At 38.5% G+C, this 57,671-nt stretch carries 55 protein-coding genes, 1 pseudogene and 1 other annotated feature (1 of these 57 cut by a window edge); of the genes and pseudogenes, 44 read left to right on the forward strand and 12 right to left on the reverse strand.

The genetic code is table 11. The features are described 5' to 3' along the window. The first annotated feature begins 155 nt into the window (after nucleotides 1-155). From IPU53_RS07090 to IPU53_RS07195, 22 genes are all read left to right on the forward strand, one after another. Nucleotides 156-1,295: a M20 family metallopeptidase gene (locus IPU53_RS07090; protein ID WP_313886454.1), complete on the forward strand. Its 1,140-nt coding sequence runs from the start codon at nucleotides 156-158 to the stop codon at nucleotides 1,293-1,295. An 84-nt stretch (nucleotides 1,296-1,379) separates the two neighbouring features. Then, a complete protein-coding gene (gene ggt, locus IPU53_RS07095) occupies nucleotides 1,380-3,074 on the forward strand; it encodes a gamma-glutamyltransferase (RefSeq protein ID WP_207449307.1) in 1,695 nt (564 codons plus the stop codon). Between the two features lie 139 nt (nucleotides 3,075-3,213). Next, complete coding sequence (locus IPU53_RS07100) at nucleotides 3,214-3,606, forward strand: UPF0715 family protein (protein ID WP_207449309.1); 393 nt, start codon at nucleotides 3,214-3,216, stop codon at nucleotides 3,604-3,606. Nucleotides 3,607-3,726: 120 nt separating this feature from the next. Continuing rightward, nucleotides 3,727-3,975: a binding site (T-box leader), on the forward strand. A gap of 40 nt (nucleotides 3,976-4,015) precedes the next feature. Then, entirely contained in the window at nucleotides 4,016-5,017 is a 1,002-nt protein-coding gene (locus tag IPU53_RS07105) for a tryptophan--tRNA ligase (protein ID WP_207449311.1), read from the forward strand. Between the two features lie 357 nt (nucleotides 5,018-5,374). After that, on the forward strand, nucleotides 5,375-5,830 hold the full coding sequence (locus IPU53_RS07110) for a MarR family winged helix-turn-helix transcriptional regulator (protein WP_396019917.1): 456 nt from the start codon (nucleotides 5,375-5,377) through the stop codon (nucleotides 5,828-5,830). 102 nt (nucleotides 5,831-5,932) lie between these two features. Further along, nucleotides 5,933-6,871, forward strand: a complete 939-nt coding sequence (locus IPU53_RS07115; protein ID WP_207449315.1) for a ring-cleaving dioxygenase — start codon at nucleotides 5,933-5,935, stop codon at nucleotides 6,869-6,871. Nucleotides 6,872-6,885: 14 nt separating this feature from the next. Beyond that, complete coding sequence (locus IPU53_RS07120; protein ID WP_207449561.1) at nucleotides 6,886-7,494, forward strand: flavin reductase family protein; 609 nt, start codon at nucleotides 6,886-6,888, stop codon at nucleotides 7,492-7,494. A gap of 27 nt (nucleotides 7,495-7,521) precedes the next feature. After that, nucleotides 7,522-8,508, forward strand: a complete 987-nt coding sequence (locus tag IPU53_RS07125) for a ring-cleaving dioxygenase (RefSeq protein WP_207449317.1) — start codon at nucleotides 7,522-7,524, stop codon at nucleotides 8,506-8,508. Nucleotides 8,509-8,532: 24 nt separating this feature from the next. Beyond that, nucleotides 8,533-9,135, forward strand: coding sequence for an alpha/beta hydrolase (locus IPU53_RS07130; RefSeq protein WP_207449319.1), 603 nt, complete (start codon nucleotides 8,533-8,535; stop codon nucleotides 9,133-9,135). Nucleotides 9,136-9,373: 238 nt separating this feature from the next. Further along, nucleotides 9,374-9,985, forward strand: coding sequence for an NAD(P)H:quinone oxidoreductase (gene wrbA, locus IPU53_RS07135; protein WP_207449321.1), 612 nt, complete (start codon nucleotides 9,374-9,376; stop codon nucleotides 9,983-9,985). A gap of 163 nt (nucleotides 9,986-10,148) precedes the next feature. Further along, nucleotides 10,149-10,493 carry an ArsR/SmtB family transcription factor gene (locus IPU53_RS07140; RefSeq protein WP_207449323.1) on the forward strand — a complete coding sequence of 115 codons (345 nt, stop codon included), beginning with the start codon at nucleotides 10,149-10,151 and terminating at the stop codon, nucleotides 10,491-10,493. Between the two features lie 15 nt (nucleotides 10,494-10,508). Then, entirely contained in the window at nucleotides 10,509-11,807 is a 1,299-nt protein-coding gene (locus IPU53_RS07145) for an arsenic transporter (RefSeq protein ID WP_207449325.1), read from the forward strand. Nucleotides 11,808-11,969: 162 nt separating this feature from the next. After that, nucleotides 11,970-13,340 carry an alpha/beta hydrolase gene (locus IPU53_RS07150; RefSeq protein ID WP_207449327.1) on the forward strand — a complete coding sequence of 457 codons (1,371 nt, stop codon included), beginning with the start codon at nucleotides 11,970-11,972 and terminating at the stop codon, nucleotides 13,338-13,340. A gap of 980 nt (nucleotides 13,341-14,320) precedes the next feature. Continuing rightward, complete coding sequence (locus IPU53_RS07155) at nucleotides 14,321-14,836, forward strand: ankyrin repeat domain-containing protein (protein WP_242698120.1); 516 nt, start codon at nucleotides 14,321-14,323, stop codon at nucleotides 14,834-14,836. A 35-nt stretch (nucleotides 14,837-14,871) separates the two neighbouring features. Beyond that, complete coding sequence (locus IPU53_RS07160; protein WP_207449331.1) at nucleotides 14,872-15,708, forward strand: GNAT family N-acetyltransferase; 837 nt, start codon at nucleotides 14,872-14,874, stop codon at nucleotides 15,706-15,708. 13 nt (nucleotides 15,709-15,721) lie between these two features. After that, nucleotides 15,722-16,138 carry an NUDIX hydrolase gene (locus IPU53_RS07165; RefSeq protein WP_207449563.1) on the forward strand — a complete coding sequence of 139 codons (417 nt, stop codon included), beginning with the start codon at nucleotides 15,722-15,724 and terminating at the stop codon, nucleotides 16,136-16,138. Between the two features lie 12 nt (nucleotides 16,139-16,150). Next, nucleotides 16,151-16,678: a GNAT family N-acetyltransferase gene (locus IPU53_RS07170; protein ID WP_207449333.1), complete on the forward strand. Its 528-nt coding sequence runs from the start codon at nucleotides 16,151-16,153 to the stop codon at nucleotides 16,676-16,678. A gap of 514 nt (nucleotides 16,679-17,192) precedes the next feature. Next, nucleotides 17,193-17,384: a nucleotidyltransferase domain-containing protein gene (locus IPU53_RS07175; protein ID WP_242698121.1), complete on the forward strand. Its 192-nt coding sequence runs from the start codon at nucleotides 17,193-17,195 to the stop codon at nucleotides 17,382-17,384. Between the two features lie 41 nt (nucleotides 17,385-17,425). Beyond that, nucleotides 17,426-18,457, forward strand: coding sequence for a serine hydrolase domain-containing protein (locus IPU53_RS07180; protein ID WP_207449335.1), 1,032 nt, complete (start codon nucleotides 17,426-17,428; stop codon nucleotides 18,455-18,457). 11 nt (nucleotides 18,458-18,468) lie between these two features. After that, complete coding sequence (locus IPU53_RS07185; protein WP_207449337.1) at nucleotides 18,469-19,050, forward strand: GNAT family N-acetyltransferase; 582 nt, start codon at nucleotides 18,469-18,471, stop codon at nucleotides 19,048-19,050. 43 nt (nucleotides 19,051-19,093) lie between these two features. Then, the gene (locus IPU53_RS07190; protein WP_207449339.1) at nucleotides 19,094-19,951 is read left to right on the forward strand and encodes a GNAT family N-acetyltransferase; all 858 of its coding nucleotides are present in this window, start codon (nucleotides 19,094-19,096) and stop codon (nucleotides 19,949-19,951) included. A gap of 39 nt (nucleotides 19,952-19,990) precedes the next feature. Next, entirely contained in the window at nucleotides 19,991-20,767 is a 777-nt protein-coding gene (locus tag IPU53_RS07195) for a class I SAM-dependent methyltransferase (RefSeq protein WP_207449341.1), read from the forward strand. 152 nt (nucleotides 20,768-20,919) lie between these two features. On the opposite strand, the gene IPU53_RS07200 is transcribed toward IPU53_RS07195, so the two are convergent. After that, complete coding sequence (locus IPU53_RS07200; RefSeq protein ID WP_396019918.1) at nucleotides 20,920-22,347, reverse strand: L,D-transpeptidase family protein; 1,428 nt, start codon at nucleotides 22,345-22,347, stop codon at nucleotides 20,920-20,922. Nucleotides 22,348-22,691: 344 nt separating this feature from the next. On the opposite strand from IPU53_RS07200, the gene IPU53_RS07205 reads away from it, so the two are divergent. The 4 genes and pseudogenes from IPU53_RS07205 (at nucleotide 22,692) to IPU53_RS07220 (ending at nucleotide 25,670) form a co-directional block, all read left to right on the forward strand. Next, complete coding sequence (locus tag IPU53_RS07205; protein ID WP_207449345.1) at nucleotides 22,692-23,174, forward strand: GNAT family N-acetyltransferase; 483 nt, start codon at nucleotides 22,692-22,694, stop codon at nucleotides 23,172-23,174. Between the two features lie 514 nt (nucleotides 23,175-23,688). After that, nucleotides 23,689-24,573: pseudogene (locus IPU53_RS07210) on the forward strand (serine/threonine protein kinase). Between the two features lie 38 nt (nucleotides 24,574-24,611). Continuing rightward, nucleotides 24,612-25,190, forward strand: a complete 579-nt coding sequence (locus IPU53_RS07215) for a GNAT family N-acetyltransferase (RefSeq protein WP_207449347.1) — start codon at nucleotides 24,612-24,614, stop codon at nucleotides 25,188-25,190. Nucleotides 25,191-25,394: 204 nt separating this feature from the next. Beyond that, nucleotides 25,395-25,670, forward strand: coding sequence for a hypothetical protein (locus tag IPU53_RS07220; RefSeq protein ID WP_207449349.1), 276 nt, complete (start codon nucleotides 25,395-25,397; stop codon nucleotides 25,668-25,670). 43 nt (nucleotides 25,671-25,713) lie between these two features. Here IPU53_RS07220 and IPU53_RS07225 read toward each other — a convergent pair whose 3' ends face one another. Then, nucleotides 25,714-26,493: a TetR/AcrR family transcriptional regulator gene (locus tag IPU53_RS07225; RefSeq protein WP_207449351.1), complete on the reverse strand. Its 780-nt coding sequence runs from the start codon at nucleotides 26,491-26,493 to the stop codon at nucleotides 25,714-25,716. A gap of 299 nt (nucleotides 26,494-26,792) precedes the next feature. On the opposite strand from IPU53_RS07225, the gene IPU53_RS07230 reads away from it, so the two are divergent. The 10 genes from IPU53_RS07230 to IPU53_RS07275 all read left to right on the forward strand — a co-directional run bounded on the left by IPU53_RS07230 (nucleotide 26,793) and on the right by IPU53_RS07275 (nucleotide 38,465). Next, entirely contained in the window at nucleotides 26,793-28,247 is a 1,455-nt protein-coding gene (locus IPU53_RS07230; RefSeq protein WP_207449353.1) for an NAD(P)/FAD-dependent oxidoreductase, read from the forward strand. A gap of 347 nt (nucleotides 28,248-28,594) precedes the next feature. Further along, on the forward strand, nucleotides 28,595-29,734 hold the full coding sequence (locus tag IPU53_RS07235; protein WP_207449355.1) for a 5-methyltetrahydropteroyltriglutamate--homocysteine S-methyltransferase: 1,140 nt from the start codon (nucleotides 28,595-28,597) through the stop codon (nucleotides 29,732-29,734). 131 nt (nucleotides 29,735-29,865) lie between these two features. After that, nucleotides 29,866-30,276, forward strand: a complete 411-nt coding sequence (locus tag IPU53_RS07240; RefSeq protein WP_207449357.1) for a GNAT family N-acetyltransferase — start codon at nucleotides 29,866-29,868, stop codon at nucleotides 30,274-30,276. A gap of 155 nt (nucleotides 30,277-30,431) precedes the next feature. Continuing rightward, on the forward strand, nucleotides 30,432-31,148 hold the full coding sequence (locus tag IPU53_RS07245; RefSeq protein ID WP_207449359.1) for a hypothetical protein: 717 nt from the start codon (nucleotides 30,432-30,434) through the stop codon (nucleotides 31,146-31,148). After that, on the forward strand, nucleotides 31,141-31,671 hold the full coding sequence (locus IPU53_RS07250; RefSeq protein WP_207449361.1) for an RNA polymerase sigma factor: 531 nt from the start codon (nucleotides 31,141-31,143) through the stop codon (nucleotides 31,669-31,671). Before IPU53_RS07245 ends, IPU53_RS07250 begins: the two co-directional genes overlap by 8 nt. Nucleotides 31,672-31,685: 14 nt before the next feature. After that, a complete protein-coding gene (locus IPU53_RS07255) occupies nucleotides 31,686-31,934 on the forward strand; it encodes a hypothetical protein (protein ID WP_207449363.1) in 249 nt (82 codons plus the stop codon). Between the two features lie 501 nt (nucleotides 31,935-32,435). After that, the gene (gene ileS, locus IPU53_RS07260) at nucleotides 32,436-35,513 is read left to right on the forward strand and encodes an isoleucine--tRNA ligase (protein WP_207449365.1); all 3,078 of its coding nucleotides are present in this window, start codon (nucleotides 32,436-32,438) and stop codon (nucleotides 35,511-35,513) included. 346 nt (nucleotides 35,514-35,859) lie between these two features. Continuing rightward, nucleotides 35,860-36,606, forward strand: coding sequence for a class I SAM-dependent methyltransferase (locus tag IPU53_RS07265; protein ID WP_207449368.1), 747 nt, complete (start codon nucleotides 35,860-35,862; stop codon nucleotides 36,604-36,606). 178 nt (nucleotides 36,607-36,784) lie between these two features. Beyond that, entirely contained in the window at nucleotides 36,785-37,414 is a 630-nt protein-coding gene (locus tag IPU53_RS07270) for a 3-keto-disaccharide hydrolase (RefSeq protein WP_207449370.1), read from the forward strand. A 16-nt stretch (nucleotides 37,415-37,430) separates the two neighbouring features. Next, complete coding sequence (locus tag IPU53_RS07275; RefSeq protein WP_207449372.1) at nucleotides 37,431-38,465, forward strand: glycoside hydrolase family 18 protein; 1,035 nt, start codon at nucleotides 37,431-37,433, stop codon at nucleotides 38,463-38,465. Between the two features lie 85 nt (nucleotides 38,466-38,550). Here IPU53_RS07275 and IPU53_RS07280 read toward each other — a convergent pair whose 3' ends face one another. The 6 genes from IPU53_RS07280 to IPU53_RS07305 form a co-directional block, all read right to left on the reverse strand. Beyond that, nucleotides 38,551-39,237: a response regulator transcription factor gene (locus tag IPU53_RS07280; RefSeq protein ID WP_207449374.1), complete on the reverse strand. Its 687-nt coding sequence runs from the start codon at nucleotides 39,235-39,237 to the stop codon at nucleotides 38,551-38,553. Beyond that, the gene (locus tag IPU53_RS07285; protein WP_207449376.1) at nucleotides 39,215-40,321 is read right to left on the reverse strand and encodes a sensor histidine kinase; all 1,107 of its coding nucleotides are present in this window, start codon (nucleotides 40,319-40,321) and stop codon (nucleotides 39,215-39,217) included. Before IPU53_RS07285 ends, IPU53_RS07280 begins: the two co-directional genes overlap by 23 nt. A 324-nt stretch (nucleotides 40,322-40,645) precedes the next feature. Continuing rightward, nucleotides 40,646-40,849, reverse strand: a complete 204-nt coding sequence (locus IPU53_RS07290; RefSeq protein WP_207449378.1) for a DUF5957 family protein — start codon at nucleotides 40,847-40,849, stop codon at nucleotides 40,646-40,648. Beyond that, nucleotides 40,846-41,268, reverse strand: a complete 423-nt coding sequence (locus IPU53_RS07295; protein ID WP_207449380.1) for a DUF6220 domain-containing protein — start codon at nucleotides 41,266-41,268, stop codon at nucleotides 40,846-40,848. Before IPU53_RS07295 ends, IPU53_RS07290 begins: the two co-directional genes overlap by 4 nt. 198 nt (nucleotides 41,269-41,466) lie before the next feature. After that, nucleotides 41,467-42,234 carry an ABC transporter permease gene (locus tag IPU53_RS07300; RefSeq protein WP_207449382.1) on the reverse strand — a complete coding sequence of 256 codons (768 nt, stop codon included), beginning with the start codon at nucleotides 42,232-42,234 and terminating at the stop codon, nucleotides 41,467-41,469. Beyond that, the gene (locus IPU53_RS07305) at nucleotides 42,231-42,962 is read right to left on the reverse strand and encodes an ABC transporter ATP-binding protein (protein WP_207449567.1); all 732 of its coding nucleotides are present in this window, start codon (nucleotides 42,960-42,962) and stop codon (nucleotides 42,231-42,233) included. Before IPU53_RS07305 ends, IPU53_RS07300 begins: the two co-directional genes overlap by 4 nt. Before the next feature lie 178 nt (nucleotides 42,963-43,140). Here IPU53_RS07305 and ant(6) point away from each other — a divergent pair, with 178 nt between their 5' ends. Continuing rightward, nucleotides 43,141-44,007 carry an aminoglycoside 6-adenylyltransferase gene (gene ant(6) / locus IPU53_RS07310; RefSeq protein ID WP_207449384.1) on the forward strand — a complete coding sequence of 289 codons (867 nt, stop codon included), beginning with the start codon at nucleotides 43,141-43,143 and terminating at the stop codon, nucleotides 44,005-44,007. 293 nt (nucleotides 44,008-44,300) lie between these two features. Further along, the gene (locus IPU53_RS07315) at nucleotides 44,301-46,058 is read left to right on the forward strand and encodes a methyl-accepting chemotaxis protein (protein ID WP_207449386.1); all 1,758 of its coding nucleotides are present in this window, start codon (nucleotides 44,301-44,303) and stop codon (nucleotides 46,056-46,058) included. A 386-nt stretch (nucleotides 46,059-46,444) separates the two neighbouring features. On the opposite strand, the gene IPU53_RS07320 is transcribed toward IPU53_RS07315, so the two are convergent. Continuing rightward, nucleotides 46,445-46,876, reverse strand: coding sequence for a hypothetical protein (locus IPU53_RS07320; RefSeq protein ID WP_207449388.1), 432 nt, complete (start codon nucleotides 46,874-46,876; stop codon nucleotides 46,445-46,447). Nucleotides 46,877-47,092: 216 nt separating this feature from the next. Between IPU53_RS07320 and IPU53_RS07325 the strand changes: the two genes are divergently transcribed. Continuing rightward, nucleotides 47,093-47,620 (forward strand): GrpB family protein, encoded by a 528-nt coding sequence (locus tag IPU53_RS07325; RefSeq protein WP_207449390.1) that lies wholly within the window; start codon nucleotides 47,093-47,095, stop codon nucleotides 47,618-47,620. A gap of 91 nt (nucleotides 47,621-47,711) precedes the next feature. Further along, on the forward strand, nucleotides 47,712-48,923 hold the full coding sequence (locus tag IPU53_RS07330) for a UDPGP type 1 family protein (protein WP_207449392.1): 1,212 nt from the start codon (nucleotides 47,712-47,714) through the stop codon (nucleotides 48,921-48,923). A gap of 75 nt (nucleotides 48,924-48,998) precedes the next feature. Here IPU53_RS07330 and IPU53_RS07335 read toward each other — a convergent pair whose 3' ends face one another. The 3 genes from IPU53_RS07335 to hflX form a co-directional block, all read right to left on the reverse strand. After that, the gene (locus IPU53_RS07335; RefSeq protein WP_207449394.1) at nucleotides 48,999-49,673 is read right to left on the reverse strand and encodes a uracil-DNA glycosylase; all 675 of its coding nucleotides are present in this window, start codon (nucleotides 49,671-49,673) and stop codon (nucleotides 48,999-49,001) included. Nucleotides 49,674-49,918: 245 nt separating this feature from the next. Next, nucleotides 49,919-50,818, reverse strand: a complete 900-nt coding sequence (locus tag IPU53_RS07340) for a macrolide 2'-phosphotransferase (protein WP_207449396.1) — start codon at nucleotides 50,816-50,818, stop codon at nucleotides 49,919-49,921. Between the two features lie 38 nt (nucleotides 50,819-50,856). Next, nucleotides 50,857-52,113: a GTPase HflX gene (gene hflX / locus IPU53_RS07345; RefSeq protein WP_207449398.1), complete on the reverse strand. Its 1,257-nt coding sequence runs from the start codon at nucleotides 52,111-52,113 to the stop codon at nucleotides 50,857-50,859. 574 nt (nucleotides 52,114-52,687) lie between these two features. Here hflX and shc point away from each other — a divergent pair. From shc to IPU53_RS07365, 4 genes are all read left to right on the forward strand, one after another. Further along, nucleotides 52,688-54,553, forward strand: a complete 1,866-nt coding sequence (shc, locus tag IPU53_RS07350; RefSeq protein ID WP_313886459.1) for a squalene--hopene cyclase — start codon at nucleotides 52,688-52,690, stop codon at nucleotides 54,551-54,553. 547 nt (nucleotides 54,554-55,100) lie between these two features. Next, nucleotides 55,101-56,390 carry an ABC transporter substrate-binding protein gene (locus IPU53_RS07355; protein ID WP_207449402.1) on the forward strand — a complete coding sequence of 430 codons (1,290 nt, stop codon included), beginning with the start codon at nucleotides 55,101-55,103 and terminating at the stop codon, nucleotides 56,388-56,390. 102 nt (nucleotides 56,391-56,492) lie between these two features. Beyond that, nucleotides 56,493-56,987 carry a GNAT family N-acetyltransferase gene (locus tag IPU53_RS07360; RefSeq protein ID WP_207449404.1) on the forward strand — a complete coding sequence of 165 codons (495 nt, stop codon included), beginning with the start codon at nucleotides 56,493-56,495 and terminating at the stop codon, nucleotides 56,985-56,987. 108 nt (nucleotides 56,988-57,095) lie between these two features. Then, nucleotides 57,096-57,671, forward strand: partial view of a GH92 family glycosyl hydrolase gene (locus IPU53_RS07365; protein ID WP_207449406.1) — the 5' end (the start) only. 4,647 nt of this gene lie beyond the right edge of the window; 576 of the gene's 5,223 nt are visible here — the first part of the coding sequence; its start codon is at nucleotides 57,096-57,098; the stop codon falls past the right edge of the window.

Here is a 57,671-nt window from a genome sequence, read left to right on the forward strand (position 1 = left end):
TTTCAATGGGCAGCTTTTTTTGTGGGAAAATCGTATTCTTTTTTTGCAATAAGTGAGGGATGGACAGTTCTAAAGCCTTCGAAGTATAGTTGATGGTTAATTCTTTTAAAAAAGAGGGTATGGTATTCATACAATTCAAGAATAGGAGGATTCAAGTGATTGAGGCATATCTAGAAGAAAAAAAGCCTGAGATGATTGAACTCTTGGAACAACTTGTTAATACAGATAGCGGCTCTGATGACAAGGAAGGCGTTGATGAAGTAGGAGATATTTTAAAAGAGAAGTTTGAGACAGCAGGCATGCATGTAAAGATACATCGTGAAAAAGAGTTTGGTAATCACTTAGAAATAAAAGCTAATGAAGACTGTGATCCGAAAATTATGGTTATTGCACATATGGACACCGTCTTTCCTAAGGGAGAAGCTGGAGAACGTCCATTTAAAATAATTGGAGATAAAGCGTTTGGCCCAGGTGTAAATGATGAAAAAGCAAGCCATGTCCAAGTTTTATATGCTTTAAAGGCTTTGAAGACAAGTGGATCTGATGCATATAAAAATATCCATGTGATTTTTAATAGTGATGAAGAAGTGGGTTCGCCGTCTTCGAAATCACTGATAAAACAGATTGCTGAGGACAAGCAATATTCATTAGTTGTAGAATGCGCCCGTCCTAACGGAGGGATTGTCACGGAGCGAAAAGGGGTAGGAAATTTCTCGCTCGATGTAAAAGGGAAAAGTGCCCATGCTGGTGTGGAGCCAAAAAGAGGCAGAAGTGCTATTGAGGAAATCTCTGACAAAATCCTAAAACTTCAAAAATTAAATAACTATGAGGAAGGATTAAGTGTCAATGTCGGATTAGTCAATGGCGGAACCTCAAGTAATACCGTACCTCCAAATGCTAAAGCAGAGATTGACGTTCGGATTAAAGGAGAAGAACAAGCGGGAGAGGTGACAAAAGAAATAACCAAAATTGCCCAGCAAGAGCATGTGCCAGGAACATCGACGGAACTCAGAGGGAGTATCAGCAGACCTCCAATGGTAAAAACGGAACAAACAGAGCAATTAGTAAAAGTAATTCAAGAAGCAGGTGACGAACTGGGAATGTCGGTTCATTCATTGCGTTCAGGTGGAGGATCTGACGCAGCTTTTACGGCAGTGGAAGGGATTCCAACAGTAGATGGAATGGGACCAATGGGGGAATTCTCACATAGCGAAACCGATGAATATACCGATTTAAAGACGTTTCCGCAACATACAGCCTTGTTGGCAAAAACCATTGAAAAGTTAAGCAAGTAAGAAAGGTTCTGGAGCTCTCCCATCTCCTCCCGCTGTCATCTCAAATATCAAATAATATAAGTGAAAAACAAGGAGGAAGCTGATATGAACATACGAGAGATTTTTCAACAGCAAAAAACTTCAGGTATCAAGAAGGGAGAGCAAAGAGCCATCGGCAATTTCGGAATGACAGCCAGTGCAACGAAGCAATCCTCCGAAATTGGGGCGCAGGTATTGAGGGATGGAGGGAACGCGGTGGATGCTATTGTTGCGATGCAGTTTGCCCTTTCCGTGTCAGAACCTTTTAATACCGGACTAGGTGCAAGTGGTTTTATACTTGTGTACAACCAGCATTCAGGGACTACACAGGTGATTAATGGGCATTCTAAAGCTCCTGAGCATTTGTCACCTGATATGTGCCTGGATGAAAAAGGAAAAATCATTCCTTTTTTTGAGCGTACGGTAAACGCCAATTTTATCGGGATTCCGGGGATTTTGAAAGCCATGGAAAAAGCGAATGACACATACGGCACAATGTCTTTAGCACGGTTAATTGAGCCGTCCATCCAATTAGCAAAAGAAGGAATGGAAGTGAACTGGTTGTGGGAAAGGGCATTAGACATGTATGGAGATAGAGTTGGCCAGACTGCTAGGTCGCTTTTTTATCCTAACGACACCCCTTTAAAGAAGGGAAAAATGGTAAAAAACAAAGAATTAGCGCATTCCTTGAGAATCATTCAAGAAAAGGGAATAGGCGCTTTTTATAACGGAGAAATTGGAGAAGCGATCATCCAACTCATTCATGATAAAAAGGGCTGTATGACGAAGGAAGATTTGCGAAATTATCGAGCTGAAATACAAAACCCGATCATAGGGGACTATAAAGGCTTGCAAGTGGCAACCCCGGGACCACCGAACGGCGCAGGTGTTTCGCTGCTTCAGCTACTGAAAATCCTTGAAAAGGTAAAAATTGAACAATATGATAGAAATTCATGGGAGAAGCATTTTTTACTAGCCGAAGCGATGCGAATTGTATTTACGGACAAACTGACTTATATGGGAGATCCAGACTTTTTTAATATCCCAGTGAATGGATTATTGCATCCGAAATATATTGCTGAACGAGTGAAATTAATCAATTTTGACAGAATGAACCAAGGAGTCGATTTTGGGAACCCTTGGAAGTATGAAGAGAAAGAGAATGATTTGTATCAAGAATTACAGGGCGGCGAAACGACTCATTTTACCGCTGTAGATAGGTGGGGGAATATTGCCGCCTGTACATCTTCGTTGGAACACTACTTTGGATCAGGCATTATGGTTCCAGGCCATGGTTTTCTTTTAAATAACGATTTAACGGATTTTTATCCTACAGAAGAAAGTGTAAATGACTTGCAGGCGAATAAGTATCCCGTCAGCACAAAATGTCCGACCATCATTTTTCATGATGGGAAACCAGTTATGACACTTGGTTCACCAGGGGGACCAACGATCGTTGCTTCTGTAGCCCAAGTGATGATCAATGTCCTAGACTATAAAATGGATGTAAAAGAAGCCATTGAACAGCCACGTATTTATAACAGCACGGCACCAAAAATTATATGTGATGAGCGTTTGGACGAGAATGTAAAAAACAAATTAGGCAGCATGGGATTTGAGCTCCTAAGCACAGACATCGTGATTGGAAATGTACAAGCTATCCTATTGGATCAGGAGAATCATCGGATGTATGGAGCCGCTGATTCATCCCGGCCTGGAGCAGCGATTGGGATTTGGAAAGAGGGTCATGGGAAGGAATGACGAAAAAGCAGGGCTATCTAAAAAGGGGATTGGTTGCCTTTTTGGAGGCTCTTTTTGAAGGGAGATATTTAGAACCTCGTCAAAACTCACTAACTCTGCTATCTTATTCCTATGAATGGTTACTTTAGGATGTGTCGTTTTGAAAAAATTGAAGGTTGAACCAAACACGGTGATAAAATCACTTCCTTGTTCACTATTAGCTGCGCTAACTTTAAGTATAATCACATTGCTTTTTGTTCCATCCTATTTTTCGATTATTGGTATTTGCTTCTACACAATCATTTACTTTTCAGTGTACTTAATTTTTATTGTCCCTATTCAAATATATCTAAATCGAAAATCAAGAAAGTTCCACCTTTTCTATCTTTTTATCTATATTTCCGGCTCTTTATTTGCCTCTGAGATTGTGATAATGATCAATGGAGAAAATCCTTTTACCATAACAAATTTTTATGTAATTTCCCTATTGGCTGCTATCGTCATATGGATATTCGATTCACTTATCTTACAAGAGAGCAGAACTGGAGTATAAAGAGCATATGCTTCTGGTAAGTGTTTTATAAAATAAGTTTGTGGTACGGGCCTCTAGTCCTTAAAAGCTATTGACCACCTTGACCTTTACAGAGCAATCATTTAGAATAGGGCCAATAATGAAAAAGCGATGAGGAAGAGGAGTAAACTATAAGAACGCTTTAGAGAGCTGATGGTTGGTGAAAATCAGTGCGGTATTTTAGTTGAATGGACTTCTGAGCTGCTTGACTGAAATGACAGTAGGTTTAGCGGAATGTCTTACCGTTAAAAAAGACTGCGTATCGAAACAACTGGTTTTGTTTCCGTACAGATTAGTGCGTTTGCTTTTGTAAACGAATGAAGGTGGCACCACGGGTTACTCGTCCTTTTTTGGATGGGTAGCCCTTTTTGTGTGAATTTTGAGGAGGAGTATGATGAAAAAATCGATTTTAACAGGGATTAAACCGACAGGACGGATTCATTTAGGCAATTATATGGGAGCGATCAAGCCGGCCTTGGAACTAGCGAGGACACCAGATTATCAAGCAGCATACTTTATTGCCGATTATCACGTGTTAACCAAAATGCATCATGCAGAGGAATTTCGTGACCTATCAAATGGGGTTGCCGCAACATGGTTGGCTTTAGGGCTTGATCCTGAACAGGTCATCTTTTATCGACAATCCGATGTACCAGAGATTTTTGAATTAAATTGGATCTTAAGTTGTTTTGCCTCCAAAGGGTTATTGAATCGGGCCCATGCCTATAAAGCGATCGTGGAGGACAATAAAAGGTTAGGCAGGGATGCTGACTTTGGTGTGAATATGGGGTTATTTAATTATCCTATCCTTATGGCAGCAGATATTTTGCTGTTTCAAACGGAAGTAGTTCCAGTTGGAAAAGATCAAGTTCAGCATGTGGAAATTGCGAGAGACCTTGCGCAAAATTTTAATCGTAATTACGGGGAAACATTTCTACTGCCAGAATATAAAATACAAGAAGATACGGCTGTCCTACCTGGATTAGATGGGCGGAAAATGAGTAAAAGTTATCAAAATACGATCCCGCTTTTTGTAGAACCAAAAAAGCTGCAAAAACTTATCAATAAAATTAAAACAGATTCATTACCACCAGAAGCACCAAAAGACCCTGATACATCTATTTTGTTTCGATTGTATACAGAATTTGCTTCTTCACAGGAAATTCAAGTGATGAAAGAGCAATATGGAAATGGCATTGGGTGGGGGGAAGTGAAGAAGGAATTATTTCTCGTGATGAATCGGTTTATCGAAGAACCGCGGGCAAAATATAATGAACTCATGTCCTCACCTGAAACAATTGATAAAATATTAAAAGAAGGGGGAGAAAAGGCGAGGGCTATAAGTATCCCTTTTTTGCATGAGGTTAAAGAGAAGATTGGGTTTAAAATGTAGTATTTGTGAATGCCTAGCTAGCTTTTGGATAAAGGCAAAAAGTAGTCTTAGTGCTTAAGTTAAGTCATATGTTTTAAGTCTATCCTATTAAATGAGCGGTTGATCTTACGAAGTGGACGATACTTGACACTAATTGGCCCAATCCCGCACTTAAATGGTCGGAGCATTAAAAAGAGATTTTCGAACTATTGGAAAGAAAAAGCTCCTACCTTCGAATCCCCAAAGCAGGGGCTTTTCACTTCATTCAAATAATCATCCACATTAAATTTGATTACCATGAGAAGATTCAGTTCTTAAACCTCAGTTGACAGAAAAGCATATTCATTATATAATTATCTCGAATTCGAGATAAAGGGAATGATAACGATGAGCAAAGATCATTATGATGAAGAGCTGTCTTTGAAGTTATTTGTTGTTATGACAAGGGCTTTAGATTCGATTAAAAAGCGCGTGGAAGAAGATATTAGATGCTTAGGGTTGAATCCAACTGAATTTGCAGTTTTGGAGCTCATTTATAATAAAGGAGAGCAACCGATCCAAAAGATTGGTGAAAAGGTTCTGATTGCAAGTAGTAGCATTACGTATGTAGTCGATAAATTGGAAAAGAAGAAGTTATTAGAGAGAAAACCATGTCCAAACGATCGTCGAATTACGTTTGCCACTATAACTGCAAAGGGGAAGGAGTTAATGGATGACGTTTTTCCAAAACATTCATTGGCTATCCAAAAAATCGTCGCTGGTTTAGATGTGGATGAGAAAAAACAGATGATTGAACAATTGAAAAAATTAGGATTTCACGCCCAAAAATTATAAATTTTTTTAAATAATTATCTCGAATTAGTATTATATTAAATTGAGGTATTTTGATTTTAGATTCACTAATAGATGAAATATACATGAAGAGGAGTGAGTGATATGCAAAAACGGACGAGTGGGATTCATCATATTAGCGCCATTGTTGGGCATCCGCAAGAAAATACAGATTTTTATGCTGGTATACTTGGGTTACGTTTAGTAAAGAAGACCGTCAATTTTGATGATCCAAGCACCTATCATCTTTATTTTGGAGATGAAGAAGGGAAACCAGGTACGATAATGACCTTTTTTCCGTGGGCAGGAGCTAAGCAAGGAAAGATTGGTGCTGGACAGGTAGGCATGACAACATACGTAATTCCCACAGATGCGTTGCCATTTTGGGAGAGACGATTAGAAACATTTCAAATTCCCTTTAAAAAGGTGGAACGTTTTGGAGAACAGTATATTCAATTTGCTGACCCTCATGGCTTACACTTAGAATTGGTTGAACGAGAAGAAGGTGAAATCAACACGTGGACATTTGGTGGCGTTAAGCCAGAAGTTGCGATAAAAGGATTTGGAGGGGCTACACTCTATTCTGCACAACCTGAGCAAACAGCTAAACTGTTAGAAGAAGTCATGGGGTTGGAACGTTTGGGAGCAGAAGGAGATTTGATCCGTTTCCGTTCATCTGCAGATATTGGAAATGTCATTGATTTAAAACAGACCGCGATAGAAAGAGGGAGAATGGGTGTTGGAACAGTTCATCATATTGCCTTTCGAGCAATCGATGATCAAGACCAATTAGATTGGCAGGAATATGTTTTAGCTCATGGGTATGGTGTTACTTCTGTGAAGGACCGAAATTATTTTAATGCGATCTATTTTCGAGAACATGGGGAAATACTATTTGAAATTGCGACAGATCCTCCTGGATTTGCTCTCGATGAATCAAAAGAGAGAATGGGAGAAGAATTAAAGTTACCTGAGCAATATGAACAATATCGGGAACAATTGAACCGGCGGTTAATTCCGATTGAAGTAAGGGAATTAGATTAGGAGGGATGCACTTGATGCTTTCCATTGATCCCAATACCAACACAGAACGAGAAAATTATAAATTTTTAACCGGGAGTATCATCCCAAGGCCGATCGCCTTCGTGACAAGCTTATCTGAATCGGGTGTGTTAAATGGGGCGCCCTTTAGTTATTTTAATATTGTCTCTTCCAATCCGCCGCTGGTTTCTTTATCGATCCAACGTGCTGGGGGGAAAATGAAGGATACAGCGAGAAACATCAGCGAGAAAAAAGAATTTGTTGTTCATATTGTCGATGAGCATAATGTCGACTTGATCAATCAAACAGCAGCCACTTTATCACCAGATGAGAGTGAGGTTGAATTAGCAGGGCTCACAGCCGTTGATAGTGCAAAAGTTTCTGTTCCTGGTGTACAAGAAGCGAAAATTCGTATGGAGTGTATACTGGAGCAAGTATTGGAGTTGGGTGGTCAAGATGCACCAGGTTGTGACTTGATTATTGGAAAAGTCATTCACTTTCATATTGAGAATGAAATATATAAAGCTGGCAGAATTGATCCTACAGGATTAGCGGCAGTGAGCCGTTTGGCTGGTGCCAGTTATGCTAAACTTGGTCCAACTTTTGAAATTGAACGACCAAAATGATGTTAAGAATTTAAGGAGGAAAAAAGCATGAATGAATTAAAAGGAATCCACCATGTAACAGCCATTACAAGCAGTGCAGAAAAAATATATGAGTTTTTCACAACGGTTTTAGGTGTGCGTTTAGTGAAAAAAACAGTGAATCAAGACGATATTCAAACTTATCATTTGTTTTTCGCTGACGATAAAGGAAACCCTGGGACGGATATGACATTCTTTGATTTTCCCGGTATTCCCAAAGGTGTTCACGGAACGAATGAGATCGCCAAAACTTCTTTTCGTGTACCAAGTGACAAGGCATTGGAATATTGGGTGAAACGCTTTGACCGACTCGATGTGAAACATAAAGGAATAACAGAGCAATTTGGAAAAAAGACGCTTTCTTTTATTGACTTTGATGAGCAAGCCTATCAGCTTATTTCGGATGAAAATAATCAAGGTGTTCCTGCTGGAGTTCCTTGGCAAAAGGGTCCGATCCCTTTGGAATATGCGATTACTGGTCTAGGTCCAATTTTTGTTCGCGTTGAAAATATCGATTATTTTAAAGAAATGCTGGAGAAAGTTCTTTTATTTAAAGAAGTAGCCGTGGAGGGTGCTTATCACTTATTTGAAGTTGGAGAAGGTGGCAATGGAGCACAAATTATCGTAGAGTATAATGCTATTTTACCTCAAGCACGCCAAGGATATGGAACGGTGCATCATACCGCATTCCGCGTGGAAGATCGCTCTGCGTTGGATGAATGGCAGAAACGATTGCAAACTTTCCGTTTTCCGAATTCAGGATATGTGGAACGCTATTATTTTGGATCCCTGTATACAAGGGTTACACCACATATTTTATTTGAGTTAGCCACAGACGGACCTGGTTTTATGGGGGATGAACCATACGAAACTCTTGGTGAAAAACTATCTCTACCACCATTCTTTGAAGAAAAACGAGAAGAAATTGAAGGTCTCGTTCGTCCGATTGATACGGTAAGAAGTACGAAAGAATTCGAGAAGGAATATGAGGATTAAACAATCTGGAGAGGGGAGATAGGGATGAAGCATCTTTTTCAAAAGGGAAATGATCTAGCTAATCCAACCGTGCTTTTATTGCATGGAACGGGTGGAACAGAACAAGATTTGCTTCCACTTGCACAAACAATAGATCCTGCTGCAAATATTTTAAGTGTAAGAGGGAATGTTTTAGAAAATGGTATGCCTCGTTTCTTTAGACGATTAGCAGAGGGTGTATTTGATGAAAAAGATCTAGTCTTTCGTACAAAAGAGCTGTATGAGTTTCTAGATGAAGCCGCTGAAAAATATGGTTTTGATCGTGAGCAACTGATTGCGATTGGTTACTCCAATGGAGCCAATATAGCAGCAAGTTTGCTATTCCATTATCAAGATGCATTAAAAGGGGCGGTTTTACATCACCCAATGGTACCGAGAAGAGGAATTGAACTTCCTGATTTAAGTGGAGCCCCTGTATTTATCGGGGCAGGGAAAAATGATCCACTCTGTTCAGCAAAAGAAACAGTAGAACTGCAAACTCTATTTGAACAGGCAAACGCCAATGTACATCTTCATTGGGAGAATAGCGGACATCAATTGACAGCAACAGAAGTAGATGCTGCTCGAGAGTGGTATTTGTCTATCTAAACCAATATATCTCCCCTTTTTATGGAGGGGAGGGATTCTTTTGTTCAATATCTCGGATTTGAGAATTATGAATTTGTAATATAATAAAAAACCTCCATAATGGGCATAAGAAAGAGGGATATCCTTTTCACTGGAGGTGATTTTTAAAAGAGTCGAAAACGAAAACTAGAAAGAGATGGTGCTTTACATGGGTTTTTTTAATAAATTATTTGGTAGAAAATCAAAGGAGCTGGACAATATGTCAAATGTTAAATTAGCGGTTACCTTTTATAGTATGGGTGGAACAAATTATCAATTAGCAAAATGGGCGGAAGAAGGAGCGAAAGCAGCAGGAGCTGAAGTGAAAGTTTTTAAGGTAGAAGAATTAGCTCCTGAATCTATAATTGCCGGAAATGAAGGATGGAAAGCAACTGTTGATGCGACGAAAGATGTTCCAGTCGCGACATCTGCTGATCTTGAATGGGCAGATGCGATTGTTTTCAGTGTCCCGACACGATTTGGGAATATGCCTTCGCAAATGAAACAATTTCTTGATATTCAAGGTGGACTTTGGGCAAGTGGCAAGACTGTGAATAAGGTTGTAAGTGCTATGTCTTCTGCTCAGAATCCTCATGGTGGTCAAGAAGCAACAATTTTATCTTTATACACAAGTATGATGCACTGGGGCGCGATTATCGTTCCTCCAGGATATACAGATCCCGTTTTATATGGTGCTGGTGGAAATCCATATGGCACAAGTGTCACAGTTGGACAAGATGGAAAAATGGTTGAAGATGTTGAAGCGGCAGTGAAGCACCAAGCGAAACGGACAGTGGCTGTTGCGGACTCCGTTATAAAAGGAAATCAATAAGCAGAAAACAGAGCTGGCCATAGTCATTCGGTCAGCTTTCTCTATTGTTTTACTCTTAAAAAGACAAACAAGCGCTCGATATGACTAGTCTAAAGCTTTTTTTATTTACATATATAAGCAAATTGTTATATACTTATATTCTGTTGATAGGAGGTGTTTTTAGATGGAAAAAGCAACGATTGAAATGGAACAAGCGGCAGTGATTTTAAAATTACTTGGAGATAAAACACGTTTAATCATGATGAAGATTTTAGATCAACATGACTGCTGTGTTTGTGAGTTTGTTGAGATTTTTAAAGTGAGTCAGCCATCGATTAGCCAACATCTGCGGAAGTTGAGAGATCTTCAATTGGTGAAAGAAGAACGAAGGGGGCAATGGATTTTTTATTCGATGAACAAAAGTAACGAGTATTATTCATTTATTCAGGAAATTCTTGCTAAACTACCGCGTCAAGATCATTTATTAAAAGCACTAGAAGAAAAAGGGACACGGATTGCGTGTTGCTAATTTGGGGGAAGTATATTGTCATTATCAGTTATACTAGCTTCGTTTATTTTTTTGATCACATTAGTGTTTGTTATTTGGCAACCAAAAGGGTTATCGATCGGCTGGTCAGCATGTGGCGGAGCGATTGTTGCCTTGTTAGTAGGGGTAGTAGGTTTTCATGATGTTATAGAGGTGACGCAAATTGTCTGGAACGCTACATTAGCGTTTGTAGCTATTATCCTGATTTCCTTAATCTTAGATAAGATCGGATTTTTTGAGTGGGCCTCTCTTCATATGGCCAGAGCCGCAAAGGGACATGGCATTAAGATGTTTATCTACGTGAGTATTTTGGGAGCAATTGTTGCAGCATTCTTTGCAAATGATGGAGCAACTCTTATTTTGACTCCGATTGTGTTAGCAATGGTTCGTAACTTAAATTTTCAGGAAAAAATGGTATTCCCGTTTATTATGGCGAGTGGATTTATTGCTGATACAACCTCACTGCCATTTGTAGTCAGTAATTTAGTAAATATCGTTTCAGCAGATTTCTTTGGAATCGGATTTGTGGAATATGCAATGCGTATGGTGATCCCGAATGTTTTTTCATTATTAGCCACGATATCAGTCTTACTAATTTACTTTCGAAAAAGTATTCCAAGAACATACGATCTTTCTCATTTAAGAAAACCACAAGCAGCGATTACAGATGCAAGATTGTTCCGAATGTCATGGTATGTTCTAGGAATACTCGTGATCGGCTACTTTATCAGTGAGTTTATTCATCTGCCTGTATCCATTATTGCAGGGATTACTGCGATTTTCTTTATTTTCATGGCGAGAAAGAGTAAGACGGTGAATACAAAAGTGGTGATAAAAGAGGCTCCGTGGAATATCGTATTTTTTTCAATTGGCATGTATGTGGTGATTTTCGGGTTAAGGAATGCGGGATTAACAGATGTACTAGCAAGTATCATCCAAGCGAGCGCAGAACAAGGGTTATTTATTGCCACGATTGTCATGGGCTTTATCGCAGCAATTTTATCTTCTATTATGAACAATATGCCAACGGTTATGATTGACGCCTTAGCTATTGCGGAGACTCAAACGTCAGGTGTCACACGCGAGGCACTGATTTATGCAAATGTAATTGGAGCAGATTTAGGTCCGAAAATTACGCCCATTGGTTCACTAGCTACATTATTATGGCTTCATGTTTTATCACAAAAAGGTATTAAAATCTCTTGGAAGACGTATTTTAAAACAGGTATTATGTTAACCATCCCTATTCTATTTATCACACTAGTCGGGCTGTATGTAACGCTCGTCCTTTTTTAGGAAGGGGTATATAAAGCGAGACTATCATTAGTGGAGCATATGGAAGGTTGCACTAGGATACATTCCTTCGCGCTTTAAAATAATTTTCCGATCCGGTTTTCTGGATGTTATTCAGAAAGGCGATTAGGGAATAGGATCTGAAAGTGAGAAGGAGAAGTGTATATGAAAAAGCAGCTTGATCATACTTTCTTAGGGGCGATAATAGGGGGAGGCATGTTTATCCTAGGTGCAGCCTCTTTAGTGCTTGTTAATTTTACGGAAATATTGCATATATGTATTCTGATTTTGTTTGTAATTCAACTAACCTTTGCTTTTGTGAACAAGCAAACCTGGCTAGCCTGCATTGGAGTTATTGTAATTCTGCTAGAACTCGTATTCTTGTTTTACTATCACTATATCCTATTATGTATGAATGCTTTTGCTTCTATTGTAATGGGATTTCTGCTAATCGTATTACGATTTTATAAGACCCGAACACTAAAGAGTCAGCAGCCGAAAAGTCGTAAAATCCTTACATTTGGAGCAAAATCTCTAGGGGCAATTGTCGGAGTTTTTATAATCATGCTTGTGGGCTTTATTATGTTTCTAGCCGTTCGTCCGATGGTGGGGATTCAATTATTTTTTGAACACAAAAATTCTTATCAACCTGAGAAAAAGTCGATGGTGACGGAGTTGAAAGATGGAACAATGTACATAAATGATATACAATATGGCACACAGTACCCCAACAGTTTCTTAGATATTTATGTTTCTAACAAAGATCTATCGACCTTAAGACCGACCTATATTTTTATTCATGGCGGAGGATTTGTAACAGGAGATAAGGTAGAGGAAGATCAATCTGGCCGTACAGAGATTGATTATTATACCTCATTCACAAATGCTGGATATAATGTCGTATCTATCAACTATGCGTTTGCGCCTGAATATCCTTATCCAACACCGTTGTATCAAATGAGTGAAGCCATCAAGTTTTTAAAAGTACATGCAGATGAATATGGTATAGATATGGAAAGGGTTATGTTGGGTGGAAGTTCAGCAGGAGGACAAATTATCGGGCAATTTGCGATGGCCCAAACAGAACGTGAATATGCCAAAGAGCTGAATATCCAACCTGTAATGGGGGAAGATTCCATAAAAGGCGTTATTTTTAACTCTGCCTTATTTGAACCCACTAAATTTGCTCAATCAAAGGATAGTTGGCTGAAGGATTATCTATGGTCTATTTATGGTCGAGCATATTGGGGCAATGACTATGAAACCAAACAATCCGCAAAACAAGCTGACCTAGTAAAAAATGTGACAACCAATTATCCGCCAGTTTTCATCTCCGACGGAAACACGGCCTCCTTTTATAAACAAGCAAACGCTTTTGATAAAAGGTTAGATAAACTCGGTATCGAACATCAATTTAATTATTATGGGAAAGAGATAACGTTTTTACCCCATGGCTATGAAGTAAACTTCGATAGTAACTATGCTCAAAAGAATATGAAAAAGATGCTTCAGTTTGCAGCCGAACAATTTGAGTAAAATTGTTCGGCTGCAAAGCTATCAACGACCTCTCATGTGATCAATAAATCTTATAGAAAAGGCCTCTTGGTTATTGTTCAACGATAAGAAAGTATAAAATTTTGGCTAGTGTTTTGATCTAGCTCCAGCGCCTAGCCCCTCGAGGTCAAATAACCTGAGCCAATAAAAGTCAAAACCGGACTTTTCTTGTCTCAGAACATTTGCTTGTCGGGGCTGAGCAAGGCGCTTGCGCTTTTCTTAAACAAAGGAATTATTCATACCTTCAATCACATAATCTATTTAAAATATCTTAATTTTCGGACGATTTATTCATATAGATAGATTTTATGTTAGTATTTAATTGTAGGAAAGTTTTTACAAAGAGGAAGAAGAAAATGAATATTAGTCAAACAAGCGATTTTGAGTTGGTCGCAAAATTAAATAAATATGTTCATGATACACGCAAATTTATATCCCAAATATTTTGAAGAGATTAAGTCTTTCTTCCAAAAAATTATTGATAAAGAAGAGTTCATCCCGCATTAACGGGCAGTAATACCCCCATCTCAAGGCTTTAGAGAATACGGAGAAGCATAGGTGGAGATACACTGCCCTAATCTAGTTGTAGCGCCTAGCAAATTTACGGTTTCTTCCTACGATAAGTCAACATCGATTCACCCTTTGGGCTCATCGTGTTTCCTTTATCTCGTCAGATCCCTTTAAATTTGTACGTCGCTGGACAGGCGCTTCCGCTTTTTTGAGTAAAAGCCCGATTGGTTCAGGCCAAAATGTTTGGTGGAGGATTTGATGGAAACTGAAGTTGGAGGAAGTCCTATTTTGCTATATTCGCCATTATCCCTGTTTTCCTATTAAAGGCCGATTCCTACAGAAGCTATTAGCTTATCACTAAAAAGAAACGTGGGTAAAGTAGTCGATGGAAAAAAGGTTTTATTGTAGAAATATAGAAGTTATTATAAACAAAAATAATGGAGGTTTTTATTATGGACGAAAAAGTAATGGATATATTTCGACATATAGAATCAAATAACGTTCACGCATTGGAAACGGCTCTGGTTGCCAATTCATCTTTTGCAAATATAGAAAATGAGCAAGGGATAACTCCACTAGGATTTGCATCACATCTAGGAAATAAGCAAGCAGTCCAACTACTCTTAGATTTTAGCGCAGATGTCAATGCCATCTCCCACTCGAAAATAGACTTTATCCCATCCAATACAGCTCTTCATGCTGCCATAGCGGGAGCACGGGATTTAGAAATCATTGAACTCCTTTTAAAAAATAACGCGAATCCAGACAACGTTGATAGTAACGGGTTTACAGTTCTACATACTGCTGCTTTTCATGATAACAACCAAGAAATAGTTCGTCTTTTAATTGAATATGGCGCTACAATCGATGCAAAGATAAATGACGGAAAAACAGCGATCGATATAGCTAAAGAACAAGGGAACCATCAAATAGCTGAGCAATTACAGCGGTATATCGAACTTGCCTAAATCCTTTTTAAAATATAAAGAAAGAGGTGTGATCAATGTCGCTTATTTTGACGGAAGAGCTTGCACGTAGAATCGAACAATCAGAAATAGAACTTTTGGAATCACGATTGACAGGTGTTCAGAAAATAGAAGGTAACCCGATGGGGGGGGAAATAAAAAAATTTGGTGATGCTGTTGCCTTTTATGTAAAGAATATTCCGGGTCCCTCATTCAATAATGTGAAGGGGATTAGTGGGAATCAATTGGATGAGATTGATGCCATTTTAGATTTTTATCATGAAAGAGAAATATCAGCAAACTTTGAAATCACTCCTGCTCATTGTTCTGCTGAACTATTTCAGTTGCTTTCAGAGAGAGGCTATTTTCAATGCGGCTTCCGTACGGCACTTTATGGTCCAGTAACGGATGATATTCTATTGAACACAGAAGAAGACAGTTCGATTTCGATCCATGAATTTGAGGATGATGAATTTGCTATTTTTGGCCGGATTTATACGAAAGGGTTTAACATGCCATCTTCGTTAATCGATTTTGTGGCGCAAAATAATCAGGTTTTGCATCATAATGAGCACTGGACCTTTTACTTGGCACGTGTAAAAGGGGAGCCAGCCGGAATAGGTGTTTTATTTGAACAGAATGGGATAGCAACGCTCGCTGCATCCGCGACCACACCTGAATATAGAAATAAAGGTGTGCACAGCGCTTTAGTCAAAAAGCGATTACAACAGGCTCAACAAAATCATTGTCATATGATTGTCGGACAAACAGGTTATGGCAGCGGAAGTCTTAGAAATATGGAAAGAGCTGGAATGAAAGTTGCCTATACGAAGGCGATTTGGACAATTCTGATACCGAAAAAGGGATGTTTTTAATATGGAAGATACAATGCAAGGATATAATGTTCTAATGGTCTATAGCAACGATATGAAGGCGTTGTTAATGTGTGAGCGATTAAGGGACCCATATAAAGGCTTAAGTAATTTTGTTGGTGGGAAAATTGAAGATGGAGAAACTGGCATGGAAGCAGCCTATCGGGAATTGTTTGAAGAGACAAGCATTTCAAAAGCAGATGTGACACTGCATCATGTCATGGATTTTACCTACTATGTTCATCAATGCTATGTGGAAGTTTATGTTGGCAGGTTGAAGCGGGATATCCAAGTTTCAGGAGATGAAAATGAGTTGTATTGGACGGATTTGAAGCAAAACTTTTTCGATATGAGCAGGTATGCGGGGGAAGGTAACATTGGGCATATGATTGAGCAGGTAAATATGATCAAGGATGAAATTTTATCGGACTAATTGGAGGACGCCATGAAGATTAGACAAGCTGAACAAACAGATGCGAAAGGCATTGCAAAAGTACAGGTTGATAGTTGGAGAACAACCTATAAGGGGATTGTGCCGGATAAGTATTTACATAGTATGACATATGAGAGCAGGGAAGAAAAATGGAAAGATATCATTCCACAAACAGCGGTATTTATTGCTGAAACTAATACTGGAGAAATTGTTGGTTTTGCTAACGGAGGGAAGGAACGAACCGAGAAATATCCAAATTATATAGGAGAATTATATGCCATTTATATCCTAGAAGAGTACCAGAGGGAAGGCATAGGGAGGCTGCTAGTAGAGGCTGTAATTGAGGATTTACAGGAGAATAATATTTTCTCGATGATCGTCCAAGTGTTGGCAGAAAACCGCTCCCGTTTCTTCTATGAATCTCTCGGAGCGAAAAAAATTGACACGGCTGAGATTGAAATAGCAGGAAAGCAGCTAACTGAATTTGTATATGGTTGGGAAAATATAAATACAATTGTTGAAAATGACGCTTATTCGTAACAAGAATAAGCGTCATTTTTAATTTGATTATATTTATAAATAGAAATAAGAATTAGTTTTACAAATGCTCGAAAATAAAACACTAAATTCACAAAATATTTCCATTAAACTATATAAATATGAACAGTTGTATGGTAAAATGATGAAAATTAATGGTGCAAGGAGAATTTCGATTAATGATTATACAAGTTCTTATCTAATGAATTAAATAGTTCGGTCGAAAAAAGCGGATCTTGTAATAGGAGAAGTATGTCCTTTTTCGATTGACAGATAAGAACAATCATATTTACTCCTTTATTTCGTTATAAGGTAGTCTGAGAACTTTCCGAATTTTATACAGTTAATCACAGGATGGTAAATGAGTGTTTGTTCATTTGCCATTCTTTTTTTATGTGGAAAGGGCATCGAGAATCGTGCCATTTTTTTATGTAAACAAAGGGGGTGCATGATAATGATAAATTCACACCAGAATCGTTTAGAGTTGAATAGATTTTACCGAAGGGGAGAGTAATTGATGGCAGATGCTATGGCGATCGCCAATATTTTAGTTGATAGGATTAAAAGAACATATAAGGATGATATTGCACTTGTTGCTTATTATGGTTCCTATGCACAAGGTAAGGCCACAGCCTTATCGGACCTAGATATGTTTTTTATTCCTTGCACAGAAAAGGGATTTGAAGCCAGCTTTCACTGTATGTTGTAAGTATGGATTTGAACAGCTAGTTAAATAATGGAGGGAATCAGATGAATACTAATATTATAAAGCGCTTAAATCAGATTCAAGATGAAAATCACTTTTCAGGGGCAGTCCTTGTCCAAGAAAACAATGAAGTTTTGGCAGAGACAAATTATGGATTCGCGAACCGTTCCGAACAAATTGAAAATCAGCCAAGTACACGTTTTGGCATCGCTTCTGGATGTAAACTTTTTACGGCTATCGCCATTTGTCAGCTTGTTGAAGCTGGAAAACTATCCTTTGATACAAGATTAAAAGAGTGTCTAAGCTTTTCTTTCCCTCATTTTTCTGAAGAGGTCACTGTCCATCATCTTTTAACACACACATCGGGCATCCCAGACTACTTCGATGAGGAAGTGATGGATGATTTTGAAGAGTTGTGGATTCAGACTCCAATGTATCAAATAAGAAGTTTACAAGACTTTCTTCCGCTATTTCAAAATCAGCCCATGAAATTAAAGGTAGGGGAAAGATTTCACTACAACAATGCCGGATATATTTTGTTAGGGCTGATCGTCGAACAGGTCAGTGAGCAAAAATTTGCCGATTATATCAAGCAAAATATTTTTACAAAGGCTGGTATGGTGGATTCGGGTTATTTCGAATTTGACTCTCTTCCTTCAAGGACAGCACTTGGTTATCTAGATTTTTCTGACGGTAGTTGGAAAACAAATATTTACTCACTGCCGGTAAAAGGTGGCTCTGATGGGGGAGCATTTGTGACTGTTAAGGATATGGCAAATTTATGGAAGGCACTTTTCAATCATCAACTGTTAAGTGAAGCCTATACGTGTAAATTGCTCACTCCCCATATTTACAGTGATGATGAGAATAGCTTTTATGGCTATGGGGTCTGGATAGAGAAAAAGGGAGAGTCCATATTGAAATATCATATAATGGGCTATGATCCGGGTGTTAGTTTTCATTCTGCTTATTATCCTGAAAACAATATTCAATCAGTTATATGCTCAAACAAGTCGGAGGGAGCTTATGAATTGTTTCAAGGAATTGAGGAAGAAATCATAAAAAATCCCTTATAAGGAGTAATTTGATGGAACAAAAAAGATTGTATAACTTATTTAGAATCGATTGTGTCGATCTTTACCTCCAAGAGTTTCGAATAGAAGATGCCGAAAGTATATACAGAATTTCCAATCAGCCGGAAATATCAACATTCCTACCAGACTGGAAATCAACAAAAGAACAGAGGATTGAGTGGACGGCCCAATACGAAATACCAGCGAATCAAGCATTTCTTCAGGCTGCTAAAACTGCAAATATAGACGGCCATTTTTTGAAACTTGGCGTATTCATAAAGGAAACAGATGAATGTATTGGTTGGTGCTGTACGGGAATGAAAGATGAGCTGCCTCAGCCGAACAGAGAGATTGTATATGCTATTTCAAGTCAATATCAAAAGAAAGGATATGCAACGAAAGCTGCAAATGGCTTAATAGAGTATTTGTTTACGCATACAAATGTAGAAAATATGAACGCCATTGCTTTGATTCAGAATCTACCATCCAATAAAGTGATTCAAAAATGTAGTTTTACTTACCTACGTCAATTAACGATTGACAATCAACGTTACAATCACTACATGCTAAGTAAATCAGATTGGAAGAAAGGCTAATGCTCGTTCAATTTTTATTACCTTCCAGAATAGGAGTTTGTATATGTCAAAATATAAATTAGAACAGGCTGAAAAGGACTTGTTTGCTGTGTATCAAGTCATTTATGCCGATGCGGATATTGAAATGTGGTATGACTGGAATACTCGACTAAATGATACTACGTTTACGGATCAATGTTTTTGGCTTATATATAATAATGAAAAAATAGGCGGTGCGATTATTAATAATCAGACGGTTATGTTTCCGTTTTTGATCGCACCTTTTTCGGACAGAACTGTATTTTGGAAGGCGCTATCTAGTTGTTGCAATGACATTCGTCATATTAATGGGGTATTGCAAAAAGATATCGATATTTTGCTAACATTAGGATATAGCATAGATGTCACTCGACAGGTAATGTGCTGTCCAGCTGATGCGAGCATCACAGCGAAGTTACCCGCTGGCTTCACTTTGCAAGTTCTAAATAAAGAGTTTGATCGTAAAAAAATAGCTGAGGTGATGATGGAAGGATACAAGGGAGGCATTGATTATAAAGTCTATGGCACCCCAGATGAAGACGAGGTCCTAAAGGATGTGGAATATCTGCTGAAGGTCTATCAATATAGGAATCTTTCCATTGTTCTACTTGATGAGGAGCAAGAAATTGCCGGACTTTGTATTGCTGGCATCAGTAAAAATATGCCATTGGGATTTGCCGAGATCGGTGATATGTGTGTCGTCCCTAAACACAGAAACAAACGACTTGCTGAATATATGCTCAAGTATATAAGAGCAAGTGCTAGTGAGCACACAAAGGTCGTGAAACTCTGCGTTACGGTCGGCAACCATGCCGAAGCCCTTTATCGAAAAGTTGGCTTTTATCCTGGTCCGAGATTTTCCAATATGAGTAAAGGAATATAGATTGTGTGAACCAGAATAGAATGAGAGGAGGAATGGAAAGTGGGAATTGACTTTCACAGCGAGAAAAATCAGAGAAGCTATACAACGCGAAATGCTGACCAATCATGGATTGAAGCAATAAATAACCTTGTACCAATCGAAAATATATCTAGCGCTTTAGATATTGGCTGTGGTGGCGGCATTTATTCGAAGGCATTATCAGATATGGGAGTGACTTCTGTTACTGGAGTCGATTTTTCCCAGGCCATTCTTGAAGGTGCAAGAGAAAACTGTAAAGAATATCGGAACATCTCTTTCCAGTTTGGGAATGCGTTTGATACTGGCTTAGCTAGTAGTAATTTTCAGTTACTGCTTGAAAGGGCTTTGATCCATCATATTAAGGATTTAGAAGCTTGTTTCAAAGAGGCATATAGAGTGTTGAAGAATGATGGCTTTTATATTGTTCAAGACCGTACCCCTGAGGATTGTTTATTAGCAGGGAACGAAAACCATATCAGAGGGCATTTCTTTGAACTTTTCCCAAGATTAGTTGAAAAAGAGACGAATTGCAGATACCATAGTCAGCTCGTTATCGAAACTCTTAAAGCGGTAGGATTTAGAGATATCGAAGAAGTTAAGTTATGGGAAGTCAGAAAAGTATATGTTACGAAAGAACAATTACTTAGTGACTTAAAAGAAAGAACGGGGAGAAGTATCTTGCATGAATTAGCTGATAAAGAATTGCAGGAATTAATCGATCATATAGATGCCTCACTAGCAACAACTGATACCATCGTTGAAAAAGATCGATGGACGATTTGGAAGGCAGTGAAATAATCAGCTTGAGAGGTTTTCAATGACAATTCATGATGGTTAGCTGCTGATGGTGGAAGAGCTAGCTATGGGTTAAATATCAAACAGATCTGATAGCTCCTACTATAAAAGGACGGTTTTGAACTTCATTGTTAGAAGCTCAAAAACCGTCCTTTTTAATAAACTATTACAGGATCGTATGTGTTGAGGTTATCATACACTTTTTTCATTACGTTCGGAGGCGTATTGACGCAACCACCTGAACCATCATTGAGATAGGCTGTTTGCGCCCAGTTATTCCGCCAGCTGGCATCGTGAAAACCTTGCCCGCTGTTTGTAAATGGAGCCCAGTATTTCACATCAATTTCGTAATCAGGCTTCCCTACTGCACTACCTTTTAGTGTGTATGGGGTTCGTTTAAAGAGAATATACCAAACTCCAGGAGAAGTATCTTCGCCGGTACTATGTTTGCCTGTCACTACATCTGTTGAGACGACTAATTTTCCATTTTTGTAAATCCATATATGCTGTTCTGCAATGGAAACTTCAGCATATGTGTCACCAATACCGTTATTCTTGGTAGTTTCATAGCCAATGCCTTCATTTGTCCAGCCATGTCCGTAAATATTAGAGGCCGAGATGGATTTTTCTCCTTTTTCAAAAGCTTTTTGAACACTTGCTATTTCTTTATCGAGATCTAATGCCCAGCCATAACCTTGTGCTTTTACGGAAATAAGCTTGCCTGACTGTGTCTTAAAATCTATATTTTTATCTAAAGTAGACTGGGCTTGGTTAATTTCATCAATCTTGTTCTTAATATTATTTGCGCTGATTGTCACTTCATCATCATTTGAAATAGTAGCGTTTTTAATTAATTCACTTGCTTTTAAGGTATACACTTTATCCTGTACCTTATAATCAACAGTTCTCTCCAGGAAAGCCTGATACTTTTTTTCCAATTCCTTCACCATTGGGTTATCTGCTTCGACAGGCTTTAAGAATGCCGGCTTTAGGTGGATATCGCTCGTATATTTCTGTTGCTTATAATCTTCTAATATAGCTGGAATATCATATTGTTCTCCACCGATACTGTCAGAGATGACAACTTTACCATTCTCTAATTTAACCTCTGCATCTTGAGGAGCCTTTAAGTTCTCGTTCATGGATAGGAGTTTTTCTTCTAATTGTTTGTACAGTGTTTTGCTTCGAAACTCATCCGTTTTTTTCGGCATCAACCAGTGACTTTGTTCCTCTGAGGAAGGAAAAAATGTCCACTGTTTTTTTAACAATTTTTTTAGTACATGTATGTCTTGATCCGAAAATGCCATTTTCGTACCATTCTCATCTAGAATAAGTTCGTCATCTATATATACTTTGTTCGTTAACGTAGATGTTTCTAGTTTATTGATTGCCTTTTTTACTGTTAGCCCACCTACATTTACATCATTAATGGCAATTTTTGAGTTGAAATGAGTTGCCTGATAGTAGCTTAGACCTGCAAGTAGGATAGCAGCCACAATTGCAATAATTCCTATTACAATTAAAAAACGTTTTACACCTGGTGTGAATCGACTTCGTCGAGTATTTTCTACAATTGGTATCATGATCATTCCCTCCGCTACTTGGTTTTCACCGAAGAACTAAGTTTATTTTACCATGAAATTACAAATATTACAATTTTATTACAGAAATTTATGTGAGAATTGTTTGATAATTTGTGGTATTTCAGGAATATATCTTGTTCGGTTTGAAAGATACTAAATAACTAGAAGAATAGCTTTTTCAATTCAGACAAAAAAATTATAGCCAGTTATTCTCTTGAATAGGTTAAACTCGAATGTTATGTTTAGATAAATGTTTAAGTAGTTTTTTCAATACTTGGATAATACTTTATTAATGGCCGCAAACCCAGGGGATTTTTTGAAGATATGAGGGGAGAAGAGTAATTATGATTGAATTAAGAAAAATAACTGATGAAAATTTTGAAGAGTGTATCGAGTTAGATTTTACACAAGAACAGTGGCAACATCTCGCTAATAATGCTTACAGTTTGTCGGAGGCATTTGCATTACAAAATGATGGAGTTATAACCCCTATGCCATACGTTATTTATAACAATGATGTGATGGTAGGGTTCACCATGGCAATTTATGAGCCAATTGATGAGAACGATCCCGATGAAGATGAAAATCACTTTTATATTTCCAGATTGATGATTGACCAAAGATATCAAGGGAATGGTTATGGAAAGCGAGCATTGGCAAAGTTTATCGATGTTTTGAAATCGCTATCTTATGGGGCCGATTCCATTATGCTTTCTTGTGCAAAAAAGAACACGATTGCTTATAGATTATATGAATCACTAGAATTTGTTGATACTGGAGAGCTTGACGAAGATGGGGATTGTTATATGAGGTTAAGTCTCACATAATAAAGAACTTTGAGTTCATGGGGCGATACTAGTAAATTGTGTAAATCTGCATTGCCTTTTGAAAATGAATCACGTATACTATGGATACTTTAAAACGAAAGGGGTGAGGTGGATGATTACTAAATTCAATAAGTTTGGTCTTTTATCGTCCTCGCCTATTATGAAGCGTTCCCTAAGGACGGAAAAGATGTAAGGGCTTTTCACAAATCATGATAATGTGAAACTTCATTCAGTAAGGATGTTATTATCCCCAAAAGATTGCTAGTTGATCCAGGATAAAGAAAAAGGAGAGCCAAAGATTATTTTGGTTCTCCTTTTTCTTTAAAAAGTCTTCCTAGAATATCCTAATTGGCTGGATTTGTGAAAACAACAAAAATCAGTTTCCAAGCGACTATGAAAGGAGGCGTTGTTTTATGAAAATGACAATTATTTTTAGTGGGGTACAATTCAAAGGGTGAACGTATCATTGCCCCTAAAAACTACGTGATCCCGATTTATAGGAGGATCAGGATTTATGGTAAATTTTGAGCATCAGAATTTAATTACAATAACAATCGACAACATAAGCTTTCAGCTAAAAGCAAAACAAAATTTTTCATGGTTGAAGAAATTTGGCGAAGTTTTTTGCGTATTTGATGAACAGGATTCTGGAAATATTAGTTTCGGAGTCAAAAATAATAATAGAAAGTTTTTTGTTAAATATGCCGGAGCCGAACCGAAGGATTTCTCTGGAAATCCAAAGGATGCAGTGAATCGATTAATAAAAGCAATCCCGGTTTATAAAAAACTAGAACATCTACATTTAATAAAATTGCTCGATCATTTCACTGCGGATAATGGATATGCAGCCGTATTTGAATGGTTTGAAGGGGAGTGTTTACATTCTCATTGGTCTTTTGCTGGAAAAGCAAAGTACAACCACCCGGATTCACCTTTTTATCGTTTTAGAAATCTTGACTTGCAGCAACGTTTAACTTCCCTTGATATGATTTTTTCTTTTCATACTTATGTAGAATCGCAAGGATTTGTTGCTGTCGATTTTTATGATGGCAGTATTTAATACGATTTTAAAAATCATAAAACAAAAATTTGTGATATAGACTTTTATCGCCCATCACCATCTCTGAACGATATAGGAGAACAATTTTGGGGTGCTGCCAGATCTAAATCACCTGAAGAGTTTACTATAGGCAGTCCAATTGATTCGAAAACCAATGTCTTCACAATGGGAGCGATCACATTTGGATTACTGGGCGGTGAAATGGATCACTCCTTTTCAAAATGGGAAGCGGGAAAGAAGCTATATGAAATAGCATTAAAGGCTGTTGAAAAAGATCGAGAAGAACGTTATTCCACTGTCAAAGAATTTTATGAGGCATGGAAAATGGCTTTAAGATGAGGTGTTGTTTTCTTTATTACAGAATAGAGGTGTTATTTATGGGAATAACGAAAATTCTTGCTGAATTGCCAACATTAGAAACAGAACGTCTTGTCCTAAGAAAGATAAGAACAGAGGATTTAGGAGATATGCATATTTACGGGTCAAACGATGAAGTATCAAAACATGTAAGCTGGAACACACATCAATCTTTATCAGATACCAAGGCATTTTTGGATAATATATTGGAGCAATATAAAAAGAACAAGATAGCCTTTTGGGGGATAGAACTCAAAGAAAATCGAAAGCTTGTAGGGACAATAAACTATGTAACGATAAGCCTAAAGCACAAGAAAGCCGAAATAGGATATATTCTCTCTCAAGAATTTTGGGGAAAAGGGATAATGACAGAAGCAACAAAAGAAATAATAAAATTCGGCTTTGAAAAAATGAATTTGGTAAGAATTGAAGCAAAATGTATAGTAGAAAATACTGGCTCTCAGCGAGTTATGGAGAAGGCAGGAATGATATTTGAAGGCACCATAAGAAAAGGAATGTTTACGAAAGGAAAACACAGAGATCTAAAGTCGTATTCAATCTTGGAAGAGGAATTTTCACGTAAAAAAATAGAGAAGTAAAATAAACATAGAGCAGTTTGATAAGGTCAAGCTGCTCTATATCCTTTCAAACAAATACCTACTCCAAGACTTTTACCGATTCTTGTTATTTCTCCTCGCAATAAATGCCAATAAAAAAAATTTCGAATTGTTCGAAATACTGACAATAAGATGAGTAAGTTCTTACAACTAATTGTGTAAAATATATACAAAGGGGAGGATTTGATGAATCGTATCGGACTGTCCTTTGTTGTATTATTGATTTTGTCTGCTTGTTCTTTAAAAACGTCTACGGATTCACTTACAGATCAACATACAACTCCAGAGATTGCTACAATCGCAACCATAAACCCAGAAATGTTTATCTATCAACATAATTACGATAATATGGACAGAGGAAATCACGATTACACTGAAAAATCGCTCGTTATTGAACAGCAAGATGAAGGCTTTATAGAAGTCAGGAAAGGAAAGACGGCAACACAAAATGTGTGTTATTAAGCCGTCTAATTATTTTTCAGATGTCTATGGGGACAGTCCCCATTTATTCATTTTTTGATTTTTCCTCTTTTAATTGAAGATAGTGCTCAATTCCGTCTAATAGCCGTTCTAACCCAAAATCAAGATCATTTCCAACATTGTTATTTTCATTGTTCTCGTCTGTATAGACCCCAGATGCAATGATAGGCTGTAAGTTTGGGAAGTGTTCGCTTGTAACCAATTGTTTAAGTGCACTGCTATATTCTTGGCCACTAAGCGTGCTGGGGCTGGCTCCTGCCTGAATTGCCTGTGTCATATCCCGTTGAATCATACCACACCCGCGAGCATAATTACTGATTAACAATATAATGGCCATCTTCTCATGATCATTGAGGAGAAGATTGCGTAGGCCACCAAGGGCCCAATCCACAGCTTTAAGATTATTTGGTGTGCTAGGAACACCTGAAATAGGAATATCACCAAACCATGGATGCTTTATGTATACCCCAACGATCGCGTGAAAGAAGTTGCGAAGATTTTTTCGCCAATCTATATCATTTTTTTTCAGTGAGTTTGGAATATCACATGCCGCCTCCTGCATAAGAAGTAGTAAATCGTCTTTACTCGGTATATATCGATAAAGCGACATTGATGTGAAACCAAGTGATGTTGCGACTCGATTCATAGATACAGCCAATAATCCCTCTTTATCGGCAATCGCTATTGCGGCTTCTACAATTTGCTCGATACTCAATTCCCTTTTTGGTCCTCTCTTCGGTTGTTTCCCAAGCCCCCAGCTAAGTGCAACACCACGTGGTAATCCCTCACCCATCTTTTCTTTCATGTTTTTCCCTCCAGTGTTTACTGATTCCTTTGACTCCTTCGAATAAAGAAAAAAAGTCGTAATTTAATATATCGTTCCAATCCAGTGCTTTGGATAAGGTAAATGTTTTAAATAGAGGATTTTTATGATACAAATTCCTTTATTTATTATTTAACTTTTTCAAAAATGGCTAAATGTATTGTTGCAAAATTATTGTATACGATATATACTGCATATGCAATAAACAGTATATGGTATATTCGGTTAATGGAGGATTACTCCATCTGGTTATATGTTTTTTATTTCAAGGGAGGAATATCATGACAATTGCAAATCTTGCACTTGCAAAAGGGAAAACGGAACGGGCAATTATTATTGGAGGGGGCATTGGAGGATTGTTAGCCGCAAAAGTGCTTTCAGATTATTATGACGAGGTGCTGATTGTGGATAGAGATGATTTTCCTGAAGAGCCTGAAAATCGTTCAGGTGTTCCGCAAGGATTTCAGCCACATCGTTTAACCCCTCGTGGGAAAATGATTATTGAGGTGCTCTTTCCTGGTCTTAACGCTGATCTGCTTGCACAGGGAGCCGCTTCAACAGAGAACAAGAGTTATCGATTTATCAATCAATATGGAATTTTGAGTGTACCAAACACAGAAAAGGATGTTATGTGTAGTAGGGCGTTACTGGAATGGGGATTACGGCGGCGTATAAAGGAAATTTCGCATGTTCGTTTTCTTCCTAAACAAAGTGTTATTGGTTTACAAACGAATCAGGATCAGACAATAGTTACTGGCATCCGTGTAAAAGAACGAGGACAGTCTAATCTAGAGAAAGTAATTACAGCTGATATGGTAATAGATACAAGTGGACGACAATCCAAACTGGCAAAATGGCTTCAGGACTTGGGAAAAGTTATACCAAAACCAGATATTTTAAAAGTCTCTCTTGGATATAGCACCCGTCATTATAAGATCCCACCAGATTTAGCTGAGAAATGGGCACTTATTCATGTAGAAGGAGAATCTGTTAGAAGAGAAAATACCGGGATTTTTGCCATGATTGAAAATAATATTGCAGAGATGTTACTTTGGAATGCGGGTGGTAACTACCCAACTACGGATGCCGAAGAATATGAACAGGCAGTTGCGAATCTCAAAGATCCTATTGTCACTGCTATTTTGGAAAAACTAGAACCGATTACAACACCTAGAGGGTATCGGATAAAAGAATTGTTTCGTAATCGTTTTGAGCAAATGCCACATTGGCCGTCCGGATTGTTGGTCCTTGGAGATGCATTATGCAATTTTGATCCTATTTATGGGCAAGGGATGACAATGGCTGCTATCGAAGTAGAGGCACTGGAATCCTGCTTGCGGGATCAACGCGTCAACCCTCAGCCGGATTTTGAGCTTAGCGTACTTCAAAAATTGCAGGAAGTGATTGAACCTACCTGGTGGCTGAACGCGGTTGCAGATTTAAAATGGCCCGGGGTAGAATATGAAGGTCGGCCATTGAAAGGAATTCCTTTTGCTCAGAAGTATTTTGACTTATATCTCAAACAGGTAACAACCCAAGGTGACTTCGAGCTATTTTCACTGTATTGGGCTGTGAATTCAATATTGTTTTTACCAAATCAAATAATCAATTCGCAAATGATGGAAAGCATTCTTAATGGGACGGAAGAAGGAAAAAACTGGCTTGCTGAACTCACTGAAGCTCACGGTCAGAAGATAGAGAATGTAATAGCTGAGAATATTCCCTTTTTTAAGTAACAGGCGGGACGAAAACGGTTCTCCCAAGTAAACATGTAATTCGTTCAGATGGTACCCCTTCTCCAGTAGGCAAACCAAATATGTTCATCATTTTATTCAATTGTTTGTATCTGCTATTTACGTTGATCAGATATTAAGACTCAACTGCATCTAAGTGCTAGCGTTGGATTCAAAATCAGTGGATGTTCACGAGCACTCTATAGTTTTAGGTTATAGCAATGTATAGAGTTTAGATCTTGAACAATATTGGTTAAGCAATGTTATACTTAACCTACATCAAATAAGGAGAGTATCGTGGACGGAAACTACTACTCTTCTTGCTTTAGGGGAAGGGAGAATGGCTATTGATGGCAAATAAATTACCCTTGAAAGGTGACCATGTAGGGAGCTTTTTAAGAACTGAATCTATCAAACAAGCAAGAGCAGCTTATGCTAAAGGGGAAATCGATAAAGCTTCGTTAAAAGAAGTAGAGGATCGTGAAATTGAAAAACTTGTACAAAAACAAATTGAGGCAGGCTTAAAAACAATCACTGATGGTGAGTTCAGACGGATTATTTGGCATCATGATTTCTTTTCCGGTTTTGAAGGGATTGAATTAATTAAAAATGAGAGAAAAGCAACATTTGGTGGTGGGAATAAACCAAAACCAATTACCATTGTTGTCACAGATAAAATTAAAAATAACCATCATTACATGATTGAACACTTCAAATTCTTGAAGAAAGTTGTAGATAAGTATGGCGATGGAACGCAGGTTACGAAATTTGCCATTCCAGCACCAAGTGTGATTATGTATCGTTCCATTAATGAAAGAGAGAAAGAAATCTATTCAAATGCAGTCGATATGTTTCATGACTTAAGTGTTGCATATCGAGAAGTGGTGACTGCTTTATATGATGCGGGTTGTCGTTATATACAATTTGATGACACGACTTTTACTGCATTTAATGATCCGACTTTTACCAAACGTATGATGGATTCAACGGGATTAAGTAAGGACGAGATCTTAGATCTAATCATTAAAACAACGAATGATGCTTTACAGGATAAACCAGAAGATTTAACCACAACAGTCCATATGTGCCGTGGAAACTTCCGCTCAAATCACCTGCATACGGATGGCGATTACGCATATGTCACACCTATTTTTGATCAATTACATTATGACGGATTCTTTCTAGAATATGATGATGAACGCAGCGGCGGTTTCGAGCCATTAAAACATATAAAACGTCGTGATGTTGAAATTGTCCTTGGCTTAATTACATCTAAATTTCCGGAATTGGAAGATCCTTTGATAATAAAAGAAAAAATTGCTGAAGCAAGTCAATTTATTCCCTTAGAAAACTTAGCTATAAGCCCACAATGTGGGTTTGCTAGCTCAGAAGAGGGAAATGTTTTAACAGAAGAGGAACAATGGAATAAGATCAAACATATGATTCAAATTGCTGAAAGTGTATGGGGAAAAGTATATGCCAATAAATGAAATTAAGATCAGTGTCTTTTTGTCTTAGAGAAACTAGTTCTACTGAATTTAAACGCCGAAAGGAGGCATAAGCCAGTGGAGAAATTGTGGAATAACTCTTCAAATTAAAACAAATTTGAGGAGGAGCATACATGAACTTACATTTTAAATATGAGAAAAACATCCAGATTGAACAATTAGAAACATTGTATAACGATGTACAATGGTATGCGTATACACAAGATTTAGCTGTTTTACAACAAGCTGTATCTCAATCAGTAGATGTATTAACGGCCTGGGATTGTGATGAATTAGTGGGAATGATTCGTGTGGTAGGAGACGGGCTAACGATCCTCTATATTCAGGACATCCTTGTATTAAACGATTATCAAAACCAAGGGATTGCAACCCAGCTTATGCAACGGATTTTACAAAAATATCGCCATGTTCGCCAAAAAGTTCTGTTGACAGAAGAAGCAGCGGATGTAAGGCATTTTTATGAAAAGAATGGCTTTGAATCTTGTGATCAGGGTTCTTTAGTCGCCTTTGCCCAGTTCAAATAAAGAATAGAAAAGTTGCACCTGCAAATCGGCGGTGCAACTTTATCTATATATTAAATTTTTGCTCAAAATTTTTAATTAATTCGCCAACAGTTTCCACTTTCAAACGTCTTTTATAGATAGAGGTAGAAATCAAATTAAGACGGAGGTTGAACAGAATGAATGAAAATGGTGTTGAATTAAGCGGAAAAATTGGGGCTGTTCCAGTAGTCGATCTAAGGAATATGAAATCTGTTGACGAACTACGTAATATTACGAGAATTTCAGCGGTCGGAGCGATTCTCTTATCCGATACGTTTCAAGGTACACTGGCAAGTATTCCAATGAACAGCGTCGGTACTGTCATTAGGCTCCCTGATGAAGGGAAAGTCAATCAGATTGGCGGCACGATGAAGCTTGGCGGTGAATTTCTAGAAAACCAAGGAGCTGATGGCTCGGATATTCTGCTTGTGACCGGCGAACTTCTTATCACGTCTCCTCCGAAAAAATTCGGCTATAAGCAACTTATTGTAGTGGGACAACTGTTTATACCGCGTGAAAGCATGAGTGTGGTGACTCCTTTCATCACACAATCGAGTGGAGAGATTATTGCTTATGACCACCATAATCCAAGATTGCTTATGGGCGGAGGACAGCTAGGTAGAGAGTTCTTTGAATATATGAAGAAACCGATTACGTTGATTCTAATGGGTGAATTTATAATAGAGAAAGATGTAGACGCTCAGCTTTTACAGGAAAAGGTTACCGAAATTATTCTAATGGGTGTCTTGAAAACAGTGGATAAGAAGCTGATCCCAATCCTGACAGCGCTTACTGAGGAACAGATGGGGACGATTGAAACAGCTGTTAGCTTTGAGAGAAATCCACATGGATGATCTAACGCACGAGGCTTTCTTTGATAAAGCCTATGATTTGTACCACAGGGCGGTATTTGCCTATATCCTATCACGAATAGAACAACGAGAAATTGCAAAAGATTTGATGCAGGAAGTATTTCTCAGGGCGTGGAAGCAAATCGATGTGGGATATGAAATGGGATTGGATAACTGCCGTTACTGGATTTTTCGAATCGCAAAAAACTTAATTATCGATTATTATCGTCAAAGAACGAACCGTAACGAAACGGAGAATCGTATGAGAAAAGAGGTCCTCGTTCAGGGGGCTGTTGTCCATTCCCCGGAAGAAGCTTATGAGATCAAAAGTAATGTTCAAAGCATTGAGGCTGCGATTAGCCGCCTGCCTGAGAATTTACGGAGCATAATTATTCTTCATTCCGTTGGTAAGATGAATAGTATAGAGATTAGCAAGTTGTTGGGGATACCAGCAGGTACAGTTCGCTACCGAATAAGTGTTGCAAGAAAACGTATGATGCTACAACTAAGCGACGACAACCAATGAAGGAGGAATCGACAATGGATAATTCGGAACAGCATGAGTTCGATCATTTTAACAGGCTTTGGGATGAATGGATTCAGGATGTGACCTTGACGCAAGATGAATCAGAGATCATTCGGGCAAATATTTTAAGAGAACAAGGAACAAAGGAGAAAGTCCGATTAAATAAACATTTGACTAGGATAAATAGAATCGTGTCCTTCAGCAATCGCGCATCAAAACCCTATTCAAAACGTTACCAAATATACGTGGATGAGATCTCTTAGTAACTTCAGGAAGAGTCAAGCAGTAATCACCATTCCTAATCTGAAAACAGCCTTAGCCTACTCTTGGCTCGCCTTTAACATCAAGTTTAGCAAATATTTTATTTGGGATCGATCTCAGGTGATTATTGGTTCAATTGTACTATTTGACTTTTACATAAAGCTTCGTTATGATTAACAATAATTTCATAATAAATTTGATGACGAGAAAGAGTAGTTATGTTTATCTTATCTACAGAGAGTTGACGAAGTGCTGAAAGTCAACGGTAAGACCGTAATGAAAATCCTCTCCGAGAAGCAAAGTTGAAAGTCATTTAAACTTTGACGGCATTCTACCGATACCCAGGACGCGTATGATGGTACGTAGTGTATGGACAGATAAAAAACCACTACTAAGGTTTTTTTATTTTGTTTCAAGAAGATTATATATATTTAGATATAAACTCGATCTCTGCGTATAGGGGTCGAGTTTTTTGTTTTTTAAATAAAAATGAGGTGAACAAAATGAAAGAAGCCAATGTTGAAATGGAAGTACGCATTCGGAAACAATGGAAAAAAGCAGGGACGTTTGGGCGTTCCATTGCCAATCGTAAAGGAAAAGAGGCATTTGTTTTTTATGAAGGTCCGCCAACAGCCAATGGCTTACCACACGCGGGACATGCGCTTGGCCGCACGATCAAGGACTTTGTTGCAAGATACAAAACCATGGCAGGTTATCAAGTGCTGAGAAAAGCAGGGTGGGATACGCATGGTTTACCTGTTGAATTGGAGGTTGAAAAACAGTTAAATATTCACGGAAAGGAGCAAATTGAACAGTACGGGATAGAGAATTTTATTCAGAAATGTAAAGATAGTGTTTTTGCCTATGAAAATGAATGGAAGCAGTTTACGGAAGCACTTGGGTATTGGGTCGATATGGAGAACCCGTATATCACTTTGAATAATGATTATATTGAATCTGTCTGGAATATATTGTCTACGATCCATGAAAAAGGTTATTTGTATAAGGGGCATCGGGTTGTGCCGTATTGCCCTCAATGTGAGACATCTCTAAGTTCCCATGAAGTGGCCCAAGGATATAAGGATGTTTCGGATTTATCCGCTACTGCCAAATTTCGTTTAAAAGGAACGGAGAATGAATATCTGTTAGGATGGACGACAACACCTTGGACATTGCCAGGGAATGTAGCCTTAGCTGTTAATCCAGAGATGAATTATGTACGGGTGAGACAGGGAACAGAGCAATTTCTTCTCGCAGAGTCTCTGGTTCCAGTAGTAATGAAAGAGGATTATGAAATCCTCAATGTGATGAAGGGAAAAGATTTAATCGGTCTTGCTTACGAGCCGCCATTCCATTATGTGACGGTAGCGAATGGTCATAAAGTTCTCGGTGCTGATTTTGTGACAGAGACAAGTGGAACGGGGGTTGTGCATATCGCTCCAGCCCATGGGGAAGACGATTACAAGGCCGTGCAGGAAAATCATTTTGATTACGTGAATGTGGTTGATACGAAGGGCCGTTATAAAGAAGACGTAACACCGCTTGCAGGTCGATTTGTAAAGAATTGCGATGTAGATATCATCAAAATGCTATCAAAACAAAATCTCTTGTTCGATAAACAAAAATATGAACATAGTTATCCCCATTGTTGGCGGTGTGACAGTCCTCTTCTTTATTATGCAATGGAAGGCTGGTTTATCAAGACGACGGCAGTCAAAGAAACCATGCAATCCAATAATCAGGCCGTTGAGTGGTTTCCTGCCCATATGAAGGATGGTAGGTTTGGAAAATTTTTAGAAAATATGGTGGATTGGAATATCGGTAGAAATAGATATTGGGGTACCCCATTAAATGTATGGATCTGTCAAGAATGTGGGCAAGAAAAAGCCCCACATTCCTTGAAGAAATTAAGAGAGTTTTCCACACACGAACTTCCGGAAAACATTGAATTGCATAAACCGTATATGGATCAAGTTCAATTTACTTGTTCCTGTGGTGGCAAAATGCACAGAACAAGTGAAGTAATTGATGTATGGTTTGATAGTGGATCAATGCCATTTGCCCAATATCATTATCCATTTGAAAATAAGGATTTATTTAAAAAACAATTTCCAGCTGATGTTGTAATTGAAGGGGTTGACCAAACAAGAGGCTGGTTCTACAGCTTATTAGCTGTATCTACGTTATTTACAGGGCAATCCCCCTATAAACGAGTTCTTTCTTTAGGGCATATTTTAGATGAAAATGGACAAAAGATGTCCAAGAGTAAGGGGAATGCTTTAAATCCCGTGGAACTGATCAATGAGTTTGGCGCGGATTCGTTAAGATGGGCATTGTTAGCGGATAGTTCACCATGGCATAATAAACGCTTTTCCAAAAAAACGGTTAGTCATGCAAAATCAAAAGTGGTAGATACACTCCAAAATGTGTATTCCTTTTATTCACTGTATGCAGAAATCGATCACTTTAATCCTGCAAGTGACTTGGGTGGAAGGCGCACGATGCTTGATGATTGGATTTTGTCGCGATTACACACGGTGATCAGAGAAGTGAGACAAAGCTTAGAGGATTACGATATCACGAAAGGGGCAAGATCGATTTCCTTGTTTCTTGATGAACTTAGCAATTGGTATGTACGACGATCTAGACAACGTTTTTGGAGCAGTGGAATGACTGAAGATAAAAGAGCAGCCTTCAGCACTTTATTCAGTGTTTTAACAAAGCTCAGCCAGCTAATGGCACCATATACACCGTTTGTGACAGAAGATATCTACTCCAATTTAATTGGTGATAGTGTACATTTATCAGATTATCCACAAGCAGATGAAAGCCTTATAAACGAACAATTAGAACAGGAAATGGCTGCGGTTTTACAAATCGTAGAGCTGACAAGATCGCTTCGTAATGAGGTGGGAATCAAAACAAAACAACCATTAGCGAAATTGCTGGTGGTGCCACATGAGGCCGTTCCTTTAACTGGGCTTCAACGTTATTCGTCGATTATAAAAGAAGAAGTCAATATAAAAGAAATAGAATTTCGAGCTGATGATCAAGGTATAGTCCAGTTTGATCTAAAATTAAATTTTGCTGTCGCTGGACCAAAATTTGGCAAAGCAATCGGTGAAGTGAAAAACAAAGTCAGTGAGTTGCAAGAGGGCGAAAAGGCAAAATTACTCAAAGAAAAGCAGCTTGATATAGAACTGCAATCGGGCGAAACTGTCACTTTAACAACCGCTGATGTAAACATTGAGAAAAAGGGAAGAGATGGTTTTGAATTAGGTGAAGGAAGTCAATTTTTTGTCTTATTAGATACGCGATTAACACAAGAATTAAAAGAAGAAGGGCTGGTTAGAGAATTTATTCGGGCTGTTCAAACATATCGGAAAGAACTAGAGCTTTCTGTTGATTTACGCATAGACCTATTTGTGCAGACAGACTCACAAATGGAAAAAGTACTGATGGAATATAATGAATTTGTGCATAGCAATCTAATCGTGAATGAAATACATTTTGAATGGAAACCAGATATGAAAAGATTTAAAGTGGAGGGAAACGAAATAGACTTGTACATTCAGTCATAATGACGATTATTGGGAATTTGAAAGAGAAGGGAATACATGTTGAAGCAGACTAATTCATATGGAGACTTAGTCTGCTTTTTTGTGTAAAATAAAAGGTTCCTATTCAAAATAACCAGATTATTAGTTATACTTAATGTAATCTTTCAAAACGAGGTGACAGAATGAAATACCGTACTGTTCGAAGTAATTAGTTTTCGGGCTGGAAAAAAACGCGTACCAGCCATCAAGGGAGAAGTATGTCCTTTTTAGGGAAACTCATCTACTTAAGCAGAAGTTGGTATTCATGAAACACAGAAAATCCAAGCGATTAACAGTATTTTGGATTATTTGAAAGGTGGAGAACAAATTGAATGATATAGAGTATCAACTTTTTTATGAAAAAGTTGGTCGAACAAATGGATGGGACTTTAGCAAATTAAAAGTTCAATCTGAAGACGTATTATGGGATTTTAATGAGGTAGTAAAGGGAAAATCTAAACCTTCTGATATTCTTCTCGACATTGGTACAGGTGGAGGTGAAAACCTATTATATCTAGCTCCTGAATTCCTGTTCTTGGTGGGGATTGATCTATCTTCTAGCATGATTGAAACAGCTCAAGCGAATGCAAAGAAATCCGTTGTTCCAAATGTTCGATTTTCTCATATGACTTCTGAAGATTTGCAATTTCCTTCCGATTTTTTTGATATTGTGACATGTCGTCACGCACCTTTTAGTGCAACTGAAGTGGCTAAAGTATTAAAAAAGGATGGATATTTTTTTACTCAACAAGTTAGTGAAGGGGATAAAATTAATATAAAAACAGCATTTAACCGTGGGCATTTCATTGAGGAAGATGGAACATTACTCAAAAGGTATGTTCGGGAATTAAAGGCATCAGGTTTTTCTGAAGTTAGCTTCTTTGAATATAACAGTACGGATTATTTTCAGAGACCAGAAGATCTTATTTTCTTGCTAACGCATACACCAACCATTCCCTATTTTGGTGAACAACCGAAAGATGTAGAAATATTGAATGATTTTATGACAAACAATCAAACTGAAAAAGGCATTCAGACAAATTCTAAAAGGTTTCTTATAATAGCAAGGATGTAAGAGAACTCCTTCTTTGTCTTGATAGAAAGTTTCTCCCCCTTGGAAAAGCGCTTTTTTTCTCCAAGGGTGGAGAAAAAGCCAACTAAGAAATTTACAGGATCTTTTTAATCAAATAGGCAGGAAAATGTGACTTAGATGGTGAAGGTTCTTCCGAGGATATAAAATAGGAGGAATTACTTTGAATAGTTTAAGTGAAGCAGAAAAAAAACACGGATACAGATTATTGTTTGATGGCCAAACATTAAACGGCTGGGCTGCAACCAGTGATCCAGAAGGTTGGCTGGCGCACAATGGATTGATCATTTGTAAGGGAGAGACGAATGGTTATTTGTATACGACTGACCAGTTTGAGGATTTTATTTTGCAATTAGAATATCGAACAGAGCCTGGTGTCAACAGTGGTGTTTTTTTCAGATGGACGGACCTGAAGGACCCTGTGAATACTGGTCTAGAGATGCAGATTTGGGACACCTTCGATCAGAAGGAGATGGTCAAGAATAGCTCAGGTGCACTATACGATCTTGTCGCACCTTCTTCGAATGCGGTTCATCAAGCCGGGGAATGGAATGAAGTGATGATTAAGTGTGACCGTAATCTGATCCAGCTTACATTAAATGGCACAATGGTTGTCGAAGCGGACATTGATCAGTGGTCTGTTGCCGGGAAAAATCCGGACGGAACAGATAATAAGTTTACATATGCTTGGCGTGATCGTCCACGTTTAGGCCATATCGGTTTGCAAGATCATGGCGGCTATGCTGAATTCCGCAATATTAAAATTCGCAGCTTAGATTCAAACATTAAATGATGGAAGGGGAATTCAAGTGGAGACAAAATATAAAATAGTGGGGTATGCTGGAGACGGTTCTTTGTCTAGCATCGATACTGAAGACGCTTTAAAATTAACTCATTTAAATGTAGCGTTTGGCCATGTTATAAAAGATGAAATTCGAATTGATCATTTGAAAAATCTAGACCGTCTTGCGGAATTAAAGTCAATCAATCCAAACCTCACGATCTTACTGTCTGTTGGTGGATGGAGTGCTGGAGGGTTTTCAGAAGCAGCTTCCACTGCGGAAGGAAGAAGACTTATGGCTGAAAGCGCTGTTCAAATAATAAAGGAACATGCTTTTGATGGGATTGATCTTGATTGGGAATACCCTTGCTATAGTGAAGCGGGTATTCAGTCCTCGCCAGCTGATAAAGAAAACTTTACTTACTTATTGAAAGAGATTCGCGAGGCATTAAGTGAGCTTGAACAAGAAACCGGCAAATATTATTTACTGACGATTGCAGCCGGGGCTGATCAGTATTACATCGATGGAACTGAGATGAGGGAGGTCCAAAAGTATCTAGATTATGTTCAGTTGATGACATACGATATGCGTGGGGGCTTCCAAACGTTAACAGGGCATCATACGAATTTATATACGCCGACTGGAGATCTTTTCAGAATTAGTGTACAGCAATCTGTTCATTTATTTATGCAGGCGGGTGTGCCACGAGAGAAAATTGTAATTGGGGCGGCATTTTATTCTCGTATGTGGAAGGATGTGCCTGATAAAAATAACGGGCTGCATCAAATGACAACAGGATCAGGGGGATATGGTCCAGACTTTACTCAACTATCAGCTGATTATATAAACGTGAATGGATTTACTCGTTTTTGGGATGATGAAGCAAAGGCACCTTATCTTTTTGATGGGAGTACCTTTATTACCTATGATGACGAAGAATCTATTCAACACAAATGTACATATACAAGTCGTGAAGGACTTGGCGGTATCATGTTCTGGGAATACAAATGTGACAATACCTCTCGTCTCTTAGATGCTATGTATAAGTCACTTAACAGCTAAATTTAAAATAAAAACCTACAAGACCGTGGTGCTATAAGGAATTGTAGGTTTTTTATGGGTATAGCGTGTTCGAACCGCTGATCCTTCATTTTTTAAATCGATAGCCCACACCCCAGATGGTTTCGATAAATTGAGGGGTGGAAGGGTCTTCTTCTATTTTCTCACGAATTTTTCGGATGTGTACGGTGACTGTTGTCAGATCTCCCACTGCATCATACCCCCAAATCCGTTCCATTAACTGCTCTTTTGTAAAAACAATATTTGCATGGGTTGCTAAGAATTTGAGTAAATCAAATTCCTTTGCTGTAAAAATTCGTTCTTCACCATGGAGAAATACTTGCCGTGAGTCGCTTTCAATCGTTAAGCCACTAATTTGGATATCATGTGGTTTCGATTCCCGATTGATTAAACGATCATAACGCGAAAGGTGTGCCTTCACTCTTGCTACCAATTCATTTGGATTAAAGGGCTTGACAATATAATCATCAGCGCCCCGATCAAATCCGCGGATCTTGTCTATATCTTCTTTTCTAGCCGTGACCATAAGGATGGGGATATCCAATATTTGGCGCAATTTCTGGCACAATGCAAATCCATCGATACCAGGAAGCATTAAATCTAAGAGAATGAGGTGATAAGTGTTGGTCCTGGCAAGATCTAACCCTTTTTCACCCGTTGTCGCAATATCGCTTTCAAAGCCATTCACTTCCAGATAATCACGCTGCAATTCGGCAATATTTTGTTCGTCTTCAATGATTAATATCTTCTGCATGTATATCCCCTTTTTTCAATTTGAAATAGATACTTGTTCCCTTTCCTAATTCACTATCCGCCCAGATTTCTCCTTCGTGGGCTTCAATTATTTTTTTCGCAATTGATAATCCTAACCCACTCCCTCCAGTGGAGGAGTTCCTTGAAGCATCGGTACGATAAAAGCTTTCAAAAATATAGGGAAGATCCTCATTGCTTATCCCGATTCCATTATCTTTTATTTCGACAAGGACATCTTCGTTACCAGATGTAAGCTGAACGATGATCTCTTTCTGTTTGTCCATGTATTTCAAGCTATTTTGAATGAGATTGGTGACAACACGTTTCAATTTTTCTCGATCTGCTTCTACGAGATAGGAATCGTCACTGTTAGCAGAAAGAATAGCTATTCCTTGTTCTTTCTCCAGGGTAAAGGTCAACTCATCAATAAAATCAGCAAAGAAATCATATAAATCCACTTGCTCGAAATGGAAGGGTAATTGTTTTACATCCAACTTCGAATATAAAAATAGTTCATCAATCAGTCCATCCATATCATTTGCTGTTTTATAAATGGTGTTCATATAACGCTCTAATTTCTCAGGGGTATTGGCGACACCATCTTGAATACCCTTCACATAACCTTTTATGGAAGTTAAAGGTGTTTTCAAATCATGAGAAATACTAGCAATCAATTCTTGACGATTTTGTTCATATTGCAATTGAGATTCCCGCGCTTCTTTGAGCTTGCGACGCATTGATTCAAAAGTGTTCGTCAACTCGCCAAGTTCATCTTTTTTATCGGATTCTATCTGAAAATCTAAATTATCTTCACTAATTTTCTTGGCAGCAAGAGACAATTTCTGAATAGGCCTAATAATACTTTTTGACATATAATACGATAATAATCCATTGGTAATGATGAGGACTAGCATTATGGCGATCATTCGAATACTTAAAAATAGAGATAAATCAGCCCCACCGGGCTCGCCATTAAACAGAACAAACAATACATAGCCCAATATGATTTCAACTAAGAAGAAACCAATGATCGGAATTACAGTCATCCCGATATTGGATAGAACTAACCGTTTCTTGATTGACAAGTCCCTCACCTACCCTGAAATTTGTTGTCATGATTTATCCCGATTTAACTAGCAGTGAGACCCCCGCTTCAAGAATTCGAGGTGAAAACGAGTGGGGGACAACTGCCAGTAAATACCCGATTGGTTCAGGCCTGCAGGACGCAGGTCACAAAGGGCGTAGCGTACTAGTGCAGAGGAAGCGGCAGGACGTCGCGTTTGAGGCTGCCAACAGGATGTTGCGAATTTAGCCTTTGTTCCTTAACATTCAGTGGGGATGAAAAAACACTGAATGAAGTTTCACTCTATTATAATATACTGATGTTAAAAAAACAGGCAGTACCAGTATTACTTACTGTGATGGCTCTGTTTTTTGTGATCGATTATTGGTACGGCAATGGCGCATAGGAGTGAGGTGAAATAGGGAAGAAATTTGATCCCCATTGGTTCATTCCACACCATCATGCCTAGTATGCCAATAAGGCTAGATAAGGCGATGCCAATGATAAATCCTCCGATTAGTCCAACAATTACTGCTAAAAGTAGTCTCATTTTCCAAACTTTCCTTTCTTATTATTTTTATGAAAGAGTAAATTCCATGCTTTGATTACAATCAAACACGATAGCCCGAATAGTGAAATGGCGACCACAACATGCAGAGGACCGACCCAAGGGAAGGCGGTTCGCATATTGGCGGTAAAGTACATAAGGAATATCGAAACCAATATTCCAAAAAGCTGCCAGTATGCCCAACGTGGCAGAGCTCCGATAAAAGCAAAGAGCAGCATGAAAATCGGCAGATTAAAGCCAAATAAATGAACAAACATCATATGCTTCAACCAAGCTGCTGGATTCATAAAGATGGCCATTCCAGCCAGATACAATTGTATTAAGATACATAAGGTAAAAAGAATTGCTAAAATAAGATAAATTATTCGTCCAACGTGGACTCTCTTCTGAATTGCTTTCATATGAATTGCCTCCTAGGTTTGATCTGTAACCATCATACGCGGCAATTCTAAATGACTTCTTATGGAATTCTTAAATTATTATTAAATAGGGAGAAGTTTTTTGTTTATTGAGGAGAGAAGTACGCATTAACCTTTAAAGCGAAGCTGGAGATAAAGAAACAGTGGGGATGAAAAATCCCCACTGAATAGTGATTGAATTTAGCTATTATCTTGAAGCTGACCATCCAAAAACTGCATCCGTTTATTAAAGAGAGTGGGGTAGGATAAATAGCCAAGCAAAATGCTGGTTATCACTGCTGTCGTAAGAAGCAGAAAAAGAATGAGTAATTGGAACATCACAGCCTGGACAGGATCAGCCCCCGCAATGATTTGTCCACTCATCATACCAGGAAGCTGTACCAGTCCAATTGTTTTTTGACTTTCGATAGTAGGAATCGTACTTGCCTGAATAGATGTAAGCAATTGTCTGTGAATCGCTTGTTTTGGCGTGCCACCTAGTGATAAGATCAATTCCGTTTCATCCTGGCGAGCAGCCATTTCCGCGGTGAACCTATTCAGGAAAAGGATTCCCAATACCATGGAGTTACCAATCACCATTCCACTAATGGGAATAATATATTGAGCAGTCGGGGGAGTAATATTCAAACCTAACAAAATACCTTGGGTCAATAGTTCAACAAAACTAAAAGTGACAACCAATTTCCAGGTGATACCTCGTATCGATGCCCCTTTTTTTCTGGCGTTTAGTGCGGCTGCCACGATCATTAGGGCGATCATCAATAAAATATAAAGAATATGTTCTGAATCAAAGACAAACTGGAGAAGATATCCGACTACAAGTAATTGAATGATCGAGCGTACGGTAGCAATCAATGTATCTTTTTCCAGCCCTAATTTAAATGCTTTTGATAAAATAAGCGGAATGATGACAAAAGCAAGTGTCATTGCTAATGCAAGAAAACTCATTTTACTTCCCCCTTTACAAACTGTTTCACCCTATCGTTTTTGGGGGCATTTAATAGACTGCTTTCCCCTGTTTCCATTAATTGTCCATCCATCATCACCCAAGTGTAATCTCCAACCGTTAAAGCTTGTCTCAGATTATGGGTGATCCAAATAATGGTTGTCCCGTATTCCTGATTGATCCGTTTGATCAGTTTTTCAATATCCTCTTGTGAAACACGATCGAGGGAGGAAGTAATTTCATCCAATAATAATATCTTGGGGCGATTAACAAGGGTACGGGCAATGGATAGTTTTTGACGCTGCCCGCCCGATAAATCCTTACTGTTTCGATCTAAAAGCTCATTTGGCAATCCCACGATATGCATGAATCGCTTTGCTTCTTCCTCGGCCATAACATTGCCTTGGAGTGTAGTAGGCAGAGCTAAGTTTTTTCGAACACTCCCGTGAATCATCGGTGCATTTTGCAATGCAATTCCGACATTACGGCGCAGTTCCACTTGGTCGTAATCATCAAGAGATCTCTCATGAATATATATTTCACCTGAACTTGGTGATTTCATTGCATTGCATAAGCGAAATAAGGTCGTTTTTCCAGCTCCCGATGGACCTACTAAAGTAGTGATCTTTCCTTTATAAAAATCCCCAGTAATATTTTTAAGAATTTGAACATCATCAATAGTGTAATTTACGGATTCAAACCGAATCGCTGCTTGGTCATTTACATTCAAGCATTTCACTTTCCCTTCTTCTGTAGAACTTATATGTGTTATTGTTTTTCCATAATCTATTATAATATAGATATTAATGAATAAAAGCCTATCGACTATTAAGCGAAAGTGATAGTAAGTATTTTTTTAGCTAAAAAAAGAAGAATTATAGTAAAAAGAAAAACTGGAGGGCTGGAAAATGAGAAGTGAAGCTGAATTAATGGAGACACTAATAGGGTTCGCAAAGAGCGATCCGCGCATTCGCCTCGTTACCTTAGAAGGCTCACGCACAAATTCAAATATTCCCCGTGATTCATTTCAAGATTTTGATCTTTCCTTTTTTGTGACAGATCTTGAATCTTTTACCGAAAATGACGATTGGTTGGATCAATTTGGAAAGCGTTTAATTATGCAGAAACCAGAAGATATGGAACTTTTTCCGCCAGAACTAGGAAACTGGTTCTCCTATCTTATGGTATTTGCAGATGGCCATAAAGTAGACCTGACGCTAATTCCTTTAGAGGAAGTCGAGGATTATTTTTCAAAAAGTGACGGGCTGGTAGAAATCCTTCTGGATAAAGATTCACTAGTCAAGCAAGATATACAGGCGAATGATCAGCAATATTGGATGAAACAACCAACAGCAAGGGAATTTGATGATTGCTGTAATGAATTTTGGATGGTTGCTACATATGTGGTGAAGGGATTAGCTAGAAAAGAAATCCTGTTTGCAATTGACCATTTACACGAAATTGCACGGCCAAATTTGTTAAGAATGATGTCCTGGCAAATTGGATTTAAGTATGGTTACAACTTCAGTCTGGGGAAAAACTATAAATTTATTAAGCAGTACCTTCCTGAAGAAGATTGGGAATTGCTTCTCTCAACATACTCACAACAGGGTTATCCAAACATGTGGCAATCCTTGTTTACTTGCTATCAGTTATTTAGGAAATACGCTAAGCTTGTCGCCGGTGGTCTCGGATTCCCTTATCCAGAATACGATGCAGCGATTACTTCTTATACAGAAAAGATTTATCGGACATTGAATGACAAAAGAAGCTGAAATGATCTTGAAACCAAGAGGCACTTATGATGATGGATTAAAAAATATAAATTAAATCCTCGAAAATAAAATATTGGAGCGATGGTGATTATAGACTCATCATCGCTTTTTGCGTAGGTAGGTAAAAATACCTAACGCTGAAAAAATATATTTTTCAACACGATTTATTGCATTAAGAAAATAAACATTCCTACCGATAAATTAGTAGAACGATTTTTGGAGTTCGTGTCAAAGTCGTTTGATCAATAGATTCAATTGTTATAATTAAAATCAAGCAGTAGAAGGGGACTAAAATGAAGTTAACATCACTCTTACAGTTTCGATCGATTAAGTCGAAACTAATCATTACTATATTTCTTCTCTTAATCATCCCAATGTCTGTACTCGGTTACCTAAATTATCAAAAAAGTGCACGCAGTCTCGATGAATTAGGAAAAACGAATCTAAAAAATAGTGTAGAACAAACAATTGCATTGATTGAGACATTAAATAAGGAAGTGGAAGATGGAAATATTCTCTTGGAGGAAGCACAAGAGCGTGTGAAAATTGCGATGTTGGGAGAAATGAATGCTGATGGTACTCGCCCGATCAATAACAATGTGGATTTAGGGGAGAATGGGTATATGTTTGCCAGTGATCAAAATGGAGTAGCTGTTGTAAATCCCAGCGTTGAGGGGCAAAATACTTTAGATTTAGAAGATGCAAATGGCAAGAAATTTGTACAAGAATATCTTGAAAAAGGTAAACATGGCGGAGGCTATACATATTACTATTATTCACTGCCAAGTGATCAAGATAAAATAGGTGAGAAGGTTGTTTATTCTAAAATAGATTCTAACTGGAATTGGGTAATCAGTGCAGGAGCTTATATGGAAGATTTCAATCAGCCTGCTAACGAAATCCTTGTCCTTATTATCATTGTCAATAGTATAACTATGGTTATTGGCGGAATTGTTATATTATTTTTGGCAAAGAGAATTGCGGGGCCCCTTTCAAAAGTGACTGATCAAATGAACGCTCTGGCTGAAGGTGATTTAACAAGAAAACCATTAAATATTAAAACAAAAGATGAAACGGGGAAATTAGCCAGTGCAATGAATCATCTACAAGATCGTCTCAAGGATATGATTAAAAATGTATCCGATACATCGGAAGTACTCTCAAGTCATAGTGAGGAATTAACACAATCGGCCGTTGAAGTAAAAACGAGTTCAGAACAGGTTGTATCAACGATGCAAGAATTAGCCTCAGGTGCAGAGATACAAGCAACAAGCACAAGCGAAGTTTCATCAGCGATGATCTCTCTTACAAATAAAGTAGAGGAAGCGAATAAAGAAGGAATGCAAATCCAAGCAAAGTCAAAGGATGTTCTGCATATAACGGCGGAAGGCAGTCAATTAATGAAAGCATCTAGTCAGCAAATGGAAAGTATTCATCAAATTGTTTTAGAATCCGTGAAAAAAGTCCAAGTGTTAGATCATCAATCGAAAGATATTTCGAAGCTTGTTTCTGTGATTAAAGATATTGCTGAGCAAACTAATTTGCTTGCTCTAAATGCCGCGATTGAAGCAGCAAGGGCAGGAGAACATGGAAAAGGCTTTGCGGTTGTAGCTGATGAAGTGCGAAAATTGGCAGAGCAGGTAGCCATCTCATTAAAAGATATTGACAAAATTGTAAATGGAATCCAAAATGAAACATCCTTAGTTACTAGTTCATTGCAGGCTGGTTTTACAGAGGTAGAAAAAGGAACAACTCAAATTCAAGCAACAGATGCAATGCTTGATCAAATAAGTGATGCCATGAAAGAGATGGTTCAAACTGTTGGCATTGTATCTACAAATCTCGCGAATATTGCTGAGGATACACAGCAAATGAACACTTCAGTTGAAGAGATTGCTGCTATATCCGAACAATCAGCCGCTGGGATCGAACAGACTTCAGCCTCCACAGAAGAAACAAGTAGCGCGATGGAAGAGGTAGCTGAGAGCTCTGAGCAACTAGCCAAATTGGCAGAGAAGCTCAATCAATTAGTTGGCCATTTTAAATTGTAAAATAGAGACAGACCCGGCAGTTTTTTATAAAACCAAGTAAGGAAAAGATCTGTTGTTTTCCTCACTTGGTTTTATGCAATGATCTTCATAAGGATTAATCTGAGTAGGATGCTTCATTTATATTGATTTGTTGGATGCAATCATGGCGGTGGTTCTGTTGATTAAGTTAAATGAGAAATCGATTATAGTGATTCTTTGAAGTTAAGGGAATTATCCATAAAATAGAGGACCCAATGGGTGGTAAGATTGTAAGTGCCTGTCCCGATACAGTGTGTTGGAGACAGACACTGTATGATATTAAAAAAAATGAAAAACTAAGGTAGTCTAAATGAGGCGTTCCGTAGGTAAAAATCGTCCATTTCCGTGGGAGAAAAAAAGCAAATGAATTATTTGGATGTGATGAACTTTAAAGCATCTATTTCCGTTTCCTGTTCAATGGACCTAAGGGCTAATGATTTTAAAATTAAATTTTGCTTTTCTTGGCCTTTGACTAATTTTTCAAGCATCTCATCGTGCCGCTGTTGAGTTTCTGTTAAGCTAGAGACATCACTTTTTAACTCGGACACATCACTTTTTAAGCTAGAGACATCACTTTTTAGCTCGGACACATCACTTTTTAAGCTAAAGACATCACTTTTTAGCTCGGACACATCACTTTTTAAGTCAGAGACATCACTTTTTAGCTCGGATACATCACTTTTTAAGTCAGAGATATCGCCTTTCATCTCAGAAACATCTTTAATCAAATGATCCATTTTTGAATCGCGAATATCCAATCTTTCTACAATTTTATGCAACAAAATATTTGTCTCGTTCATTGCTATCACATCCTTTCTAGGTATTTTTTAACATAATTACATCTAAATTATATCATATCATTTAGATTCGGAAAGAGATTTAACTAAGAATCATCGCGAGTTTTGATGAATCTTGTTGGAATGTGGAGTATGATTTTTTATCCTAAATGAAGCTTTGCTTATAGAAGTTGAGTCTTTGAAATGATATTCATTTTAAAAGAGAGGAGTGTTCCGATCATGACCACTCCTATTGTCCAACTGGAGGGTTATAACCTAAATTGGGAAAGTCAATTTGTCTGTGAGAAAGATAAAATAGTTGAGGCGATCGGGAAACAAATTTTAGGGATCGAACATATTGGAAGCACATCGATTAAAGGAATGGTAGCAAAACCTATTATTGACATCATGGTCGGTGTAAAAGATTTAAAATCAGTCGCGCAATTTGTGAAACCACTTGAGAAAATTGAATTTGAATATGTACATAAACCCGAGTTAATAGATAGAAGGTTTTTTAGAAAGGGAGAATGGGGACAAGGAACTTGTCATTTACATATATGTGAGATGAGTGGGACCGAATGGAACGAAAAACTATCGTTTCGTGATTATCTGAGATCGAATCCGCAAGCGGCCAAAGAATATGCTTTATTAAAGAAAGAGCTGGCCTCTAGATATACAGATGATCGACCGACCTATACAAAGAAAAAAGAACCTTGTATTAGAAATGTAATTGAGATAGCTAAACATGAAAACCTGCGCTGCACATAAATCGGAGATGCATGAAGTGAAGCAAGGAATAAAATGCTACTTTAGTTCATGCGCAAGGAAGTTAAGAAGAAAGGCAAGGAGAGGAGTTTAAATGGATAAATATAAGCTTTTAAAAGAAAGATTAACTCGATATCAACAAGAGCATTTGCTTTCCTTTTTTCATGAATTAAAGCTAGATGAGCAAGAAGCCTTACTTCAGCAAATTGAGGGGGTTGATTTGAATGAAGTAGAAGAAGCTTCTCGTCAATTAACTTCTCCAAGAGCAGAACATCAACCGAAAATTATGCCTATTGGTTATGAAGCGATGGTGCACTTTCCCCCATTGAAAAGGGAAAGGTTAGAAGAACGAGGGCTTAACCGAATAAGGCAGGGGAAAGTGGCAGTGCTACTCCTTGCTGGAGGGCAAGGCACGCGATTAGGTCATGACGGACCAAAAGGAACGATCAGTTTAGGCGATTCATCTGAACAATCGCTTTTTGCATTACAAGCCAAGCGATTGCGTTTGATTGAAGAAAAAGCAGGTGCACAGATTCCTTGGTATATTATGACAAGCCCAAGTAATGACAAGGAAACGAAGGCTTTTTTTAAAAGGAATCATTATTTTCATTGTAACCCCAAACAAGTTCGTTTTTTTCAACAGGAATTAATGCCGACTTTAACTTTAGAAGGCAAACTGATTCTAGAGAGCCCAGCAACCATATCTATGGCGCCTAACGGCAACGGTGGCGTATTTTCTTCAATGAAATCAACTGGGGTATGGGAGGATATGAAAGAGAAGGAGATCGAATGGGTGTTTATGAATAATATTGATAATGCCCTTGTTCAAGTAGCAGACCCCGTGTTTATTGGATTTGCGGAGGAAAGTGGTGCGGCCATTTCTAGTAAAGCTGTCAAAAAATGCGCTCCTGATGAAAAAGTAGGCCTGTTATGTCTAGCAGACGGGAGACCACATGTAGTGGAATACTCTGAGTTGAACTTAGAGGAAGGGATAAATCATTCTCTTACTAATGCCAATATTGGTATCCATCTTTTTCACATGTCCTTCCTCGAAAAAGCAATGAACTATTCTCTCCCTTATCATTTTGCCCATAAGGTGATTCCGAAAGTAGATAAGTATGGCCGACGCATGCAAGCAAATTCACCCAATGGCTATAAATTGGAAAAGTTCTATTTCGATGTGCTTCCGTTGGCTGAAAGCATGTCCGTCTTACAAGTAGAGCGGGAGCAGGAATTTGCCCCTATTAAGCAAAGGACTGGTGAAGATAGTTTGGAAAGTGCGAGGAAATTGATATTTCAAAAATAATAAAATACGGGAATATAGCCGTATTTAACCGAAAACTATCGATTACTGTCGGTAAAGCAATCGATAGTTGTGAGTTTATTCAATCCGCCAATTGATTTCCGTTTGACCAGTTTTCTTGAGAATGTCATTTGTTTTGGAAAAAGGTTTGCTGCCAAAAAATCCTCGATAGGCAGATAATGGACTTGGATGGGGAGATTTAATGATAAAATGTTTTGATGTGTCGATCAGCGCTTGTTTACTTTGAGCAGCACTTCCCCATAAAATGTAAACGACAGGTGTTGCTTTTTCATTTAACACTTGAATGACCTGGTCTGTGAATATCTCCCAGCCTTTTCCTCGATGTGAATGAGCTTGTCCTTGGCGAACGGTTAAAACAGAGTTTAGTAGTAGCACTCCTTGTTCTGCCCAACTTACCAAATACCCATGATTTGGTGGTGGAAAGCCGAGATCATTTTCTAATTCGATAAAGATATTTTTTAATGATGGCGGCTGTTTGACCTTCGGTTGCACGGAAAAGCTGAGCCCATGTGCCTGGTTCGGTCCATGGTAAGGGTCTTGGCCCAAGATCACGACTTTCACTTGCTCAAAAGAGGTGTAATGGAGAGCATTGAAAATATCATGCATCGGCGGATAAATGGTTTGGGCATTATATTCTTTTTTTAGAAACTCCCTTAACTGTAGATAGTAAGGCTTAGTGAATTCCTCGCCTACCTTTGCATCCCAATCATTTTTTAATATTTGTTTATTCATAATATCCTTCCTCACTTATGAACGATGTATGGTAATAAGCAAAGGATATCATAATCAAGTGTCGAAGAGAAAATATTTTACTATAAGAGTGTTCATTAACAGTTTTTTAGAATAGTAGTATTTGATAAAGTGAAACCACAATCAGTGAGGTTTTCTGATGCAAAGGATGTACCATTAATACGGGATAAAAGGGCGAATATGAGTAAAAGCTGCCGGGAATTTCCGACAGCTTTAAATAGGTACTTTTATACTCTGAGTGTTGTTTTCGCCATTTCTTCATATTCCGATAAGCCAGATTTCGCAGCAAATTCGGCGATGCCGATAGGGTAGGCGGCTAAAAGCTCAGTAATATGTTCGAACATGGTTGGCCACACATAACCTCCAGCTTGTTCATAGAAGTGGATTAATTCCTTTAGGGCCGTTTCTCCAAAGGTTGCTAAATGAGCAGTAAAGTCATTGGCAGGATCATCTATACGCGCTTCTGTCCAATCAATAAAACCTGTGACAGAGGCATCCTGTTGATTGATGAGGATGTGACCAGCATGTAGATCACCATGGATAAGAGCCGCTTGCTTAGGCCATAGAGAGTCCGCCTCAAGCCAATTCTCCCAACGATTCCAAAGTTCTTGACTCACGCCATATCTGGATTTTACCCATTCCATTCTTGTTCGCATAGCACCCCTTAATTCCTCTGAAGTTTTGACAGATAATCCAGCTTTTCTTGCTTCCTCATGCCGAATGCTGTGTAACTCTACTAATGCTTTTGCTAATGTTTCGTTAAAAACAGTGGGAACATTTTTTTCGTCCAATTCCCATTTATAGGCTTTGGCTTCTGTATCAATGGTTCCCGTTGGTACCCCAGGCAATAATGGATAAGCGATCAATTGATCTGAAAAAATTGCCCATTGGGGTGTTTGGATTGTGAGTTTCGGACCTACGAAATCAAGAATCATCTTTTCTTTTTGAGCAGTTGGAAGCACATCATCTCTTCTTGGGAGCCGGAGCACCCATTTTTTGTCCTTAATATCTGTCGCTAATACAACTTGAAAATCAAGACCTGATTCATTTCTTTTTAACGATTCTGTCTGAAGAGTAAGACCGTGTTGGTTAGCTAGATCGATCACTTGCTTATTAGTAAGGGTCATAGAGATCTCTCCTTTTGAGAATTTTAGCCTGTAGATGCTTAGGCTTTTCTTACGTATTGCTGATATTTTTCGGCGTCCGCTTTTTTACAGTCCACGACGAACGCTGTTCCATCTTCCTCATAGCGGGTTGAGAGAATTTGACTATGTTCATTAAAGTAGGAGAGCACTGCTCCATCTGTATATGGAATGAATAATTCACATTGAAGATAATCATGGAAAATATATTCACTGATCTGCTTTGTGCATTCTTCAATGCCTTGGCCTGTTTTGGCTGAGAGATAAACGCCGTTTTCTTGGGAAGGAAAAGGACCTTCTACTTTATCAGATTTATTGTAGACATACAGGACGGGAATATCTTCAATACCTATATCTTCTAAAACCTGGTTGGTTAGTTTTTTCTGTTCCTCATGATTAGGATTCGAATAATCAATCACATGAACAAGTAAATCGGCTTCCACCACCTCTTCAAGGGTGGAACGAAATGCTTTCACTAGATGGTGGGGAAGTTTGTCAATGAACCCGACCGTATCTGTTAATAAAAAGGATTTATTTCCAGGTAAAACGATCTTTCTCACCGCTGTCTCTAATGTTGCAAATAACATGTTTTCTTCAAATACTTGTTTTTCCTCATTGGCATGGTGAATGTTTAACAGTGCATTCATCAATGTCGATTTGCCGGCATTCGTATAGCCAACTAAAGATACGATTGGTATTTCATTTTTACGGCGTTGTTTTCTCTGGATTTTTCGTCTTGCCACCAATTGCTCTAATTCCTTGGATAACGCTGATATCTTGATCTCAATTTTGCGGCGATCCAGTTCTAATTTTGTTTCTCCAGCACCCCGATTCTTTAAGCCAGCGCCTCCACCTTGGCGTCCTAAAGATTCTCGACTTCCAACTAATCGAGGCAGCATATAGTTTAGCCGGGCGATCTCAACTTGAAGCTGAGATTCTTTCGTTTTGGCTCTACTAGCAAAAATTTCTAATATTAACATAGTTCGGTCGATCACTTCACAATCCAATTTGGCTTCTAAATTGCGAATTTGAGAAGGCGAGAGCTCATCATCAAAAATAATGACATTTGCCTCTACCTCTGTAACTAGTGCTTGTAATTCGTCTACCTTTCCACTGCCAATATAGTAGGTTTTATCAAAATGCTGTAAGTTTTGCGTCATTTCCCCTAACACGGAAATATGACATGCTGTGGACAGGTTAGATAATTCCTCCATAGAATAGGAGAAATGCTCCGAAGATTGATTGCGATTCACTCCAACGATAACGGCTTTTCTACGCATAATGTATTTCCCTCCAATTTTAAAAATAAAAAACACAGGCGCTCTGCCTGTGCAAGGGAAACGAGTTCCATAGGAAAAAATCCCATGAATAGGAATGCCTTTTCACGTAGAAAAGAAAATTCAAGGAATGACGCGAAAATTCGTTCGCTTGTGCGTCACATCATTTCGATCCAGAAAACCCAATTTTGGATGTAAACTGCTTTTTTCAATATTAAAAACAACAAAAAGAGAGAGAAGTGTCTCTCCCTCAATAGTGCAAAAATTGTTAAATTTGAGGTTCCCCTAAATAGGCAGACCAATCCCGTAACCCTGCATAGCACAGCAGAGCCTTGACCATATTCAATTACTGGTTCAAAGTTTGGAATCGAAGTCTAATAAATGCCACCAGGAAAACCCTCCGTTCATTATAAATTATCATAATCATAGCACGTAAAACAGATAAGATCAACCGGGGGCCTGTCCCCCATTCCGTTAATACTTTACCACGGCGGGGGCCTGTCCCCATGAATGTTCATTTTACTTAGTGAATATGTATATAAAAGTCTAAAGAATGGAGGAAAATCCATTGAATAGGGTGGACGATGAAATCAACCGTCTTATTGGTCAATTTTATCAGGAGCAAACAGCAGATGGGTCTTGGAATTACCCGTTTGAGATGGGGATTGTGACGGATTGTTATACGATTATTTTGCTGAGAATGCTTGATGTTGATCGAGAGGAAGAACTGATTAAGGGGTTAGTGCGCCGGATTAGGAAAAGACAGGAACCGAATGGGGCGTGGAAATTATATCAAGACGAAAGGGAAGGAAATCTATCCTCGACTGTTGAGGCGTATTTTGCCTTACTATCTTCGGGTTATATCAACAAGGATGAAGTTGGAATGCAGGCCGCCAGAGCCTTTATCATCGCGAATGGGGGGCTTGCTCAGACGAAAATTTTTACGAAAGTGATGTTAGCGATTACGGGTCAATACAAATGGCCAGATTTTATTCCAATCCCGATCGAATTTATGCTATTACCAGAAACCTTTCCGCTTAATTTCTATGATTTCTCGGTATTTGCTCGATCTAATCTGGCACCTCTTTTTATTCTTGCTGATAAAAAATTCAAGATCCCAACAAAACAAATGCCAAATTTATCGGATCTGCTTGTTAGTGAAACGGATTCCTTTTTTACAATAGAAGAAAGACGGGAATGGTGCTCTATCTTAGATGTGATTGAGCAAGGAGTGGAAGCTCTTTTAGGATTACCAGAAGAACTTCACCAACTGGCCTTAACACGTACGAAGGATTATATGATTCAGCGAATTGAACCGAATGGAACCCTTGAAAGCTATTATAGTTCCACTTTTTTTATGATTTTTGCCTTTTTGTCCCAAGGCTATGGAAAAAGACATGCCATTATTACCAATGCAGTGAATGGGATCAAGTCGATGATCTGCCAAATTGGGGACAGTCCCCATGTTCAATATACAACCGCGAATGTGTGGAATACCGGGTTAATCAGTTATGGTTTACAGGAAGCAGGTGTTCCTTCTCATTCACCAGTTATTAAAAAGGCCAATCAATATTTACGGACACGTCAACATCATAAATTGGGTGATTGGGAACTTCATAATCCGAACATCGAACCTGGTGGTTGGGGTTTTTCTGATATCAATACGATCAATCCAGATGTAGATGACTCTACGGCAGCATTAAGGGCGATTGCTTTATCGACGAGTCAAAATTCGGACTATCTTCAAATATGGAATCAAGGGATCCAATGGGTAATGTCGATGCAAAATGACGATGGTGGCTGGCCAGCATTTGAACGAAATGTCGATCAACAAATTCTAACACTGCTGCCAATTGATCGTGTAGAAGATTTTGTATTAGATCCCTCTTCACCTGATTTAACAGGAAGGACTTTGGAATTTTTCGGAAATTATACAGATCTAAGCAAAGACGACCCGATGATTCAGCGTGGGATAGATTGGTTGCTTGATCATCAAAGGGAAGATGGGTCATGGGATGCGAGATGGGGGATTTATTATATGTATGGGACATGGGCTGCTGTAACAGGATTACTATCTGTAGGAATTTCACCGCATCATCCCGCGATTCAAAAGGCAATGGGCTGGTTGCATAAAACTCAACTAGCAGATGGAGGCTGGGGGGAATCCTGTAATAGTGACAAAGAAAAACACTTTATTTCACTGCAAAGAAGCACAAGAACCCATACTGCCTGGGCGCTCGATGTTCTGATTGCTACAGCAACAGAAGTTACCCCGGAAATAAACACTGGATTAGAATTTCTTATTCAGCAAAAAGAAGAAGCATGGACGAGGAAATATCCAAAAGGGAGAGGAATGGCAGGAGCCTTCTATATTCATTATCATAGCTATGACTCTATTTGGCCACTAGTCGCGCTTGCCCATTATAAAAATAAATTTCATTAGAATCTTTGTCAACTCATTGCTTGTTTTATCCCGAATTAACTGGCAGTAAGACCCCCACTTCAAGAATTCGAGGTGAAAACGAGAATTGTAAGTGGGGGACAACTGCCAGTAAATACCCGATTGGTTCGGGCCTGCAGGACGCAGGTCACAAAGGCGTTGCAACAGGATGTTGCGAATTTAGCCTTTGATCCTTAACATTCAGTGGGGGATGAAAAAAACCCCCACTGAATGAAGTTTCACTTTATTGCTTAAGATTTTTGACAGCTAAGTGCTAAGAATAGGTGTGGGCGATATGGGCTATACACACCATCTTTTTATTTTATAAACCATATGACGAAATAGACAATGTCATTCTTTCTTGTTTAGTGGATAATTGGAATGAACTAAATTTATATGGCATACCTTAGATTGAAAATACCACCAGATAGGGACAAAACGGAAGGGAGGGCAAGACGAAGCTGTGGGCGGCGAGGGTTTTCCGAAGTAAAAGATGGGAGTGGTATGAATTAAAAAGAATTACTACCTATTTATTTTTATGATTTTCTCCATGTTATTAATAGCTGCATGCAATAAGGAAGAGCCAACAACAGGAGATAACGAGAATGAAGCAGGGGCATCCTGGAGCTACGATGGAGAGCCTGCCACAGTCACGATGCTTATCAGTGTCGGCGAAGAGGAGTTCAGCCGCCGCTATCAGGAGCAAATAGCCGAAGTGTATCCAAATATTACACTTGAGCTTGTCTCAGGATCACCGAACGATTCCCAGTTTTTACAGGAACAATTCGCTCGTGGTGAAGTGCCTGATATTATTCCAACCACCCCGACACTGGAATATATCGAAGATCTCAACTTGCTCATGCCCATTGACGATATTATTGAGCAAAGCGGTTTTGACCTTGGCGTATTTCGGGAAGGCGTCGTCGACAACTTACGCGCCATTGATCCTCTTGGCGAAGGTAACCTATACGGATTGCCGATCGAATCAACGCTACTGGTCATGTACTACAATAAAGACATTTTCGACCGGTTCGGTGAGCCCTATCCGTCCGAAGGAATGACCTGGGAGGAAGTGCTAGAGCTGGCAAAAAAGCTGACGCAAGAAGTCGATGGTATTCAATATAAAGGGCTAGCACTCGAACCAACATATGCGATTCCATATACCCAGTTCGCTATTCCCGGCACCGACCCTGAAACAGGTGACGTCCTTTTTACACAGGATCCGAATACAAAGCGCGTATTCGACTGGCTTGACAAGCTCCGCAATATCCCTGGTTTGATGAATATGGATGAGGATCGTCCAGATGGCTTTGGTGGAAACGGGCAAAACATTGCAATGTGGATTAGTACAGCGCCATGGTTACCACTACTTGCCCCAGTCGAAGGATTGAATTTCGATATGACCACTGTGCCCGTATGGGAGGATATGCCTGGTATCGCGCCTACGACACCAGTGCTACCATTTAACATCACCAAACACAGTGAAAACAAGGAAGCCGCCTGGGCTGTCATCTCTTACCTAGCGACAGAAGAAGGTCAAAAGGTCCTTTCTGCCGCTGGAAGTGCGCCAACATATGACAGTGAGGAAGTCTTCGCCTTATTTGGCAATATGGACTTAGAGGACGGAGCCACGTATAACGTCAAGGCTCCATTCGTCGACCAATTGGGAGAATTGCCACCGTATTCTAAATACGGTCCACAGATGACCTTCCATGGCGATAATTTTATTACAGCAAAAGCGAGAGAATTTCTGGAGTCTGATATAGATGTTGTCACATATCTTAGACAAATGGAAGAAGAGTACACTACGATTGTGACAGAGTTGAAGGCAAAAGAATAGGGTACTAGATAGACTTCGGTTATTGCCGGAGTCTATTGGTTATAAACAAAAAAGTTGTAGCACAGACACTAGATTATGGGGGACCTGGTTAAGGAGGATTGAATGAAAATAGAGCAAACAAAGGATTTTGAGTTAGTTGCTAAATTAAATAAGCCTGTGCATGATCTGCATTGTTCTCTATACCCGAAATACTTTAGAGAGTATGACTACGAAGAAGTGAAAGCTTTGTTTAAGCAGCTAATGAAAAATAGAGACTTTACCTTTTTTCTCGTAAAAGAGGGTAAAGAGGCTTTGGGGTATGCTTGGATTGAAAAAAGATATTATCGAGGAAATGTTTTTAACAAAGAATATAAGTCTATTTATGTTCATCAAATCAGTATTGTCCAATCAAAGAGAAAGAAAGGGTATGGAACACTTTTAATGGAGGAAATTTATCAATTTGCCCAGAAACAAGCTATTGATCTCATTGAATTAGATTACTGGGTTGATAATAAAATAGCTAAAGGATTTTATAAAAAACAAAAGTTTGTAAAATATCGTGAGTTTGTCTATAAACAGGTGAATGAAACCAATTCCCACAATACAAATGAGAAGTGAATCTGTTGAGCTTGCAGATTACATTTTTAGAAAGCTCAAAGATTGTGTGATGTCAGGGAATAAAAAGCAATATAAGCAGTAAAGCTGTACATTGAAAGGAATGTGATTATGAGAAGATTAGGAAGGCCAGCTGCATTACCAAGTATTGTTTGTCTCATGTTTGCAATGGTTTTGGTACCGTTTGAACAGGTTCACGGGGCTTCAACTGGTCATTCATCTCATACCAATACGCCCAAGGCTGATTTTTTTACTTCATTTGAAAAGGAGGATCCCCAGCTGACATGGAAGGATACAGTTGAAACCACTTCTGACGGGGAAGAGAAAGCATCAGGTATTGATGGAAACATTCCTCCAGCATCTTCTCCAACACCCATGAAATCCCATATTGGGGATGGGCCAACTAACAGTTATGTCGCAAAGACAAATGTTGGTTGGACTGGAAAGAAGGCGTTAACGTATGCGGGAACACATCTTAATGAAGGGAGGGCATACTCCTATAACAAACTGTTAGATGTTGATATTAAGGTGACGCCGGAAACGCAGTTGTCGTATTATATCCACCCAGAGTTTGTGGATAAAGAGCAGATGGATTATTCTAGCACCTATGTATCTATTGATTTAGCATTCACAGATGGAACTTACTTAAGTGACCTTAGTGCGAAAGATCAACACGGGGCGGAATTG

Source organism: Bacillus sp. SD088 (assembly GCF_017355205.1).
Classification (GTDB): Bacteria; Bacillota; Bacilli; order Bacillales; family Bacillaceae_C; genus Lederbergia.

Excerpts from the sequence above, each read along its gene's own strand:
- IPU53_RS07170 (WP_207449333.1), top strand. The coding sequence starts at position 16,151 with ATGAAGATTAGACAAGCTGAACAAACAGATGCGAAAGGCATTGCAAAA.
- IPU53_RS07220 (WP_207449349.1), top strand. The coding sequence starts at position 25,395 with ATGAATCGTATCGGACTGTCCTTTGTTGTATTATTGATTTTGTCTGCT.
- IPU53_RS07200 (WP_396019918.1), bottom strand. The coding sequence starts at position 22,347 with ATGATACCAATTGTAGAAAATACTCGACGAAGTCGATTCACACCAGGT.
- IPU53_RS07150 (WP_207449327.1), top strand. The coding sequence starts at position 11,970 with ATGAAAAAGCAGCTTGATCATACTTTCTTAGGGGCGATAATAGGGGGA.
- IPU53_RS07355 (WP_207449402.1), top strand. The coding sequence starts at position 55,101 with ATGTTATTAATAGCTGCATGCAATAAGGAAGAGCCAACAACAGGAGAT.
- IPU53_RS07340 (WP_207449396.1), bottom strand. The coding sequence starts at position 50,818 with ATGACCCTTACTAATAAGCAAGTGATCGATCTAGCTAACCAACACGGT.
- IPU53_RS07140 (WP_207449323.1), top strand. The coding sequence starts at position 10,149 with ATGGAAAAAGCAACGATTGAAATGGAACAAGCGGCAGTGATTTTAAAA.
- IPU53_RS07320 (WP_207449388.1), bottom strand. The coding sequence starts at position 46,876 with ATGAACGAGACAAATATTTTGTTGCATAAAATTGTAGAAAGATTGGAT.
- IPU53_RS07180 (WP_207449335.1), top strand. The coding sequence starts at position 17,426 with ATGAATACTAATATTATAAAGCGCTTAAATCAGATTCAAGATGAAAAT.
- IPU53_RS07190 (WP_207449339.1), top strand. The coding sequence starts at position 19,094 with ATGTCAAAATATAAATTAGAACAGGCTGAAAAGGACTTGTTTGCTGTG.
- IPU53_RS07105 (WP_207449311.1), top strand. The coding sequence starts at position 4,016 with ATGATGAAAAAATCGATTTTAACAGGGATTAAACCGACAGGACGGATT.
- IPU53_RS07125 (WP_207449317.1), top strand. The coding sequence starts at position 7,522 with ATGAATGAATTAAAAGGAATCCACCATGTAACAGCCATTACAAGCAGT.
- IPU53_RS07115 (WP_207449315.1), top strand. The coding sequence starts at position 5,933 with ATGCAAAAACGGACGAGTGGGATTCATCATATTAGCGCCATTGTTGGG.
- IPU53_RS07335 (WP_207449394.1), bottom strand. The coding sequence starts at position 49,673 with ATGAATAAACAAATATTAAAAAATGATTGGGATGCAAAGGTAGGCGAG.
- IPU53_RS07175 (WP_242698121.1), top strand. The coding sequence starts at position 17,193 with ATGGCAGATGCTATGGCGATCGCCAATATTTTAGTTGATAGGATTAAA.
- IPU53_RS07225 (WP_207449351.1), bottom strand. The coding sequence starts at position 26,493 with ATGAAAGAAAAGATGGGTGAGGGATTACCACGTGGTGTTGCACTTAGC.
- IPU53_RS07205 (WP_207449345.1), top strand. The coding sequence starts at position 22,692 with ATGATTGAATTAAGAAAAATAACTGATGAAAATTTTGAAGAGTGTATC.
- IPU53_RS07215 (WP_207449347.1), top strand. The coding sequence starts at position 24,612 with ATGGGAATAACGAAAATTCTTGCTGAATTGCCAACATTAGAAACAGAA.
- IPU53_RS07185 (WP_207449337.1), top strand. The coding sequence starts at position 18,469 with ATGGAACAAAAAAGATTGTATAACTTATTTAGAATCGATTGTGTCGAT.
- IPU53_RS07165 (WP_207449563.1), top strand. The coding sequence starts at position 15,722 with ATGCAAGGATATAATGTTCTAATGGTCTATAGCAACGATATGAAGGCG.
- IPU53_RS07160 (WP_207449331.1), top strand. The coding sequence starts at position 14,872 with ATGTCGCTTATTTTGACGGAAGAGCTTGCACGTAGAATCGAACAATCA.
- IPU53_RS07155 (WP_242698120.1), top strand. The coding sequence starts at position 14,321 with ATGGACGAAAAAGTAATGGATATATTTCGACATATAGAATCAAATAAC.
- IPU53_RS07360 (WP_207449404.1), top strand. The coding sequence starts at position 56,493 with ATGAAAATAGAGCAAACAAAGGATTTTGAGTTAGTTGCTAAATTAAAT.
- IPU53_RS07255 (WP_207449363.1), top strand. The coding sequence starts at position 31,686 with ATGGATAATTCGGAACAGCATGAGTTCGATCATTTTAACAGGCTTTGG.
- IPU53_RS07240 (WP_207449357.1), top strand. The coding sequence starts at position 29,866 with ATGAACTTACATTTTAAATATGAGAAAAACATCCAGATTGAACAATTA.
- IPU53_RS07315 (WP_207449386.1), top strand. The coding sequence starts at position 44,301 with ATGAAGTTAACATCACTCTTACAGTTTCGATCGATTAAGTCGAAACTA.
- IPU53_RS07290 (WP_207449378.1), bottom strand. The coding sequence starts at position 40,849 with ATGAGACTACTTTTAGCAGTAATTGTTGGACTAATCGGAGGATTTATC.
- IPU53_RS07230 (WP_207449353.1), top strand. The coding sequence starts at position 26,793 with ATGACAATTGCAAATCTTGCACTTGCAAAAGGGAAAACGGAACGGGCA.
- ileS (WP_207449365.1), top strand. The coding sequence starts at position 32,436 with ATGAAAGAAGCCAATGTTGAAATGGAAGTACGCATTCGGAAACAATGG.
- IPU53_RS07235 (WP_207449355.1), top strand. The coding sequence starts at position 28,595 with ATGGCAAATAAATTACCCTTGAAAGGTGACCATGTAGGGAGCTTTTTA.
- IPU53_RS07245 (WP_207449359.1), top strand. The coding sequence starts at position 30,432 with ATGAATGAAAATGGTGTTGAATTAAGCGGAAAAATTGGGGCTGTTCCA.
- ggt (WP_207449307.1), top strand. The coding sequence starts at position 1,380 with ATGAACATACGAGAGATTTTTCAACAGCAAAAAACTTCAGGTATCAAG.
- IPU53_RS07120 (WP_207449561.1), top strand. The coding sequence starts at position 6,886 with ATGCTTTCCATTGATCCCAATACCAACACAGAACGAGAAAATTATAAA.
- wrbA (WP_207449321.1), top strand. The coding sequence starts at position 9,374 with ATGTCAAATGTTAAATTAGCGGTTACCTTTTATAGTATGGGTGGAACA.
- IPU53_RS07325 (WP_207449390.1), top strand. The coding sequence starts at position 47,093 with ATGACCACTCCTATTGTCCAACTGGAGGGTTATAACCTAAATTGGGAA.
- IPU53_RS07250 (WP_207449361.1), top strand. The coding sequence starts at position 31,141 with ATGGATGATCTAACGCACGAGGCTTTCTTTGATAAAGCCTATGATTTG.
- IPU53_RS07295 (WP_207449380.1), bottom strand. The coding sequence starts at position 41,268 with ATGAAAGCAATTCAGAAGAGAGTCCACGTTGGACGAATAATTTATCTT.
- IPU53_RS07130 (WP_207449319.1), top strand. The coding sequence starts at position 8,533 with ATGAAGCATCTTTTTCAAAAGGGAAATGATCTAGCTAATCCAACCGTG.
- IPU53_RS07300 (WP_207449382.1), bottom strand. The coding sequence starts at position 42,234 with ATGAGTTTTCTTGCATTAGCAATGACACTTGCTTTTGTCATCATTCCG.
- IPU53_RS07330 (WP_207449392.1), top strand. The coding sequence starts at position 47,712 with ATGGATAAATATAAGCTTTTAAAAGAAAGATTAACTCGATATCAACAA.
- IPU53_RS07280 (WP_207449374.1), bottom strand. The coding sequence starts at position 39,237 with ATGCAGAAGATATTAATCATTGAAGACGAACAAAATATTGCCGAATTG.
- hflX (WP_207449398.1), bottom strand. The coding sequence starts at position 52,113 with ATGCGTAGAAAAGCCGTTATCGTTGGAGTGAATCGCAATCAATCTTCG.
- IPU53_RS07110 (WP_396019917.1), top strand. The coding sequence starts at position 5,375 with ATGATAACGATGAGCAAAGATCATTATGATGAAGAGCTGTCTTTGAAG.